At 50.5% G+C, this 57,671-nt stretch carries 46 protein-coding genes (2 of these 46 running past the window's edge); 10 read left to right on the top strand and 36 right to left on the bottom strand.

Annotated features, from left to right (window positions below):
- Positions 1-521: the 5' portion of a molybdenum cofactor guanylyltransferase gene (gene mobA, locus CHH60_RS15640; RefSeq protein ID WP_141236958.1), read on the bottom strand. 94 nt of this gene lie to the left of the window's left edge; 521 of the gene's 615 nt are visible here — the first part of the coding sequence; it begins with the start codon at positions 519-521; its stop codon lies beyond the left edge, outside the window.
- Between the two features lie 150 nt (positions 522-671).
- On the opposite strand from mobA, the gene CHH60_RS15645 reads away from it, so the two are divergent.
- Positions 672-1,865, top strand: coding sequence for an MFS transporter (locus tag CHH60_RS15645; RefSeq protein ID WP_095360012.1), 1,194 nt, complete (start codon positions 672-674; stop codon positions 1,863-1,865).
- Positions 1,866-2,193: 328 nt separating this feature from the next.
- On the opposite strand, the gene CHH60_RS15650 is transcribed toward CHH60_RS15645, so the two are convergent.
- A complete protein-coding gene (locus CHH60_RS15650) occupies positions 2,194-3,921 on the bottom strand; it encodes a glutamine--tRNA ligase/YqeY domain fusion protein (protein WP_095360319.1) in 1,728 nt (575 codons plus the stop codon).
- A 191-nt stretch (positions 3,922-4,112) separates the two neighbouring features.
- Between CHH60_RS15650 and CHH60_RS15655 the strand changes: the two genes are divergently transcribed.
- From CHH60_RS15655 to CHH60_RS15665, 3 genes are all read left to right on the top strand, one after another.
- Positions 4,113-4,370 carry a DUF2164 domain-containing protein gene (locus CHH60_RS15655; protein WP_095360013.1) on the top strand — a complete coding sequence of 86 codons (258 nt, stop codon included), beginning with the start codon at positions 4,113-4,115 and terminating at the stop codon, positions 4,368-4,370.
- A 32-nt stretch (positions 4,371-4,402) separates the two neighbouring features.
- Entirely contained in the window at positions 4,403-4,951 is a 549-nt protein-coding gene (locus CHH60_RS15660) for a GNAT family N-acetyltransferase (RefSeq protein WP_095291130.1), read from the top strand.
- A gap of 213 nt (positions 4,952-5,164) precedes the next feature.
- Complete coding sequence (locus CHH60_RS15665; protein WP_095360014.1) at positions 5,165-5,746, top strand: hypothetical protein; 582 nt, start codon at positions 5,165-5,167, stop codon at positions 5,744-5,746.
- A 136-nt stretch (positions 5,747-5,882) separates the two neighbouring features.
- On the opposite strand, the gene CHH60_RS15670 is transcribed toward CHH60_RS15665, so the two are convergent.
- Together CHH60_RS15670 and CHH60_RS15675 are read right to left on the bottom strand one after the other, a co-directional pair.
- Positions 5,883-6,671: an SDR family oxidoreductase gene (locus CHH60_RS15670; RefSeq protein ID WP_095360015.1), complete on the bottom strand. Its 789-nt coding sequence runs from the start codon at positions 6,669-6,671 to the stop codon at positions 5,883-5,885.
- A 26-nt stretch (positions 6,672-6,697) separates the two neighbouring features.
- Complete coding sequence (locus CHH60_RS15675; RefSeq protein WP_095360016.1) at positions 6,698-7,201, bottom strand: GNAT family N-acetyltransferase; 504 nt, start codon at positions 7,199-7,201, stop codon at positions 6,698-6,700.
- 196 nt (positions 7,202-7,397) lie between these two features.
- On the opposite strand from CHH60_RS15675, the gene CHH60_RS15680 reads away from it, so the two are divergent.
- Positions 7,398-8,570 (top strand): methyltransferase domain-containing protein, encoded by a 1,173-nt coding sequence (locus tag CHH60_RS15680; protein WP_441339399.1) that lies wholly within the window; start codon positions 7,398-7,400, stop codon positions 8,568-8,570.
- Positions 8,571-8,712: 142 nt separating this feature from the next.
- Here CHH60_RS15680 and CHH60_RS15685 read toward each other — a convergent pair whose 3' ends face one another.
- The 3 genes from CHH60_RS15685 to CHH60_RS15695 all read right to left on the bottom strand — a co-directional run bounded on the left by CHH60_RS15685 (position 8,713) and on the right by CHH60_RS15695 (position 14,122).
- On the bottom strand, positions 8,713-12,093 hold the full coding sequence (locus CHH60_RS15685; protein WP_095360018.1) for a GH36-type glycosyl hydrolase domain-containing protein: 3,381 nt from the start codon (positions 12,091-12,093) through the stop codon (positions 8,713-8,715).
- Between the two features lie 130 nt (positions 12,094-12,223).
- Entirely contained in the window at positions 12,224-12,991 is a 768-nt protein-coding gene (locus CHH60_RS15690; protein ID WP_095360019.1) for an alpha/beta hydrolase, read from the bottom strand.
- Between the two features lie 114 nt (positions 12,992-13,105).
- Entirely contained in the window at positions 13,106-14,122 is a 1,017-nt protein-coding gene (locus CHH60_RS15695) for a LacI family DNA-binding transcriptional regulator (protein ID WP_095360020.1), read from the bottom strand.
- Positions 14,123-14,446: 324 nt separating this feature from the next.
- On the opposite strand from CHH60_RS15695, the gene CHH60_RS30095 reads away from it, so the two are divergent.
- From CHH60_RS30095 to CHH60_RS15700, 3 genes are all read left to right on the top strand, one after another.
- The gene (locus CHH60_RS30095) at positions 14,447-14,617 is read left to right on the top strand and encodes a hypothetical protein (protein ID WP_217989991.1); all 171 of its coding nucleotides are present in this window, start codon (positions 14,447-14,449) and stop codon (positions 14,615-14,617) included.
- A gap of 95 nt (positions 14,618-14,712) precedes the next feature.
- Positions 14,713-14,916: a hypothetical protein gene (locus CHH60_RS29810; RefSeq protein WP_176476078.1), complete on the top strand. Its 204-nt coding sequence runs from the start codon at positions 14,713-14,715 to the stop codon at positions 14,914-14,916.
- A 134-nt stretch (positions 14,917-15,050) separates the two neighbouring features.
- Positions 15,051-16,763 carry an ABC transporter ATP-binding protein gene (locus CHH60_RS15700; RefSeq protein WP_095360021.1) on the top strand — a complete coding sequence of 571 codons (1,713 nt, stop codon included), beginning with the start codon at positions 15,051-15,053 and terminating at the stop codon, positions 16,761-16,763.
- A 98-nt stretch (positions 16,764-16,861) separates the two neighbouring features.
- Here the strand turns inward: CHH60_RS15700 and CHH60_RS15705 are convergent, their stop codons facing one another.
- The 6 genes from CHH60_RS15705 to CHH60_RS15730 form a co-directional block, all read right to left on the bottom strand.
- The gene (locus CHH60_RS15705; protein WP_095360022.1) at positions 16,862-17,776 is read right to left on the bottom strand and encodes a class I SAM-dependent methyltransferase; all 915 of its coding nucleotides are present in this window, start codon (positions 17,774-17,776) and stop codon (positions 16,862-16,864) included.
- A gap of 196 nt (positions 17,777-17,972) precedes the next feature.
- Complete coding sequence (locus tag CHH60_RS15710; protein ID WP_095360320.1) at positions 17,973-19,196, bottom strand: MFS transporter; 1,224 nt, start codon at positions 19,194-19,196, stop codon at positions 17,973-17,975.
- 171 nt (positions 19,197-19,367) lie between these two features.
- The gene (locus CHH60_RS15715; protein WP_095360023.1) at positions 19,368-21,431 is read right to left on the bottom strand and encodes a molybdopterin-containing oxidoreductase family protein; all 2,064 of its coding nucleotides are present in this window, start codon (positions 21,429-21,431) and stop codon (positions 19,368-19,370) included.
- 394 nt (positions 21,432-21,825) lie between these two features.
- The gene (locus CHH60_RS15720) at positions 21,826-22,665 is read right to left on the bottom strand and encodes a formate/nitrite transporter family protein (RefSeq protein WP_095360024.1); all 840 of its coding nucleotides are present in this window, start codon (positions 22,663-22,665) and stop codon (positions 21,826-21,828) included.
- Between the two features lie 163 nt (positions 22,666-22,828).
- Complete coding sequence (locus CHH60_RS15725; protein ID WP_176476079.1) at positions 22,829-23,299, bottom strand: DinB family protein; 471 nt, start codon at positions 23,297-23,299, stop codon at positions 22,829-22,831.
- Between the two features lie 143 nt (positions 23,300-23,442).
- Positions 23,443-24,804 (bottom strand): FAD-dependent oxidoreductase, encoded by a 1,362-nt coding sequence (locus CHH60_RS15730; protein WP_095360026.1) that lies wholly within the window; start codon positions 24,802-24,804, stop codon positions 23,443-23,445.
- A gap of 515 nt (positions 24,805-25,319) precedes the next feature.
- Here CHH60_RS15730 and pelA point away from each other — a divergent pair.
- Positions 25,320-26,492, top strand: a complete 1,173-nt coding sequence (pelA, locus tag CHH60_RS15735) for a pectate lyase (protein WP_255247949.1) — start codon at positions 25,320-25,322, stop codon at positions 26,490-26,492.
- 73 nt (positions 26,493-26,565) lie between these two features.
- Here the strand turns inward: pelA and CHH60_RS15740 are convergent, their stop codons facing one another.
- The 11 genes from CHH60_RS15740 to CHH60_RS15790 all read right to left on the bottom strand — a co-directional run bounded on the left by CHH60_RS15740 (position 26,566) and on the right by CHH60_RS15790 (position 43,887).
- Complete coding sequence (locus tag CHH60_RS15740) at positions 26,566-27,045, bottom strand: glutathione peroxidase (RefSeq protein WP_095360028.1); 480 nt, start codon at positions 27,043-27,045, stop codon at positions 26,566-26,568.
- A 143-nt stretch (positions 27,046-27,188) separates the two neighbouring features.
- On the bottom strand, positions 27,189-28,001 hold the full coding sequence (locus CHH60_RS15745) for a ferric iron reductase (RefSeq protein WP_095360029.1): 813 nt from the start codon (positions 27,999-28,001) through the stop codon (positions 27,189-27,191).
- A gap of 91 nt (positions 28,002-28,092) precedes the next feature.
- Positions 28,093-28,998, bottom strand: a complete 906-nt coding sequence (locus tag CHH60_RS15750) for an ABC transporter ATP-binding protein (RefSeq protein WP_095360030.1) — start codon at positions 28,996-28,998, stop codon at positions 28,093-28,095.
- 323 nt (positions 28,999-29,321) lie between these two features.
- Positions 29,322-29,510, bottom strand: coding sequence for a hypothetical protein (locus CHH60_RS15755; protein WP_095360031.1), 189 nt, complete (start codon positions 29,508-29,510; stop codon positions 29,322-29,324).
- A 174-nt stretch (positions 29,511-29,684) separates the two neighbouring features.
- Positions 29,685-32,873 (bottom strand): GAP1-N2 domain-containing protein, encoded by a 3,189-nt coding sequence (locus CHH60_RS15760; protein ID WP_095360032.1) that lies wholly within the window; start codon positions 32,871-32,873, stop codon positions 29,685-29,687.
- Complete coding sequence (locus CHH60_RS15765) at positions 32,873-34,132, bottom strand: TRAFAC clade GTPase domain-containing protein (RefSeq protein ID WP_095360033.1); 1,260 nt, start codon at positions 34,130-34,132, stop codon at positions 32,873-32,875. Before CHH60_RS15765 ends, CHH60_RS15760 begins: the two co-directional genes overlap by 1 nt.
- Positions 34,133-34,179: 47 nt before the next feature.
- Entirely contained in the window at positions 34,180-34,827 is a 648-nt protein-coding gene (locus CHH60_RS15770; protein ID WP_095360034.1) for a beta-mannanase, read from the bottom strand.
- A gap of 21 nt (positions 34,828-34,848) precedes the next feature.
- Entirely contained in the window at positions 34,849-36,132 is a 1,284-nt protein-coding gene (locus CHH60_RS15775; protein ID WP_095360035.1) for a vWA domain-containing protein, read from the bottom strand.
- Between the two features lie 72 nt (positions 36,133-36,204).
- Positions 36,205-38,649: a transcription initiation factor TFIID gene (locus CHH60_RS15780; RefSeq protein WP_255247950.1), complete on the bottom strand. Its 2,445-nt coding sequence runs from the start codon at positions 38,647-38,649 to the stop codon at positions 36,205-36,207.
- A gap of 1 nt (position 38,650) precedes the next feature.
- Entirely contained in the window at positions 38,651-42,040 is a 3,390-nt protein-coding gene (locus CHH60_RS15785; protein ID WP_095360036.1) for a tubulin-like doman-containing protein, read from the bottom strand.
- A gap of 53 nt (positions 42,041-42,093) precedes the next feature.
- Complete coding sequence (locus CHH60_RS15790; protein ID WP_095360037.1) at positions 42,094-43,887, bottom strand: vWA domain-containing protein; 1,794 nt, start codon at positions 43,885-43,887, stop codon at positions 42,094-42,096.
- 433 nt (positions 43,888-44,320) lie between these two features.
- Here CHH60_RS15790 and CHH60_RS15795 point away from each other — a divergent pair, with 433 nt between their 5' ends.
- Positions 44,321-45,253: a hypothetical protein gene (locus tag CHH60_RS15795; protein WP_095360038.1), complete on the top strand. Its 933-nt coding sequence runs from the start codon at positions 44,321-44,323 to the stop codon at positions 45,251-45,253.
- A gap of 468 nt (positions 45,254-45,721) precedes the next feature.
- On the opposite strand, the gene CHH60_RS15800 is transcribed toward CHH60_RS15795, so the two are convergent.
- The 12 genes from CHH60_RS15800 to cbiE form a co-directional block, all read right to left on the bottom strand.
- The gene (locus tag CHH60_RS15800; RefSeq protein WP_095360039.1) at positions 45,722-47,251 is read right to left on the bottom strand and encodes a DEAD/DEAH box helicase; all 1,530 of its coding nucleotides are present in this window, start codon (positions 47,249-47,251) and stop codon (positions 45,722-45,724) included.
- A 68-nt stretch (positions 47,252-47,319) separates the two neighbouring features.
- On the bottom strand, positions 47,320-47,457 hold the full coding sequence (locus CHH60_RS29815) for a hypothetical protein (RefSeq protein WP_176476080.1): 138 nt from the start codon (positions 47,455-47,457) through the stop codon (positions 47,320-47,322).
- On the bottom strand, positions 47,457-48,905 hold the full coding sequence (locus CHH60_RS15805; RefSeq protein ID WP_095360040.1) for a SulP family inorganic anion transporter: 1,449 nt from the start codon (positions 48,903-48,905) through the stop codon (positions 47,457-47,459). The genes CHH60_RS29815 and CHH60_RS15805 overlap by 1 nt, the downstream gene beginning before the upstream one ends.
- Before the next feature lie 543 nt (positions 48,906-49,448).
- Entirely contained in the window at positions 49,449-51,119 is a 1,671-nt protein-coding gene (locus tag CHH60_RS15810) for an ABC1 kinase family protein (protein WP_095360041.1), read from the bottom strand.
- Entirely contained in the window at positions 51,120-51,500 is a 381-nt protein-coding gene (locus tag CHH60_RS15815) for a phasin family protein (RefSeq protein ID WP_095360042.1), read from the bottom strand. It abuts the gene before it with no gap.
- A 72-nt stretch (positions 51,501-51,572) separates the two neighbouring features.
- On the bottom strand, positions 51,573-52,211 hold the full coding sequence (locus CHH60_RS15820; RefSeq protein ID WP_095360043.1) for a ThuA domain-containing protein: 639 nt from the start codon (positions 52,209-52,211) through the stop codon (positions 51,573-51,575).
- 36 nt (positions 52,212-52,247) lie between these two features.
- On the bottom strand, positions 52,248-52,970 hold the full coding sequence (locus CHH60_RS15825) for an SDR family NAD(P)-dependent oxidoreductase (RefSeq protein ID WP_095360044.1): 723 nt from the start codon (positions 52,968-52,970) through the stop codon (positions 52,248-52,250).
- A gap of 165 nt (positions 52,971-53,135) precedes the next feature.
- Entirely contained in the window at positions 53,136-54,638 is a 1,503-nt protein-coding gene (locus tag CHH60_RS15830; RefSeq protein WP_095360045.1) for a cobyrinate a,c-diamide synthase, read from the bottom strand.
- Between the two features lie 108 nt (positions 54,639-54,746).
- Positions 54,747-55,835 carry a cobalt-precorrin 5A hydrolase gene (locus CHH60_RS15835; RefSeq protein WP_095360046.1) on the bottom strand — a complete coding sequence of 363 codons (1,089 nt, stop codon included), beginning with the start codon at positions 55,833-55,835 and terminating at the stop codon, positions 54,747-54,749.
- Entirely contained in the window at positions 55,828-56,625 is a 798-nt protein-coding gene (gene cobM / locus CHH60_RS15840) for a precorrin-4 C(11)-methyltransferase (RefSeq protein WP_095360047.1), read from the bottom strand. Before cobM ends, CHH60_RS15835 begins: the two co-directional genes overlap by 8 nt.
- Positions 56,622-57,338, bottom strand: a complete 717-nt coding sequence (gene cobI / locus CHH60_RS15845; RefSeq protein ID WP_095291300.1) for a precorrin-2 C(20)-methyltransferase — start codon at positions 57,336-57,338, stop codon at positions 56,622-56,624. The genes cobM and cobI overlap by 4 nt, the downstream gene beginning before the upstream one ends.
- Positions 57,339-57,370: 32 nt before the next feature.
- On the bottom strand, positions 57,371-57,671 hold the 3' portion of the coding sequence (cbiE, locus tag CHH60_RS15850) for a precorrin-6y C5,15-methyltransferase (decarboxylating) subunit CbiE (protein WP_255247951.1). The gene runs 980 nt beyond the window's last position; the window shows 301 of its 1,281 coding nt (coding positions 981-1,281); its start codon lies beyond the right edge, outside the window; the stop codon is at positions 57,371-57,373.

Here is a 57,671-nt window from a genome sequence, read left to right on the forward strand (position 1 = left end):
CTTTCCAGATCCTCTGCTTCCACATACCGGCACCCAACCTCATCCAGCCAGCGAGTGACCCGCAATCGGTCTTCGATCAGGCACTGTTCGAGGCTGGGAAGTACATCAATATGATAAATGCCTACCAGTGGATGGACCCGTCCTTCCAGACGCGGCACGATCGCCCGATGTGTCTTGTCCGATGCGGCTAACCGTTGCAATGTGGTAAATAAGGAGGGCTGGACCAAAGGCATGTCGCAGGCACAGACCAGATTCCACTCGGTCTCCGATGCTTCAAGTGCGGCATGCAGGCCGGCCAGCGGTCCCTTTCCAGGGTAACCATCCTCAACACACGTATAACCTAGCGCTTGATAAGCACCCACATTGGGTCCGGCAGCAACGATGACACGGGATACTGCAGGAGCTATAGCCGAAGCCACATGCTCCAGCACAATGGAGCCATCCAGAGTCAGCAGTGCCTTGTTGGAACCCATCCGGCTGGATAAGCCCCCTGCCAGTATAATGCCAGTCCATTCCTTCATGTCCACGGTTATCACCCCTTCCGGCTCTCATATAATAAACTTATTCTATACATTGAATCCCCTTTCAACAAATGATACATTGTAGAATATTGATTCTGAAAGGAATGGCTCTATTTGGACAGATATGCACCCGGAAGAGGCAATCCCTCTTTGGTTTCGCTGAAGCTATATAACTTTTTCATATATGGAGCCATCTCCATCTTCGCTGGCTTCCTCCAATTGTATCTGCAGGAGATCGGCATGACCAAGCTGGAAATCGGCAGTCTGATGGCCATCGGCCCCTTTGTCTCTTTATTTGCCAATCCGTTCTGGGGCTTCTGGAGCGACAAGTCCCGCAATATTCGCATCATCCTGATGATGATGATGGGGGGCACCTTCGTGCTGGCCCAAGCGGTCTTTCATGCGCCGACCTATGCCTGGATCTATGGAGCCATGATTTTCTTTTATTTCTTCCAAAGTCCATTGTTTGCCCAAACCAACAGTCTTATTCTCGGGTATATCGATGGGACCACGCAGAAATTCGGTACATTCCGGCTGTGGGGTTCCCTCGGCTGGGCTCTGACTGCGGCAGCTGCTGGACCGCTTATCGACCGATTGGGTGTCGGCAGTGTTTCGATTGTGTTTGCCTGCTTGATTATCATTGCATTTGCGTTTGCCATGTTTCTGCCAAGGCAGCCGATTGCGTCAGACACTCCTGTAGTGACCTTCCGCCGTTTCGGCAGAGTGATGTTCAATCCGTATTTCATGACATTTATCGGACTGGGTGTACTGGTGTCGGTTCCTAATGCGATGAACAGTACATTTATGTCCCTCTATATAACAGAGATGGGCGGAAACAAACAGATGGTCGGGTGGGCCATCTTCACCTCATCCATTCTTGAAGTGGGTGTGTTCCTGCTGCTGGATCGCTTCCTGAAACGAAAAATGAGCATGCTGCTTGCAAGTCTCGTGCTCGTCAGCCTGTTATTCGCCGTTCGTTGGCAGCTGATGGCCGAGGCCGTTAATCCCCTGGAGATTGTATTTATCCAGCTGATGCATTCCATTACGTTTGGCGGATACTTCTATGTCGGGACCCAGCTGACCATGCTATTTATTCCGAGACCTTATCGTTCCTCTGGCCAAGCTGTGTATACGATGGCCTGGGGCGGTATATCCGGTGTCATTGCCGGCTTGTTCGGCGGCTGGTTATTCCAGAGCTTCGGTGCCGAGGTCATGTATAACATTGGCGTCTTCTTCTCTCTTATTGGTGCAGCAGGCTTTGGCGTCATGTGGCTAATCAATCGCAGAAATGGCTACCAGCCTATTGTGCTGACTGAAATGGGAAGCATGGATGAGGACGGATAATGGTTTGTTTCACAGAGGTTGAACCTTTGGAGCTACACTAGGCCACTGCGTGGACAGAACAATCTTCGATCGCTGTTATTCCCGGATTATTTGATTCCCTTTTTCAGAGGGTAAAATCACGGTGATAACGTATGCTTTCGAAGTGCTTTCTTGCAGAAAGCTTGCAGCGAACGCTTCGCTTCTCCAGCTTTATTCTGTCCTCTCCGTTATGGTGTATATAAAAACTTCAAAATAAGAAAACAAAAGATTATGGAAAAAGGGAAGTAAGAAAAAGGGCGTCTCCACGCAGCTATTGCGCGGAGACGCCCTTTGTTTTATTTCATGTATCTTATGCCTTCGGCAGTTGGAACGAGCTTTTCAGCGATACGACCCGGTTGAATACAGGGCGGCCTGGCTCCGAATGCTTCGGATCCACACTGAAGTAACCATGGCGGAAGAACTGGAATTTATCCTGTGCTTTCGCCTCCTGCATCTCTTGCTCCACATACCCGTGAACAATCTCAAGGGAATTCGGATTCAATTGATCCAGGAATGTTTTTTCCGGTTGCTCTTCCACGATCTCAGCTCCGGCTACTTCCGGTTCTACATCAGCATCCGGTGCTTCTGCCAAGATCAATGGCTCATACAGACGGAATTCAGCAGGTACCGCTTGAGTCGCTTCTACCCAGTGAATCGTACCTTTAACTTTACGGCCTGTGAAGCCACTGCCGCTCTTCGTCTCCACATCATAGGTACAATGAATCTCGGTCACATTGCCTTCAGCGTCCTTGATCACATCATTACATTTGATGAAGTACGCATGTTTCAATCGAACCTCATTACCAGGGAACAGACGGAAGTACTTGTTCGGCGGATTCTCCATGAAGTCATCTTGCTCAATGTAAATCTCGCGGGAGAATGGAATTTTACGACTGCCCATCTCCGGATTTTCCACATTGTTCTCTGCTTCCAGCCACTCCACTTCCCCTTCAGGGTAGTTGGTGATGACTACTTTCAGCGGGTGCAGAACGGCCATGGTGCGCGGAGCTTTCAGCTTCAGATCCTCACGGACAAAGTGTTCCAACGTTTGCAGGTCAATAACGCCCTGACTTTTCGAAATACCTGTCTCGAATACAAAATCACGAATCGCTTCCGGTGTGTAACCCCGGCGACGGAGACCTGAAATCGTTGGCATGCGCGGATCGTCCCATCCATCCACATGTCCTTCGTCCACAAGCAATTTCAGTTTCCGTTTGCTCGTTACCATCTGGGACAGGTTCAGGCGACCGAATTCATACTGATGCGGCTGACTCTCCATCTCACATTCAGCGATTACCCAGTCATAGAATGGTCGTTGATCTTCGAATTCCAGGGAACAGAGGGAATGTGTCACACCTTCAATGGCATCTTCCAGCGGATGAGCAAAGGCATACATCGGATAGATACACCATTTGTCCCCAGTGTTGTGATGGTGTGCATGAGCGATACGGTAGATGACCGGATCACGCAAGTTAATATTAGGTGAAGCCATATCGATCTTCGCACGAAGCACTTTTTCTCCATTTTGGAACTCGCCTGCGCGCATCCGTGCGAACAGATCCAGGTTCTCTTCGACAGTACGATCACGATACGGACTGTTCTTGCCCGGTTCGGTCAGTGTGCCGCGCATTTCCCGAATTTCATCGGCGCTTTGGTCATCGACGTAGGCCTTTCCTTTTTGGATCAGCAGGACAGCACGATTGTACATCTCGTCAAAATAGTCGGAGGCAAAACGTTTTTCGTTCCACTCAAAGCCGAGCCATTTGACATCCTCCTGAATGGATTGTACGTATTCCACATCTTCCTTCACCGGGTTTGTGTCGTCAAAACGCAGGTTCGTCTTGCCGCCAAATTCAGCGCCCAGCGTGAAGTTGATCCAGATGGCCTTGGCATGGCCAATATGCAGATAACCGTTCGGTTCCGGAGGAAAACGGGTAATGACTTCCTGGACTTTTCCTGACCGGAGATCTTCGGTAATAATATTTTTGATAAAGTTAGGAGGGGTTGTACGATTGTCCACAGGTATCAAACCTTTCATGAATTGATTGGAGCTTTCAGAAATTACAAAGTGTTTCATCTAAATATACCTTTAACGAGGGACGAGTTCAATAAAGAACGGCACCAAAGTCCGGATTGCCTGTATACAAGATAGGCCAAAAACCATTTTGACGGGTTCGCACGAATCATGTAGCATGATAGTAAAAACAAAATATAGGGAGGGATTCCCACTTGAACACGCTGAAACTGACCAAAGAACAGCAGGATGAAGCCATTCGCACGATCCAGTCGTATTTCCAAGAGGAACGCGGCGAAGAACTTGGCGACCTGGCCGCTTGGGGGGTGCTCGATCTGTTTATGACGAAGCTCGCTCCCTACATATATAATCAGGCTCTCGGTGATGCTCGCACCACTGTGAATCAACGCATGGCCTCCATGGAAGAAGATCTGTTTGCTTTGGAGCGCAAACTGCCCTCTGCTTCCCGCTAAACCACTACTTATAAAGAAAGAAGGTTGCACTCATGTTTACCTATTCATTGGATGAATATACCGAACTCCGTCCACTCTCTATAGAGCACACGAAGCCGCTGTTTGAACTTACGGATCGTTCCCGCGATCAATTGAGGCACTGGCTTCCATGGGTGGACCATGTCACCGAAATTGAACATACCTCAAGTTTCATTAATAACGCACTGAAGCAGGCTGCCGAGAACGGAGGCTTCACCGCAGGTGTATGGCTGAAGGGCGAGCTCGCTGGCATTATCGGATTCCACGAGATTAACTGGACCAATCGTTCGGTAAGCATTGGATACTGGCTTGGCAAGGGCTTTGAAGGACAGGGACTCATGACCAGCGCTTGTCGTGTTCTGGTCGATTATGCTCTGGTCACCCTGGACCTGAACCGGGTCGAGATTCGTTCAGCAACGAACAACAAGCGCAGCCGCGCCATCCCTGAGCGTCTTGGATTTGTCCTGGAAGGCGTTATTCGTCAGGCAGAGAAACTGCCTAAGGGATACGTCAATCATGCCGTGTACGGCATGCTGCAGCATGAATGGGAGCTTTTACGCTAACCCGCATACATATGGATACAACATGGAATGCCCCTACCTGCACGAAGCTACCTTCATGCAGGTAAGGGGCATTTTGGATTGGGCCGACAAATTCAACTTTTACTGCCCCTTAAGGTCATTTTCAGCCTCTCTTCATCCTGGATGCCTAAGATAACGTTGTGGGTTCTTGGCCCATACCATACACAACTATACTGAGAAAGAGGATGATCGCTGATGAAGAGAAGCAGAACATCAAGAACCATGATGATTACCAGCACGATGGCTTTGACGATCGCACTTGGCGGAGGATGGTTTGCAAACACCACCGCGAGTGCTGATCCTGCTGCAGGCACTTCCGCTCAGAAGAAAAATGCCAGCCCCGCAACGAATTCACATACATCAAAATCATCAAAATCCATAAATGTTAACAAGGGAGCCGGGCATGGCCGATACACCGATGAACTGGTCTCCGCCCTCGGCGTGACAGCAGACGAGCTGAAGGAAGCCCGCAAGGCAGGCAGCACGATTGCCGAGATTGCTGCCAGCAATCATGTGGACGCGCAGACTGTAGTCGACAAGCTAGTCGCTGCCGGGAAGAGCGACCTGCAGCAGCAGCTGTCTGACGGGAATATTACACAAAGCCAGTATGACAAACGGATAGCCGGCCTGAACGAACGGGTCACGGACTTGGTAAACGGCGTATTGCCGGAAGCACGACAAGGTTCCAGAGGCAAGCGTGGCGAGGCATCAGGAACTGAATCCGATTCGGGCAGCTCAGACGAATCCACCAGCACGAACAGCACGGATCAAGCCTGATGGATCGTGCCAGCTCGTTTGCATGATTCTACATGTTTTTGATCAAAAACCCTCTGTCTTCACCTATGGTGTGACAGAGGGTTCTACATCGTTCCTATATATAACCGGAACTCTTCATACAAATTACCTTTCCATCTTAGAGAGCTCGTACCATCCCGCCATCCACCACTAGCGAAGTGCCAGTAATGTAAGTATTGGCCCCGGATAACAGGAACACAACGGCTTTGGCGAACTCTTCAGGCTGACCGTATCGTCCCAGAGGGATTTCCTTGCGGAACTGTTCGGCTACCTCTTCTTCACTAATTCCATTCTGCTCTGCGCGGGCTGTGTCGAGTTCACGTATCCGATCTGTTCCGATTCGTCCGGGTGCCACCGTATTGATCAGAATCCCATAAGGGGCAAGCTCCTGTGACAACGTCTTCGCCAGACCAAAGACACCCGTGCGGAACGTGTTGGACAGAATCAGCCCCGGAATGGGCTGTTTTACCGAAGTTGAGGCAATATTCACAATATGTCCGCCGTTGGTCTTCATATAAGGGAGGGCCCCCCGAATCATACGTACATAGCTCATCACATTCAACTCAAATGCACGTTCCCAATCCTCATCTGTCAATGATTCAAAGGTTCCCGAAGGAGGACCGCCAGAGTTATTCACCAGAATATCAATCTGCCCGAACAGCTCCCCTGTCTTATGGATTAATGCGTTAATGTCTTCCTTGCGTGTAACATCCGTTACGCAGTATTCAACGCATCCTCCGCCGTCCAGTTCCAGCAGTTCTTGCTTGACGGCTGCGAGCTTCTCCTCGTTCCTGCTCGCAAGCATCACGTCTGCCCCTTCTGCGGCCAGCTGTGCTGCCACCGCCTTGCCCAGTCCCTGACTGGATGCCAGCACCAGCGCTTTTTTACCCCGAAGTCCCATATCCATTATATTGTTCCTCCTTCGTCATCGAACTATCGCTCAGTCCGGATAAAATAACTCATGAGAATATCGTCCACATACTTCCCGGCGATATAAAATTCCGACACCAGTCGGCCCTCCGTCTCAAATCCACATTGGGTATAAAAAGCGATCGCACCCGGATTGCTCGACAGCACGCGAAGACGCAGCTTATGAATCCCCTGTTCACGAGCATATTCTTTCATGGCATGCATCAGGGACGTGGCCACGCCACTGCGCCGGTCATTGGGATGGACAGCAATATTAATCTCGTAGACATGACGATTGACAGGCATCCCCGTAGGCGGATAAAAGCCCACATAGCCGCAGACCCGTTCTCCCTGAACGGCAACCAGCTGGCTGCCGGGTGGACAATGCTGCAGAAATTGCTGTCTGGACTTCCAATGGAATGGCGCTGGAGAGGTATGTATGTCCCACACGAGAGCATCCATTTCCATTAGTTGGGGTGCATCCTTCATCTCGGATGGCCGAATTTTATACGTTTGACGGGTAAGCATCGCATTTCAACCTTTCATACAGGTAATTACATTATTACAGCGCGTTGCATGGCCCTTGGATTATAGCTGATAGATGCCACTAGCGCATTTTTCTCATTTGATTCTATTGTAGCACAGCCCTAAGTCCGAGCTAAAATGGGGATCTCCCCTTAACCTTTACGTTACGTCATCGTTTATACTGATTATCATGAAGGAGGTGCGGCCATTGAATATCAAAGAGGCGGCAGGCAGGCTTGGCATATCCCCCAGAGCGATCCGTTTTTATGAGGAAAAAGGATTAATTCTTCCCGCCAAGCAGGCCAGTAATGGATACCGGAGCTACACGGAAAATGACATCTGGCGGCTTCAGACGATTGCCGCACTGCGGGAGATCGGCATGTCACTTCAGGATATTACTCAGGCGCTCGGTGAGATTGATCAAGGCAACCAGCAGCGTCTGGAGGAATATCTGGAGCTGCAGCAGGCCGTCATGTATGCCCAGTGGATTGAACTGAAACGCATGCTGGATACGACCCAGCGCATGATTGATCTCAATCGTCAGGACGGGCCGCTGGATGTTAGCCATCTCCATGAGCTCGCAGACAGTTCACGCCGCCTGCGGGAAGCACGCCAGAACTGGCATGATCGTTGGAACTATGATACCCAGGCAGCTATCCATGATGAGCGTGTTCACGCCAAGAGCGGCAGCATCCCTGCATCTTCCCCATCTTTCCCGGAAGAAGCCGGCAGCATGCCTTATAACGAATCCAGGGACGCCTTAGAACACCAGGATACCAATAAGGCCCCATCGTCTTCCTTTTATCTATATCACAACTATGACGAGGCGCTGGAACAGACTGCGAATTGGATCTCCCCTGTTCCCGGTGAACACGGACTCGATATCGGAACAGGTACAGGCAATCTTGCAGGCAAGTTATTGGAACGCCAAGCCATCATGACAGGGATTGACCAGTCCAGAGAAATGCTGCGCACATGCCGTACCAAGTATCCCGGGATGCATGTGAAGCTGGGGAACTTCCTTGCGCTGCCTTTTGCCGATCATACCTTTGATTTTCTTGTATCCAGCTTCGCCTTCCATCATCTGAGTCCGGACCAGCAGCAGCTGGCACTGCAGGAGATGCAGCGGGTATTAACCCCGCGGGGACGAATCTGTCTAACCGATCTCATGTTTGCGGACGCACTTCACCGCGAAGCTTATATAAGACAAGCTGAGGCAGATGGAAACGGTGAGCAGCTGCTTGCCATAAGAGAACGCCATTTCCCCCTGCTGGATGAATTAACCGGGTGGCTTGAGATGCATGGCTACGTTACAAAATACGTTCGTCACAATGAGCTGCTGCATACGATGCTGGCGGTTCCGCTGCGTTGATAAAGGTGATCGGCCAGCGCGCTCTCCACATAAGACACAGGCCGTGGACCATTGTCTCTTACTTATATAGAAAAAGGCCATCCTGCCTGTTAAGGAGGATGGCCTTTTCATTACACTCAAGCATCAAGCTATAAGGAGTGAGTTACATATAAATATCAACGATGGTACGGTCCGAAGTACGCAGCTGTCTGAACTCATCCAGTGAGATGCAGACTCCGCCCTGACGGTAACGGTTCGCTGTAACTTCTGTGCGGATCTCCTTACCGTTTACGGTTATACGGTTAACCGATCCTTCGTTCAGGTGATAGATGAACGTTACCGGTTCACCTGCATATTCAAACTCGAATTGCATGCCGTCCAGCTCGGCTGGCAGGACAGGGTCAATGACCAGATCTCCACCTTCCTGACGGATACCGAGTGCATTCGAGATCAGCTGGTTCATGTAGATCCCAGGGCCGCTGGAGTAGATTCTCCATCCACCCTTCACCTGCACGGTACCTTTGCGCAATTGATCAAAATGCTCCTGCGCCTCATAACGCGTGTTGAATTTGCCGTCGGAACTGCTGAAGTACGCATTGGCCTGACGGATCTCTGCGTTAGGCACAACCTCACCTATTCCAACCGGATTGATCATCGCGAGTCCATTCCATACCTGATCGGTCTTACCGAGCTTGGCCATCGCTTCCACATAGCGAATATGGGCGTGTACGTACTGCAACCCAATCTCGCGTCCGAAGTTGGATGCCTGTTCTGCCCGCTTGAAGTGGCTGCTTACACCGCCGGCATACTGAGCCGGACGATTCATCAAGCGCACGCCATCCGGGCACAGGAAATGCTCGCGAATCAGTGCATAATGCGATTCAGCTTGTTCTGCCGTAAGCAATTCACCGATCATGCTGCGTGTCATAGGCAGCAGACGATACTGAATGCCTGTCTCTGTATCGGTCGGATGCAGCATCAGCTTCGCCTGATCCGCGTCCTCCATGTACACAAAGCCCGGAATAACATCGGTTCCCAGCATGTAACGGTTGAAGTCTTCACGGATACCCTGAGCCAGAACTTCAAGCTCCTCAGCGAAGGAAGCATCCTTGTATTTCAAAGCGTGTGACAGCACGTTGACGGATTGATACGTCAGAGCTACCGTCCAGCTGCTCACCATAAACTGCTTGAGCTGTGCATTGGCTGGCTGCAGGGTATCGTCCCAGTCCCCATCGCCATAGGAAGACAGGAACGTATCGTGCAGGAAGTGCGAACGAATGTATTCGATCTCTTTCTTCGCATGATCCAGTACGGTTGCTGTGTCTTCCGTGAATCCGAAGCTGTGTTTGACGGTGTAAGGCACCTTCTCATCCAGAATCGCATAGTCACGCGTCGCCGTCAGATAGTCTGCCAGCACTTTCAGCGGCCAGACGATGATATCGCCGTGACTCTCTTCCTGTTGAATGGCAAAGTATTTGTCAAACATGAACCATTGCGGCCAGTTACCGTCATCCTCGTATTGATGCGTGTAGACCATTTTGATGATGTCGCGTACCTGCTCGTATTTTTGAGTAGCCATGAAGTATTCAACCGGACCCTGACATACGTCCCGTGTACCCCATGCTGCGCCGCCGTATTGCTCCAGACCGTGAGGCACGGAATAATGAACCAGCATGTTGTGTGTGTACCACCAGGCCAAGGCATTCACTTTGAACAGATCCTCAGCGCGCTGACCTTCTCCGCGGGACAAACGGAAGCCATTCATTACACCCGCGAAGAATTCGCGATAAGCCTGTACTTCCTCTTCAAATGTAAGAGTTGATCCAGCTTCATCAGCTTGGCCTTCCAGTACACCCTGCACTTTAAGCGTCCATTCTGCACTCTCTTCCAGGCTAAGCGTAACGAGCGAAGCAGATCCACTGCGAATACCACTTGCCAGCAGCGTCTCGTCGCCTGCGTTCATCGAAGCACCTTCTACAGACATGCGATATTGCAAGTCAGGATATGTGCCGACACTGATTGCTTTTGGGTCTGCTTTGAAAACCAATGTATTACCATCCTGCATCATGTGCAGTGGATATTCGTATTCGTTCACGTTCATTGTGATCTGGTTGGTTACCAGATAGCGATAGGCTTTACCGCTTGTAGAACGTACATTCATGCTCACTTCGGTTGTGTGTGCACCTGTATAGTTCGTTACGATGATTGTATCGGATTCAGTTTTGTACATCCAGCGCACATAGTTGAAGCCAATTTCGAACAATGACGGCATTGTGAGCAGACGATATTGACCCTCCATCTCTACGTAAATGCGTTGTCCGGCAGTCTTCGGTACGTTCAGTGCATTGCGGGCGTTACTGATCATTTTGTTAAAATTGGTGTTGCCGATAACCAACTGCGAGTTGAAGATACCGTACATATAAGATGTTGTTGTAATAACCGGTGCTCCAAGCTTCACGTTGCCACCGCTCATCAGGATATGACCGTGAGGACGCTCCACCAGCAGTTCCTTGGCTTTCAGCACGATATGTTCGTAACTACCTGTGAAGAAGGACAGGAGTGAACCCTCATTACGCTCTTCCTGATGACGATCAGGGAACAGGTTCTTGATTTCTTCTTCCGTCATGTCCAGTGCCACAAGCGGCTCGCCCAGGCTGGAAGACAGCTTCACTTGCTCGAGTGTTTCACCGTTCTGAACTTCGAGTTTCTGTACAGCGTCCCAAGCCGCAGTCACTTCATCTGCATACTCCAGTGCGGAAATGCCTTCTGGATGATTGGACTTCGCCAGTCCATAGAAGACAACCTCAGCTTCCCCGTTCAGGTTCAGCAGCTCGGATTGCAGCGCCGTATATGCGAACTCATATTGATAAGTCTCATTAGCCAGAGTTTTACGGCTGAGACTTTCCGGTTCGTTGGTTTCCTTGTAGGACAGACCGAAGAACTGGAAGCCATCTGTAGAGTAACCGACCGCCTTGGTCAAAGAACCCTGCTGCATATATGGGAATGCGCCGCCCTGAGGCTGGTTTTGACGGGAACAAACGACATATCCCTTCGCTCCATCTTCAAAGACAGTATGGTCAATATACTGTGACAGATAGGCCTCGTTGCTGCGTACCGCACCCGGATCAGCCAGTCCAATATCCTGTCCGTAGACGATATCCACTCCGTTATGCTGCCCTTTCAGCTTGACATCCCAGAACCAAACGCCTTGCGATGTTGCCGTGAACACGACCTGATAACCGATGCCTTGTTCCTTGCCTTCCAATGGAATGCTGCCTTCCCAGATCAGTTGATTGTCTGGCTGAGTCTTGCTTGTAATCACCTTACTGTTCGAACGTGCACCCAGCAGCGGGAAAGAGCTAATGTTCTCGCCCTCATGTACTCGCAGGTACAGATTGTTCAGAGATCCATCGATCTGGTTGCTTAGCAGCTGGTTCAGCATGGTTTTACCGGATGTTGCCTGGTACAGGTCCCCACTGTTCAAAAAGGTAAACGTCAATTCCCCGGCAGTCAGCCGGATCGGTTCATTAATCATCGTTGTCATGTCTTTCACTCCTTCATTTAGTAAAAATCGAAACGTTTCGAATCGACCGAAAAAGAATAGGGTTCCTCTGCAAACCGACCTGTTAAAAGGCCAATTCGGTTACGAACCCCTGGTTTTATTTTCACGCTGGCTATACCTGAACAGGCAACCATTCCAGAACACGCTTGATCTTCATATCCCAATAACTCCACTCATGGCCACCTGGCTCTTCTTCATACGTCACCTGTACATCCAGTTCCTTCATCGTATGCCGAAATGTCTGGTTGGCTTCATACAGAAAATCTTCTGTCCCGCAGCATTGATACAATTGCGGGAACGCCGTCCCTGACGCAGCCAGCCTGCGGCTAACGGCCAGCAGATCGTCATCACTGCCTTCAATTCGCTCCGGACTCCCGAAGATGCTCTGCATTTCTGCAGGGGTGAAGTTCCCCTCGCCACGTACCCTGCTTGCCAGATCAAGTCCGCCCGAGAGGCTGGCTGCCGCAGCATATCGCTCCGGAAAACGCAGACCCAGCTTGAATGCACCATACCCGCCCATGGAAACGCCTGTTACAAATGTATCTTCACGGCGGTCCGAGATGGGAAAGAGCGACTTCACGAATGCAGGCAGTTCCTCACTTATATATGTAAAATAAGACCCGCCCTGCTGCATATCCATATAGTAGCTTCGCCCTGCCGATGGCATCACAACCGCAATTCCCCGGGCCTCGGCCAATCGTTCGATGGATGAATGCCGTGTCCATTCGGAGTGGTCTGCACCGCGTCCATGCAGCAGATACAGGACAGGCAGTTTTCCATCCCGGCTTGCGCGAAGCGGTGAATGCTCAGGCAGTATAAGTGTAATGTCTGTAGACACGCTAAGACTTTCGGCGAACAACTGGCATTGGATCAAAGCCATTGCTTCATCTCCTGTTCAACGAGATTTACGTAATGATCATTAGATTATTTAGTTGAGATACGGTCCCTTATGCTCCCGGCATACTAGGGACCATTCCCATCCAAATGCTGCTTCTTACGCGGGCTGGGTACCCGACTCTGCCTGCACAGAGCGTACAGACTCGCGTTCCACCATATCAATCGTCAACGTATATGATGGGTTCACGGCTTCACCATTCAGCATCTGGAACAGCAGATGTCCTGCAAGTGATCCGGCCTCGTGCTTCGGCTGCCTTATGGTAGTGAGGGGGGGACGAACGAATTCAGACAATTGAATGTCATCAAACCCGATAACCGAAATATCATTTGGCACGGATATGCCGCTCTCTTCCAATGCCTTCAAACCACCTATAGCCATTTCGTCATTCCCGTAAAATACAGCGGTTGGAAGCTCGCCCTGCATAATCATCATTTTGGTTGCGCTATGCCCACCTTCACGAACGAAATTGCCGCTTAGACGCCATTTGGATTTCTCCTCAAGCCCTGCTTCCTTCATGGCTCTCAGATATCCCTGGTAACGCAGGGCATTATCATACGAGTTGGATGGACCGCTAATGTAGGCAATCTTCCGGTGCCCCTCATTGATCAGGTGACGCGTAGCCAGGTATCCACCTTGTTCACCGTCAACCAGCACATTGACCAGATGGTCACCCGACAAATGACGATCCATTACAATAATAGGAAAACGCTGCCCGGCCGATTCCACCAAAATGTCATCATGGATGTTGTGTGCGAGTACAATCGCACCATCCACTCTCTTTTCCCGCAAAAACCGGACTGCAGTCGAATCACGACCACCCATCGAACTGCATGCAATCAGATCATATCCATTCGCAAGCGCCACATCCTGAACACTGCGAATCAACTCCGAGTAATACGGACCCGAAAGATCAGTCAGAATTAACGCAATCGTATTCGTCCGGCTCCGTTTCAGGTCCATGGCAAAGCCGTTTTTGCGATAATTCAGTTCCCGGGCTGCCTCCAGCACTTTTGCCTTGGTCTTGGCGCTAACCTTGCTGTCCCCGTTTAATGCATAGGAAGCGGTCGAGAGCGCCACACCTGCCAGCTTTGCCACATCCTTAATCGTTGCCATTCCACGCTCGCTCCTTCTAACTTGACCAATTATAAGTTACCTACATTTTATACTGTAAATGGTTGTGACAACCACCAAATTCTATACTTTATCATTAAATGATAGCCGTTTTTATTCAATCGAAACGTTTCGAAGTGATATCAAAAAAAATTCTTCCATTTGACTTCTTGTCCAACGGCTCATTTGGACCAGCTTTAACTGGAGATCCATTAGCATCGAGACAGGCCCTTCAATGTACAACTCAACAGGCAGTTCCTTACAAAGATCGTATGGACATGCTTCTTGGCAAGACATTGAAACGTTTCGACATTTTTATTATAGTCGGTGTTGATAGCGATTTCAACCTCTTTATTCATTTTCACCGAAATAAATGCCGTTGGCAATGGCCAAGTCTATGAGATCGAAGAAGACAAGTTTTACGGATTGGATCCACTATCGGTTATTGAACAGCTGCAGACTATAATGCACAAAATAACATTGTCCATGGAACATTGATCATAGTTGTCCATTTACAAATGTAAAATCTTCCTCTATGTTATTAATGAGAATAATAATCATTATTGATTATCACAGGAGGAACTTACCGATGTTTGCCGTCAATTAACGTTTTTGGCCATCATTATGATTCTGTCTGCCTGCAGCAGTGGTGCAGGTACGAAAACTATCAACGGTTCGACCGAAACAACCTGCCGGCTGTGAAGAACAACCAGGTGTACGAACTACAGGAGGATCGCTACTGGTACTTCGATCCGATCACAATCCAAGGTCAGGCAGAGGACAGAGGACTTCGCTGATATGATCGTGGAACGTGCGCAGCAGAACCGCAAGTTAATAGCATTTATAAGATAATCCAACACGACTGAACGCTGTGTCTGGACAGGCCTTGAAGCCTGCCTGGGCTTTTGCGTTATAGAAGGGAGAAATACATATGCTTCGCCGTTTCATGGCGTATTACCGTCCTTACAGAGGACTTTTTATTCTGGATTTCTCTTGTGCCATTGCAGCTGCCCTGCTGGAACTCGTGTTTCCGCTGGCAGTAAACCAGGTGGTGGACAAGCTGCTCCCTGAGGGCAACTGGTCTATGATTCTAACCGCATGTGCCGCATTGCTCGGCATTTATCTGCTCAGCTCCTTTTTCCATTTTGCAGTCACCTATTGGGGACATAAGCTGGGGATTAACATTGAGTCCGATATGCGGAGAGAACTGTTCACGCGTGTACAGAAGCAGTCCTTCCGCTTCTTCGACAATAACAAGACAGGCCACCTCGTTTCACGTATGACCAATGATCTGATGGATATCGGAGAGATCGCGCACCATGGACCGGAGGATCTATTCATCGCCCTGATGACGCTGGCAGGTGCCTTCGGTATCATGCTCAGCATCAATTGGCAGCTCGCCGTACTGACCTTCATCATCGTGCCGCTGATGATCTACCTGTCCCTGTATTTCAGCCGCAAGATGTCCAGTGCCTTCAAACGCATGTTTGCCGATATTGCAGACTATAATGCACGGGTCGAGAACACGGTCAGCGGAATCCGTGTGGTACAGGCTTTTGCCAATGAAAATCACGAAATCGGTCGTTTTACTGAAAATAATGAACGCTTCCGCCTCACTAAACTAATCACCTACCGCATTATGGCGTGGAACTCCTCGCTTAGCTTTATTTTGATGAAATTCGTCTCGCTGTTTGTGCTTGTATGCGGAACATGGTTTGTCATTCAAGGAAGTATGACCTACGGGGAATTTATCGCCTTCGTAATGCTGTCGAATATTTTCCTGGGTCCGATCAAACAGATTAACTCTGTCATTGAAACCTATCCAAAAGGCATTGCGGGTTTCAAGCGGTACCTGGAACTGCTCGAAGCTGTGCCAGATGTAGAAGATACACCGCAGGCCAAGCCTATCACAAGTGTAAGCGGAGATATCGCTTTCCATAATGTTAGCTTTTCCTATGGTGAACATAAGCCTACATTGGACCAGGTCAATCTGGAGATTCAAGCCGGGCAGACCGTTGCACTGGTTGGACCCTCCGGAGCGGGCAAATCCACGCTGTGCAGCCTGATCCCGCGCTTCTATGATGTGGATGCAGGCCATATCACCATTGACGGCATTCCGGTCAAGAATATGACACTGGAGTCGCTGCGTTCCAATATCGGCATTGTTCAGCAGGACATATTCCTGTTTGACGGCACCATTCGTGAAAATATTGCCTACGGCAAATTGAATGCATCGGATGAGGAAATCTGGGAAGCCATCCGCCGGGCACAATTGGAAGAGCTGGTACGGTCACAGCCGGAAGGACTCGACACCATGATTGGTGAACGCGGCGTGAAATTGTCCGGAGGACAGAAACAGCGCCTGTCCATCGCGCGCATGATTCTGAAAAATCCGCCAATCCTCATCCTGGACGAGGCAACTTCGGCTCTGGATACCGAAACAGAAGCCGCCATTCAGCTGGCACTGTCTGAGCTTGCTCAGGGGCGTACAACGCTTGTTATTGCGCACCGACTGGCAACCATTCGGCATGCGGACCGCATTATTGTCGTAGAGAACGGTGGCGTGGCCGAACAGGGCAGCCATGATGAACTTCTCGAACGAGAAGGCTCCTATAGCCGACTGCATCAGGCGCAATTTGGATAAATTGTTTCATTATTTAGCTCAAACACCCTTCCTCCTGACTTATCGGAGGAAGGGTGTTTTACTAATTTAGAGTATGCCAAGCTACACCCTAAATTCGCTTATTTTTTTACAACATGGATAAAATGAATCGTCTCAAAAGCAATCAATTCATCTGTACGATTGTTGAAGTATCTCTCCTGGATATCGTCTGGTGTTAGATGCTCATAGATGAGAAGTCCTATATCCGCCAGCAGGCGTTCGATCTCGTGATACGCAAAACAGGATTGCATTGGCTCGCCCGAGGACGCAGCCAGCTTCAACATGTTCTCTACCCGATTAAAGATGCCTTTCTCCTCAAAGAGTCGTTCATCTGCATAATCCAGTACCAGCGAGCTTCCGGATGGAAGGTTGGCGAAAGCTTGCCGCAACAGATTGAACAATACCTCTTTGGGCAGGTAATACGAAACGCCAAGCAGGCTGAGGAACGTTTTCTGATTTTTGAAACCTCTGCTGGTCAGATTTTCATAAGCAAACCCATGCGTAAAGTCCATTGGGATCAAGTGCAAGTTGTCTGGGATCGACAGGTTGGCCCAACTCAGCCTATCACTCTTAAACTGCTGCGTGGCCGGATGGTCAACTTCAAAAATATGCAGCCTGTCGCCCAGTTCCGGGGTTCTTAACGCAAAAGTATCCATTCCGGCTCCCAGAATGACGTAATGTTTGGCTCCCAGGTTGACTTCGTGAAGCAGCACCTGCTCGCAATAGGCTGCCCTCGCCAAAGCAATGGGAGACAACTGGACTTGGGTGATCCACCTCAATACTTTATCGGGGTCTTCCTTCACCATATCGGCCATCTCGGGATTGAAGAAATGAATGCCCTGCACCATATTCTCCCGAATCTGTTCAAACTCCTGTGGAGAAATCAGAGCCTTGGCTATGTGATCATTGAAAATCAGAGGTGAGTCATACTGGCTGTGATAGGCGCGGCCAAAGGCCGAGATCAAAGACGTAATGCTGGATTCATTTGACTTCATATTTATCCTCCCGCATAACAAAATAAGGTCCCCCTGGCCAGGAGAACCTTAGTATATACGGAATCAATCAATATGTAAATTATAGCATAAAAACACATTTTTGTCAATCGAAATTTTGTGGAACATACAGACAAGCTGGATGGATCTTCTGCTCATCCAACAAGTCTGCTCCAATGATACTCCCGCTTAGAAGACTCTAGGTATCCAACCCATACTCCTTCACCTCACGGTGGCGATTCAGGACGGCATGAAGTGCAAAACCGAGCAGTGCCACCCCTGCCATCGCCGTTGCCAGCCAGGCTACGGAGATCAAGCCCTGTTTATCATACATCACACCCATCACATAAGGGCCGATGACACGACCAATCGATCCGATCCCGCCGGAGACTCCAATGTAAAATGGTGCAGCTCTGCCCGCATGGTCGGAAATGAAGGCAGGGGTTGCGGGTGAGATCAGCATTTCTCCAAAGGTCGCCAGCACCATCGCAAACACCATGCCCGGATAGCTGTACATCGTGATCATGACGATATAAGCCAATCCATAGAATATCGCACTCGCTGCCATCTGCGCAGTGGAGGTGCGAGCCATGGTGCGTTTAACCCAGCTCGTGAACGGTTGGCCTACGAAGATCAGAACCCCGTTCAGTGTCCAGAGCAGTCCGTACATTCGTTTCTCCATCCCTTCCGAGATGATATACGGCGATACACCTGTATTCCAGATGGAATTGCCAAACAGGATGAATAATACCCCCAGGCTCATAAACAGATATAACCTGGTGTTGCCAAGCAGCGCCCAGATCCCGGGACCATTCTGGACCGTTTTGCGTTTCGTCAGATGCACTTCTCCCTGATTGGTATCCACCCGCGACAGATAGTACCAGAAGAAGACTGCAAACCCGGCAGAGGTCACCCCGTTCAGTACAAAGCTGAGGTGATAGGAAAAGTCAGCCAAGAAACCGCTGAGTGCCGTCCCAATCGCTACACCGATGTTGTTCGCTACATAAATAATATTGAACAGCTCTCCCCGCCGCTCGGCAAACCGAAAGCCAATGAAGGCCTGGATTGCAGGCAGCGACAAGGAACTGAACAAACCGATCCAGCCCATGGCACATATAAATACAACCCAGTACGCACTAATCCAGGGCAGGGCAAACAGGCCAATTGCATTAAGGGCAAGCGATCCAATGATCAGCTTCTTCACGCCGACCCTATGATATAATGCACCGCCGAGCAGCTGGCCGAAGATGCCCCCGAGCGACTGGATCAAAATGACGAATCCCGCGTTAGCCATCGTCCGCCCGAGTTCATCAAATACGTACATTGTGGTCAGCGGCCACATCAGGGCACTGCCTGTCGCGTTAACCAGACTTGCCAGCAAAAATACTTTGACTTCTTTTGGATATGTATCCAACCATCTCATCATCTTCATTCATTCTCCTTGCTACCTTAAACGAACAAAACAAACCTCCACTCACGGCGGCTTAAACTACCTGAGCGGAGGCCATTTGTATATTAAACATTGCCTTTTATTCTTGCTTCAAGGTTTATCCCTTGTTCATCTTACCTGAAAAGCCTCATTCTGCAAGTACACTCATTGACGCTTCACTTCGACAGTGGCCGAGAAGAACGTTGCCCCGTTGCCCATGTCCGACAGCCGATTAGATGTCAGTGAATTCACCCGCTGTTTCCGTCCGCTTCCATCCCACCATAAGCCTTGGCTAATAACCGTACCCGGCAGCATGGATTCGCTCACCTTGGCAATCAGTTCGATCCGTCCCCGGTCATTCCACACGACCACGGCATCGCCATCTTCAATGTTTCTGTGAGCCGCATCCTCCGGATGAATCTGCAGCATGGGCATTTTCTCCATACGTTGATGCTTCTCCGTATTGGCAAAGGTTGAATTCAGGAAATTGTGATTCGGTGGCGACAGGAACATAAGTGGATGCACATCATCAGGTCCTGCCGGATGTTCCCCGTCATACCCTTCAACTAGAGCACGATATGTAGGCAGCGGCGGAAGGCCTCTTTCTGCCATCGTTTCGGAATACAGCTCGATCTTCCCGGATGGCGTAGGCAGCTGTTCCAGGAATGACTCATGCGACGACATGTCCAGTTTCACAAAACGATGCTCCTGAAGGGCCTCCAGCGTTACTCCATTCATATAAGGATTACCTGTATCCGCGAGAGCGTCTGCAATCATCTGTTCCGGCGTCTCACCGAAAATCTCCGGGTCATATCCCATCGCCTGTCCCAGCAGCGAAAACAGCTCCACATTGCTCTTGCTCTCGCCCATTGGGGCAATGACCGGTTCCTGCAGATGAACATATTGATGCCAGTAGGACGTATACAGATCTGTCGCTTCAAACGAAGACTTGGCCGGCAGCACAATGTCTGCATACTTAGCCGTGTCCGTCATGAACAGATCATGCACAACAGTAAACAGATCTTCCCGTGCAAAACCTCGCTCCACCCGCTCAGTATCCGGTGCCACCACCAGTGGATTGCTGCAGTAGACCATCAACGCCCGGATCGGCTGCTGGTCTTCCAGCAATGCTTCGCCAATCCGGTTCATGTTCACAACCCGTGCTTCCGGGTTGTTCCGAAGCTCTGGACGCTCCAGCGCGTCGCTATTGGTGCTCGCATAGCTGTTGGTGCGTACGGCTCCGCCGCCTCGCTTCAGCCATTGTCCCGTGATGGCAGGCAGACAGGCAATGCTTCGCACATTCATGCCTCCGTTGTCATGGTGCTGAAGACCGTTGCCGATGTGAATATGTGCCGCCTGTGCGTTTCCGTACAGCTCAGCCAGCTTCACGATGTCTGCTTCCGGTACACCTGTTATGCGCGCGACCCGTTCAGGGGTGTAGTCGCGGACATGATCACGCAGTGCCTCATGACCCACAGTGTACTTTTGCATAAAGGCCTCATCCGTCAGGCCCCGGTCAAACAGTACATTCATCAGTCCCAGTGCGAGTGCGCTGTCTGTCCCCGGGTAGAGCGGAATAAACCAATCTCCCCATTGAGCTGTACGATTCCGGTGAACATCAATGACCACGATTTGGGCACCTTTTTTGCGGGCTTTTTCAGCCAGGACAACCTGGTGCATGTTTGTACTGACAATGTTGCCTCCCCAGACCAGAATAAGGTCCGAATGCTCCGTATCTTCGGGCAAAGTTCCCCGATTGGCGCCCATCGTATATTTCCATCCGGTATTCCCGGCCGCGTTGCAAATCGTTTGCTCCAGCATACTTGCACCAAGCGCATTGAAGAAACGACGATCCATCCCATCTACTCCAAGAATCCCCATGTTGCCGTAGAAGCTGTATGGCAGAATACTCTCCGAGCCGTACTTCGCGGATATCGATTTGAATTTTCCCGTAATCTCATGGATAGCCTCATCCCAGCTTATACGTTCGAACTTGCCTTCACCTTTCGCGCCGACACGTCTCATTGGATATTGCAGCCGTTCGGGATGATATACCCGCTCTGCCATGTTTCTGACTTTATTGCAGATGGCACCTTTTGTAATCGGATGGTCAGGGTTCCCCGTCACCTTCACGATTTTACCGTTCTCCTTATGAAGCAGCAGGCCGCAAGTATCCGGGCAGTCAAGCGGGCAAACCGCCGGAAACACGCCATTCTCCTGATCGATCATATGTACAAGTCCTCCCCAATTAAATCTATCCTTACATCATATAATTTTGGAGGTAATGGCGTAAAGAGAACAGTCATGTTTTCCGCGTTTCAGGCCTGATGCTTTTATTCCAAAAAAAGTTTTGGCCCTATGATTCATCCTCGAATTTCAGGGGTAAATTAAAAACAAGGCATTAGGTTAGTGTTTCCCCACTTCCTCCTCATGCCATATCATGGACCACTCCCGAAATTCGCCATGAACAGGTTTCGTTCCCCCGAACCTTGTCATGGCGAATTTATTTTGTCTGCAAAAAAAGCGATCCCATCTTCGCCGGCTTACGGTATAACATACACCGTGACCTCATGGCAGTAAGGGATCGCTTTAATATATTCAGAAGTTGAAATTGTACGAGCAATTATGCCTGTTTGCTCCACATCGGTCTGGCCTCCGGCTCTACTGGCTGAACAACCGCTTTGACCTCGGGTTCCGTCTTCCGCAGGTACACCATCCAGTAGGCAGCCGCAACGAACAATGCGCCTCCCGTCAGATTACCGAGCCATACCGGGATAAAGTTTATGATGTACTGCCCCCATGAGTAGTGTCCTTCGAAGATGGCAGCCGGAATAAGAAACATATTGGCAACCACGTGCTGAAATCCAATAGCGACAAAGGCCATGGTCGGAAACCAGATGCCGAGCACCTTGCCGCTCATCGTATCCGAAGCGTAAGACAGCCACACCGCCAGGGCTACCAGCCAGTTACACCCGATTCCGGATATAAACGCCTGTAGAAAGCCGTCATGCAACTTGTGACCTGCCATATCCACGACCTTGGTCAGATATACTCCTTCTCCTGTGAGACCAAGCACATGCCCGAACGCATATGCCACGAACAACGCACCCAAAAAGTTCCCGATCGTGACCAGAGTAAGATTCTTCAACATGCTGCCTACGGACAGTTTACGGGCTAGCGTAGCAAGCGGTACTGCCATCATATTGCCTGTCAGGAGTTCTCCCCCGCCAATCAATACCATGATCAAGCCTACAGGGAATACCGCTGCACCGATCAGGTTAACCAAGCTGCCCCATTCCGCCGGGGCGGAGGCAATCACGCGAATATCCAGCAGGAAGCCAAGCGCAATAAAAGCCCCTGCCAGGAAACTGAGAACAAGCACAGAGGACACCTGGTTCTGTCCTTTCTTCATCCCTGTGTTCACCGTATATTGTGCAACCTCAAGAGGTGTCTTTGCCGCCATGCCATCCTCTCCTTCACTATTCATGAACGAAATCAGCTTACATCGTTGATATGTTCATTGTATCGCGAAGGGTTCGGCAGGTTTGTTACTTTTATCACAAAGTCCTAAAAGTCCCTTGTTCCAGCTTCCGTGCTCTCTTGCTTGAGTGCAGCTGGTTGGTTACTTATTCTGTTCCCAGGTTATGATGTTCACCAAAAATCTGCTGCAGATGGTGCTTCAGATGCTGGACGTAATCTTGTGCCAGCCACTCCATCGTAACCACACTTCCATCAGGTAAGACACACGTCGCTGATTCCCCTGTTTCCGGCATGCTGGATAGAACACGAATGACGGACTGATTCAGACTGATCCAGAGATTTAACACCTCTTCAATCGGTGCACTGACATATTGTTGGCTCTCTACCCATTGGTCTTGATGATAAGGCGTTATAGACAATGGTTCGGTCTGATGCTGCATTTGGACAAACCTACTTACGTTATGAAGAGCCGAATCACATAAATGACCAAGAATCTGAAGACGGGACCATTTCCCTTCCATGCGTGGCTGTACAAGTTCATTTGGATTCAGCGCAAGAAACGAGCGAGGTACGGATTGTAGCAGAACTTTGAGCTCGGATACTGTATTTGTAAGCATGTTGTGAACCTCTCCTTCATGTTCATATCTATTGCGGTTGACCTCTAACCTGTTGTTAAATATAGCACCCATTTCTAGAACCAACTACATCAAGTTATATAAAAAACTGCCGCATTTCTGCGGCAGTTCCCGGATTTATTTATTTAAACCATCGCTGGTGCTTTTACTTCTACTGGAGGCAAAGCCTGAAGACCAGCCGAATTCAGGAAGTTCCATGGTTTGTTGTAATGCGGTTGGAAGAAGAAGTCGATGAAGGCGAGCTCATCTACGGTCATGTTGTTCTGAATGCAAACCGAGATTGTATTGATCGACTGTGTCAGATCCGCCTTGGACATCACCTGTGCTCCGACGATGCGGCGTGTCGCCTGTTCGTAAATGACTTTGAGCAGCAGTTTCTCAGCCGTTGGCATGAACTCTGGACGATAAGCATCTTCAAGCGTTACAGCTTCCACCACCAGCCCGTCATCTGTAGCAGATGTTTCGGTTAGTCCTGTACCTGCAATATTCTGGTCGTAAATTTTAATTCCTGATGTCCCTTGTGTACCCATGTACGGCGTTGTTGGACGAACCAGGTTACGAGCTACCAATGTACCCATTCTTACGGCATTGGTCGCCAGTGGAATGTAAGAAGCCTTGCCTGTCGGATTATAGTGAATGGCACAGCTGTCACCTGCAGCGAACACGTCTTTTTGGCTTGTTTGCATATATTTATCCACGATAATTGCGCCGTTCGGCAGCATATCCACCTGGCCTTTGAGCAATTCGGTATTTGGACGGAAACCGATGCACAGGATTACGAGGTCTGTCTCGAATTCACCTTTCGATGTGATCACCTTCGTTACCTTGCCATTCTCTCCGGTGAATTTCTGTACCGTCTGGCCCAGTGCAAGCTTGATCCCGCGTTCAGTCAGTGTGTCCTCAATGGCATCTGTAAACTCGGGGTCCAGATACTTATTGAGAATCCGGTCCACACTATCGATCAAGGTGACTTCCTTACCGTTCATTTGGAATGCTTCAACCAGTTCAATACCGATGTACCCTGCACCGACAACGGTAACGCGTTTGGCTTCTTTGGCTTTTTCGATGATCGTATTGGAATGGTTGTAGTTTTTGCAGAGCAAGATGTTCTCCATCTCGATCCCCTCAAGTTTTGGAACGACAGGCCATGAACCTGTTGTCACGATGAGCTTGTCGAACGTATCCTCAAATTCTTCCCCTGTTTTCAGGTTTTTAGCCTGAAGTTTATGATTCGCGGCATCCACTGCTGTAACCTCATGCAGCATCTTGGTGACTACACCCAGCTCAGCCAACTGGTTTGGCGAAGAGTAGAACAGTCCATCCGGATCCTTCACAACCCCGCCGACATAAAGGGCAATACCGCAAGACAGGAAGGAAATGTTGTCATTGCGCTCATACACCGTGATGGTAGCATCCGGGTACAATTTGGCGGTATTGATAATAGCTGCGGTTCCTGCATGTGTACATCCGATAACTGCGATTTTCATAATAAAGGTCCCCCTTGGAGTTATAAAATATATGTGCTTCATTTATCAGTTTGCTGCGATTGATTCCTGGAATTTAAGTCGACAATGGTTTTACTCTCTTGTGAATACATTCACTAATGAAACTAAACGATTATGTGAAAATATTCACTACCAACTTGGTGACTTTGTGATTTATTTCACTTCATGTACTCATTATAATGTGATCTTTTTCACATTACAAGTGTTTTCTTAAAAATATTTAAAAAATAGGATATCTCCCCTGCGGACGACCCGTTGCCTCAACCTCTAAGACCTATTGTCCCCTGACTAATAACTGTTTATGCTATTGAACCTTTTGGAGTAAAAAGGCCTTCATCCTCACCGCATAGTTAGGCTAGCGGTTGATCGGTGAGTAATAACAAATATAAATTTTAAGTTATCAGTTGATTTTTGTATTAGAAAGCGCTTACAATGATATCGACCCTTTATTTGGATTTTATATGAATAGAATACCAATTATGTTGGGAGGCATTCATTTGAAGAAACGTTCCATCTCTGTTTCATTAACACTGGTTCCTGTCACGGCAATCATCGCCATGTTGACCGCAGATATCGCCAGGCCCGTTGTTGCTTTTGCAGATTCCCCGCCTGTCACCATTAAAACGGAGGTGTTATCCTCCAAAACTTCTGCAGGGGTTGATGTATCTTCACTACTGAATAAGTTCAGGGATTACAGTACGTTCTCTACGGGAGACTTGGCCAAGGACACTGCTTATGCGCTAAACATCGTGTCCTGGCAGCTGCCGCATGGTGGATTCTTCAAAGCAATGGAGGAGAAGTACAAGTCTTCATGGGATGGCGTGACACCGCGTTCGGATTGGAAAGATCCCAAAGGCGTAGAGCTCGGAACGTTTGATAATGATGCAACTACAACCGAGATCCGCTTCCTGGCTGATATGTATGAAAAGACGGGCAACCCCCTCTTCCGGGACAGTGTCCGCAAAGCGGTGGATTTTATCCTCGTCTCCCAATATCCTTCAGGCGGATGGCCTCAGGTTTATCCACAGCGGAGCAATTACTCCGACAGCGTTACATATAATGACAATGCCATGGTGCGAACCATGGTGCTCATCGACGATATCATTGAGAAGCGTAAAGGCTTCAACAACGATATTCTGAGTGAGGATACAAGGTCGAAACTGGCTTCAGCCTTGGATCAAGGAATCGCATATACATTGAAAGCTCAAATTAAAAACGGCGGTGTGCCTACAGTTTGGGGTGCACAGCATGACCCTGTAACCTATGCACCTGTATCCGGCAGAGCCTATGAGCTGCCCTCCAAATCCGGATCCGAGTCTGTTGCCATCACGGCTTTCCTCATGTCTAGGCCTCAGACACCCGAGATTGAACGTGCAGCCAAAAGCGCCCTCCGCTGGTTTGATCAGGTCCGAGAAGATGGAACCAAATATAATCGTCAAGGACCGGTGTATTTCGAACCTGACCCGTCCAGCGTGATCTGGTACCGTTTCTACAATGTAGATGAAGATGTGCCCTTCTACGCGGACCGTGACGGCAAGAAGTACATGGATATTATGGACATCAGCGAGGAGCGGCGGCACGGCTACTCCTGGGCAGGAAACTATGCCCGTAATCTCCTGCAGCTTGCCTCGGATCAGGGATATTACAATTTAAGCAAACCGCTTCCTTAACTTTCTTGGTAAAAATAGCATCAAAAAAGCCTGTCCTCCGACAATGGAGGCAGGCTTGATCTGTTCTATTTGATTATCCCAACAGTTTCTCAATCTCTGCAGTCATCGCTTCAGGAGACTCTTTGGGTTCAAAACGTCCCACTACTTTACCTTCACGATTGACCAGGAATTTGGTGAAATTCCATTGAATCGTGTCGTCTTCAGCTGCCCCTGGCTGCTGCTCGCGAAGATACTGGAACAAAGGATGCGCATCCTCACCGTTCACGTCTACTTTGGCGAATACAGGGAAGTTCACACCATAGTTTATTTGGCAGAAGGATTCGGCTTCCTCGCTTGTACCCGGCTCCTGTCCTCCAAACTGATTACAAGGGAAACCCAGTACGACCAAACCCTGATCGCGGTAACGATCATACAGCTTCTGCAGCTCTCCATATTGCGGAGTCAATCCACACTTGCTGGCTGTATTGGCGATGACAAGAATTTTACCTTGGTACAGATCCAGTGATACTTCCTGATTGGCTGGTGTTACGGCCTGATATGAATATACGGACATGACTGATTCCTCCCATGATCGATGTTGGTTTTGGGGCAGCTGTCATTACCTTGTATGTATACAACATAATACAGCGCCTGTCTCCATATTATAGACCCGGTGCTTACCAATTACCAAATTCAGCCTTGAGGCCTTCCTGCCTGTCAGCCAGACTTGGATGCCAAGATGTCATCATAACGCTTCTGCCGTTCGGCCTTACTAAGTTTGGGACAGCTATAACAATAATTTTGGCCTCCGTACACCTGGTGATGAAGGCAGCATACCGGCTTCATCAGCATGGTCTCTCCCGGTTGATGTGGATTATCAATCTCTACCGGCTTGAACGATAACAGATTCTTCTTCATCCCGAGCAGACTGGCAGGTAGAGCAATGACATGTTCATACCCTTCAATCACCGCATCTCGCTCAGCTTCTTCGATGTTCATTTGTAACGCTGTCATCTTGTACCAGCGGAGCATAGAGGCAAGCTGTGACCACATCTGACCAAGGTTCGCTTCTCCGGCAGAGGCAACCTCTTCGATCAAAGGACGAAGCTGCTCCGTGTAGTATGCGGTTAGGATATCTTTTCGCCATGAGGATTGGGCTGTATCTATGAGATTCACTGGTGCAGGGTGAGGATGCTCTGTTCCATCCAGCAGTTGAAAACCAAAGGCTGCACGGCCATCCTGAACCTCGAGCTGCAGCTTCATGTTCTCCAGTGAAAGATCAAGCCATGTATCACATAGTGCCGTCATATAATGAATCCCCAGCATCAGCCCACGCACCGAATGCATGAAGTACACCGCTGCGGTTCGGATTGAATCTGCCTGAAGATGTTGATTATATACATCCAGCAGCTCTCTCGCCTTCTCCGGTTGTCTAAGCTCGGTCATGTGAATCTCCCAAACTGGTTCATCCCCAGAAACGGTTGTGATTCTTCCATATTGCTGTAACCAGGTATAGTTGATTGCTCCCATCTCATCATGCCTCCCATGAATGCGAATGAGCCGCCTGCATATATGCAAAGCGGCTTATTCTATATTTCAGGACCACATATGGTCCGATATATTAACTTCCTGTTGCAGTGCGAACACGCTGTTCGGAGCGTCCTGCAGCATTCATCATGGCACCGTTCATCACCATTTGCTCTGACGCTGCAGTTTGCTCTGGCACTGCCGTTTGCTGGCGTTCGCCGGCAAGAGCATATGGCAGGCACAGCGGCACGCCGGAACGTGGATCAATTACGATATCGGCCTCAATGTTGAACACTTCGCGAAGCACGTCACAGTTCATGACTTCTACAGGGGAGCCTGTAGCGATTGCTTTACCTTTCTTAATGCCGATCATGTGATGGGCATAGCGGGAGGCATGATTCAGGTCATGTACAACCATAACGATAGTGCGGTTCGCTGTCTCGTTCAGCATCTCCAGCAATTGCAAAACTTCAAGCTGATGAGCCATGTCGAGAAATGTTGTCGGCTCGTCCAGGAACAGGATATCTGTTTCTTGTGCAAGAGCCATGGCAATCCATGCACGTTGACGCTGTCCGCCTGACAATTGATCAATTGGGCGGTCGTGGAACTCTGTCATGCCCGTTACTTCGATGGCCCACTCAATCATACGCTTGTCTTCAGCACGCATGGAACCGAAGCCTTTTTGATAAGGAAATCTTCCGTAGGATACCAGTTCCGTTACTGTGAGTCCCTCTGGTGCTGTAGGATTCTGCGGCAAAATCGCAAGCTGCTTGGCTACTTCACGGGTGGATTGCTTATGAATGGACTTCCCGTCGAGCAAAACACTACCTGCTTTTGGATTCATGATCCGTGCCATCGTCTTCAGGATGGTTGATTTACCTGAACCATTGGCTCCAACAAGCGCTGTAATTTTTCCTTGGGGAATTTGAATATTCAGATCTTCAACAATCAGTCTTTCCTCATAAGCGATATCCAGCTTGGACGTCTCCAGACGAAACATGCGATCATCCCTCTCTCATTTATCCCGGTTATGTATTCCGGCTATCGATAACGAAAACGAATTTATATGTTCAGCGTATTTCCGGCGCAACAAATCTTCTATAACAAAGATACTGATAATCATTATCATTTGTCAATAAGAAATACCAAACTTCTTGCTTGTTTGGAGCGATTATATAGCAGTTTAGAGGACTTTCCGATCGGAATTCATCTCATTTATATGAGAGCTTTTCTCAACGTATACGTGCAGTTGGTCCCTGTTGGGGAATGTCCAAAAATGATGAATCCAGATTTTGTGTCTGATTTGTGAACTTAAGAAAGAATCTACTCTTCTTTCTGCATCAGAGCTTGGGAAGCACTTAGAATCATCTTCTTCTCGTCCTCATAACCTGACTGTCCGCCCTCAAAATAGGCATGCAGCACAATGTTGGCTTCTGATCCATCCATCTTTTCGAGCTGTGCTTGAGTCAGTGTTATTTCGTACAGTTCCGTGTACCAATCCTCATTCGTCAATTCCGTTGTGAGACCAGGTTAACCGGAAAGTTGCATGATTTGTATCATCTCATCAAATAAGATCGTCCTTAAAGGATTGGGAGCAGGAAAAGTCAAAAAAAAGATGACCCCGATTTACAATCGAAGGTCATCCTGCAATGATTTCATTTTGGTTAAAAACAAATCATAACGATCCTACAGCTTAGGCTCTGGCACCAATTGGATAGTCATTGTACCGCTCTGGACACTTACGATATCTTCCGGATCAATCTCAGCAGGCAGCAGCACTTGCTGACCATAAGGATACAGACGATCTGCCTCAGCAGGCGTCAATTCCGTTGAAGAGGAACGTCCTGACTCACCTGCTGTCCCTGAAGGTTCGGACGACGTGGTGCCTGTTCCTTCTCCAAGATCTTCATTCGTGTCCGCAGAACCTGACGCATCCCCGCTCGCCTCTGTGCCCTCCGCCGAATCTGCAGCAGAATCATCTGACGTAGTCAAATCTGTCCTCTGAACAGACTCCTCTCCCTGCTGATTGTCATTCCCCGATCCGATGGATGGTTCCTCATCGGTTTCCTCCGTAGAAGATGTACCGCCTGCTGAACCTGCCGTATCCGGGTCCTCATTCCGGTTAAAACTCTCCCAGTCCGACGCAGCATCCATCTCCAGCGTGGTGCCATCCTGCAAAGTTAATTGAACCGGACCAGGCAATAACGCATTGCTGTCCGCTTCATTCATGAAACGGATTACGAGCTGCGCTTCGATCGTCGTGCCATCCACCTCGGCTCCCGGAATCACATAGGCAATCTGCTCAGCTAACTGTACCTCAGGCTCTGCCGGAACCACGGGTTCCTGTGTCGATGGCGCTGCCTCTTCTGGCGCGTCCGTCTTATTCGTCAGGGCATACGTTATTCCGGCGATACCCAGGATCAGGATCACAATAACAGACGCTAGAAAAAGATTTTTTCTTTTGCCTGTCAGCATGCGCACAAGCGGTGATGAAAGTTCGTTCTTGGCCCGATCATAGACCGGCTTCATTGTTTTACTCGCTCTCGCGTAATACGGCTTGAATGCCGATTTGGACTTGAATGCTTCACGGTCATGATCTTTGAAATAGGCTACAATGGCATCTGAGTAGGCTTTGCTCGCCTGGGAACTCCGTATGAACAACCTTTGGCTCCCCGACCATTCAAAAAATGAATACAATACTTCCTTACTCCCAGCACTGCTGCGGACAAACTCAATCAGCCCTGCATAGTCCAGTTTGCTGCCGCTTCCTCCCCGGTAAAAAGCCAGAGGAAGCGCCTCATATGCAGGTGTTCCCGGTTGATCCCGCAGTTCCCCTGCGAGCCATCTGCGTACCCAACGCTGAAGTTCACTCCGTTCCGCAAGGCTAAGAGAATCAAGCACCTCTTCTTCACGGTCTTCACCGCTCAGCCATGCTCTGGCTGCCAGCATCATATTCGTACGAGCCGTTACATCCTGTCCCTGACGCGCCGCCCAATCACGCACCTCGCTGTCATGCAGCAAAATATCAATGCTCAGTAACTGCTCACGGTTCACTCGTTCCAGATCAAGGTCCTGAATCAAAAACAGGTTAATGACATAGGCCAGCTTATCAGCCAGGCGTGTCAGTTCTTCCTGATACGCGGATAATCCCGCTGCCTCGGCTCCACTCGAACGTCCGGATCGGGTGACCGTCTGAGACTGCCCAATTCGGGCCTTAATTCCATCACCCACGAGCATGTCAGAAGAAAGGCGATCCAGCACGCTAACTCGCTTAAGTGCTTCACTCGCAGCATGCACCGGATTCGGCGCCGAACATAAACGTTCACGCAGCTCTGTCGCGGTCCGGTCAAGCAGGAAGCCGTTATATACCGCAGATACATGCGTGGTTACCCAGCGTTCAATTACGCCGATCACATCCGAAGCAGTCTCGGTACGTTTTAGCTGATTGTCCAGATAAGGCTCAAACAGCAGTTTTGTCAGTGATTCATTGGCCAGTACCTTATCGAAGAATGCACGATTCAGCCCGGAATCGCGGTCGAGCAGATCATACAGTTCCTGTACTGCCCTCATCCGCTTCTGAGACCTGGCATTGTTCACCGCATAGATGAAATAATCCACGATGCGGGATTGAACGACAGGCGCAGCGACACGGAAATATTCCGCGATGCGTGAGGCGACCGTCTCTTCAGGTACGTTCTCTCTCTTGACGCTGTCCAGTTCCCGGCTGAGCAGGGTGAGGAACAGTTCGTTCAAGCGAGAACGTCGCTGTACTCCGCCTTCAGGTTTTAGATAAGTAAGCAGCCCACTCAGAACCCCTCCCTTATCATTCAGGTAGAGGTCTTCCATCCCTTGTTCGAGACGATAAAACATCGACAACTCCCCATAGGACTGGATGGAAAGCTCGCGTCCCGGTTCTGTGCCGGCTAACATCTCGTCTGCAAAAGCATAAAACGCATCCGCCATACCTGGCTCCTGCAGAAGCGACCAGGCAAATTCCGCATAGGGAAGCTGGGCAACCGACACTTCCGCATGGGTTACCCTGCCCGTAGCCAAGTCGAAGGTAAAGTCCTTCTCCGTATTCCGGTCTTTTGGACGGAGCGTGCCCCGCTCTACAAACTGAAGATGAACTCCCTTCTTGGCCTGAGGCTCCTTGGCAAATGTCATGAAGCCGAGCTGCCGCCTAAACGCATAGGGCAGTGCAGCATAGAGCAGACGAAGCAGTTCCTTGGCTCCGACTGTGATCTCCTCGGCAGGAAGGTCGAGTGCAATGTATACCTTCCGCCGGGTTGCTACAGCCTGCATGACGGCATAGAGCAGGCGCTTGAAGAGAGTTTCGTTCATTTTCAGTGAGGCCAGCAGATCTGATGGCGCTACGGAGCGGGCACTTGGGCCTGCTCCTGCTCCGGTGGCAGCTCGGCCATTCAGTGGTGCACCCGGCAGTTCCATCAGGGAAGGCAATACCGTACCTTGTTCGATGTCATATGACGTGGCGAATACGGCATCCAGCCAATTCCCCTGCTTCATCTGTTCCTCGGAGCGTTCCGGAGACAGGACATAGTTGTGTGCAAAAAAGGCGCTGCGCAGCCCGGTAAAATCAGCAGACTGGTACACGTTTTGACCAAGGATGGTCTCCCCGCTCTCCAGATGAACCAGATGGATGGATGGCGGGAATTTCGCCTGGTCCTTCTCGCTTCGCCCTGTTAATTCTGCTGGAGCGTCATAGACGCAATAGGGATGAAGTACTTTCTTGATAAAGGAAGGGTCCAGTCCCGGCGATGCCGCAACCGTATCGAACCCCTCCGTTGTGCGAAACACCCCGCGCCGCTCTCTTGTGTACATCTGCTGTTCAATAGGCGGGGTCATGGAAGAACTCATTATTCCACTCTCCCCTCGATGTACTTCAGCTTGTACAGCAGCCATAGAAAGGGCTCGTCCACACGGATGGGGCTCACGACGCCCTGCAGCTTCATATCCACCGGATTACTGCCCAGCGCAGATACCGCGAAATAGGCCGTATCCTTGAAATACACATCCATCGTGCCTTTGAACGGACGGTCCACCTTCTCGATAAAGCGCCGAATTTCCCCGTCGATATTCTCGAATTCGGTCAGATTGAACCAATCGCGGTGTACCATATTGCGGAATACATTGCTGTTGGATTTGATATAATCCCCCTCATCATCCTTAAGGGAATGCAGCATGTCGCTCTTGGTAAGCACAACAGCTGTCGGAATATTTGTCTTGGCTTTATCCTGATAAGCGATAAAATCACCGAACAGAGTCAGCACAACATCGCGTGGTTCATCATATCGTGGCGTCCACTCGCCCGGCTCGTTGCCAAGGTTAATGCGGATTTTGTCCCGAATGGAACGAATCTGGAGCGGATCCACCATAAACAGAATACCCGCTGAGTTCTTGATATGCTGACCATGCAGACCCAGATAATCCTGCTCGACCATACCTTCACCCGCCACATCAAAAAAGACCAGTGTCAGCGGTGCCTTATCTTCATCCTTGAATACAAATTGGAAAATAAACGGCTCCTGCAGCTTCTCCTTCTGCGTGGAATCCAGCAGATCTCCCCGCTCGAACAGCGGTTCTTCGTAATCTGCACGGAATCTGCGGCTAATTTCCGCATTCAGCGGCATGCAGGCCGCATCAAAATGGTCAGCCGTATAATGCTGAAGCGTATGGATTAACGATGTCATATACACCGATTTCCCCACCTGGGATGCTCCAATAATGGAAATGATATTGCTCGGTGCCTTGCCCGCCGTCACGGGCAGCTCATTATGACAATGCGGGCACAGCCGGCGCCGTGTAACCACACCATATCGGTCGTTCAGTCCCATCACGATGTTATCCGAATAAATGCGGTGTTCCTCAGGCACATCATGCGGAGCCAGAACGGCCTCCATATCAAATACCGTGTCCAGCCCAAAACGTTCACGATACCGATTAAGCTTCGCATCTTCCCCCAGTGCATAATCCTCATCATCATCCCGGTGATGCGCTGCCCGGAACACTACTTCTTCCGGCGAAAACTTGCTGAAGCAATACGGACAGACAATATCGTAAAACAGCGGCCGTTCTACAGGCTGCTGTTTCTTCAAAAACCGACTAAAAAAGCTCATAGCCACTCCCCTCCCTGCTCAGGCAGACTGAACTGCCTCACATTCATCTAGTCTGATATTAGGCGGTAAACGGCTCCGTATCTCGGTCCGTCCGTGAAAAACAGCCTCACATAGTCATCCTTGGCCACTTCCACGGGCGGCATCTCATTTCTACCTGGAGTAAAATCACTGACAAAAGGATAGACCGTGCCATCTTCCTTATTGAGAGGAACTCCGCCCTGCTTGCGAACATAACAGAGGGCTTCCTTAGGCACGGGTACTTCAGCCGTCACAGTCATGAGAACCGTCTTCCTTTTTTGAAAAAAACCGCTTTTGTAACGAATGGAGAAACGGATATCTGCTTTCCCTGCACTGGCGATGACTGTATTCTCGTCATCCTGCTGACGCAGCAGCACAGGACCGTCTTCGTCCATTCGGCAAACATGTATCGTGTACCGGATGGCACCAAATCCTGTCATCCGGTCTGTATATCCGTTACTCGCCTTGTATTCTTCTCTCGTATACAGTTTCAGCTTGCCATTCACAGTCTGATCCCTGCTCTGTCCACCTTCGACCATTTCCAGCTCCAACCGCTCCACGTACACGGCTTCTACGCCTTCGGGCCAGAGCCAGCGCAGGGTACAGTAACCATCATCCACAGCAAGTGTAAGTCTGCGAATCAGAGGTACCGAAGGGTCCGCATCTGCATATCGCATGTGTCGCCAACCTCCCGATGTTTAAAATCCTTTGCTGCGTGTGTCTCTCCCCCGCTGACCGAATCCGTCTGCGGTCGGAGTTCCCCTGCCCGCCTCACGGCGGCCCTTGCTCTTCCGCGGCGTATTCTCCTTGACCGGAATAATCCAGGTAAACAGGGTGAGTACCCCAGATAATATGAACATGGCACCCAGTCTCACCAATGCATCCCCAACAGAAGAACCGTCCAGTCCCCACTCCAGCAAAAGGCCTGCTAGCAGGCCTGACACCACTCCACCGATGCCGAAGCTGACTGCCAGATGGCGGTTATCGAACACCAGCCCAAGCGATACGCCCAGTGCTACACCAATCAACAGCATAGCAGCAACGCGGAAGATGGCCAGATAGGTACTGTGTTCCATCATGCCTGTACGTTCCGTCACCAGCGTCCGTTCATCAATCGTATCGTAAATTTGCTGAAATGCCATGCTGAGTCCACCGGAATCCGGCACGTCATAGTACATGCCACCTGTCTGTTGAGCGATACTGCGCAGCAAGTCGGTACCCGATGGGTCGACCAGACTCAGACCTACCGTATTCACGGCAATCTGTTCGTTCGCGTACTGGGATAAGATATCCGAAGTATCGGCTTCACTGAATCCATCTGACAGTAAAATAGCTACGGTACCGCGTTTTGGATCCTGCTTGTTTTGGATCTGCTCCATGGCTTCCCGGAGCACGGCATCGAAGTTTGTACCGCCCGACGTTGTGACAATGCCGTCGATCTTATCGTTCACCTCTGCTTTTGCCGCATCACTATCCAGTGCGGTAAAAGGCTGCAATAACTGCGGCTGATCATCAAATGTAATGACTGCGACCTGCTTGTCACTTTCCATCTGACTGATTAACGTCTTGGCTGCCTCGAAACGTCCATTATCCGGGTCCGTTTCCGACATGCTGCCCGAGTTATCGATCATCAGTACAATGTCCTTCACCTGCTTCACGCCGCCTGGATTGATCTGATACAACAATTGAAAGACCAGCCCAACGACAAACAGGAACACCAGTGTTGCCGGAACGAGCAGTTTCCACGACAAGCCAAGATATCTCAGCTTCCAGGAAGCTCCGTTAAGCTTCGGCGAGATCATCTCGGCAAGCAGACAGAACAGACCTACGCTCAGCGCCAGCACGCCGAAGTATAACCCCATCAGCAGCAGGCGAGGCATCTCCCCAAGCCACTGATGCAGCATGATTTCTCCTGCCGCAAATCCCACGGCTCCGCCAATCAGGCTGAACAGGACCAGGAGAAGATTGATTTTTCGCTGCATGTTCGCATGCATCCTTTCCAAACCAGCCCATCTAGGCTGAATTAATACCGGAGTCGATCATGACATGTCGTTCTACCGCATAGGTGATAGCTTATCAGCCAGGCCGGAGGGATGAAGCTCATAACCGTTCTCCGTATACGACTCGTAATACACCTTGCCGTTGCGATAGACCATCAGATCCTCCAGATGGAACCCTCCCATCAGGTTCAACTTTTCCACACCACTGCTGCGTTCTTCGTACACAACTCCCAGCTTATAGATGCGGGACGTTTCCTCGGCATGCGCCGCATAATCCATAAAAGCACTGTGATGATCGCCAAAGAAATACTTTTCTTCATACCGATGTTCCTGGGTATAATCGAATACCCGTATTCTCACAACCGCTTGGTCTTCTAGCGTACGATACAGCCTGCGGAACAGATCATCGCGGGTCAATACGTTTTTGTCTCCATAGGTAATCGTTACATTCGCTCGCTGCAGCAGTTCTTCCTCAAAAGGTAATCTCAGTGGTTCTGCTGTGAGCAGCAGCGCATGGCATACCTCCATCAGACGTTGAAGCAGACGCTCGTTGCCTTCGGCAGCAAGCCGGTTAATGTCTCCCATATAACGCTCTTCGAACCAAACATCCCGGCCCCGCTTGGCCTCCAAATCGGCAATCAATGCTTCCGTTACCTTCCCGTAATACTCCATCACATTCTGTCCGATATATTCATCCGCTGCCGCGATACGCTCTTCTGCCGTTTCACGTAGCGTGCGTTCCAGCGCTTCCAGTGCTGTCGTTATGCTGCGGCTGAAGCTATGAAGCTGTTCCATCTCCGAATCGTAGATGCGAAGCAATTGCAGTTCGTTTTCCAGCCGTAACAGCTCTGTCTTGGGCACATACACTCGTTCCAACAAACAATCGATCAGATTCCGTACATTCTGCTTGTCCCGGAATAACGCCCGCTTGATTGGCTGATCCTCCACTTGCTCCTGCTGACGCTGTTCCAGCAGGGCACGTGCCGATTCAAGTTGAACCGATTTGTCGCGAATGAGTCCCAGCAAAGCCTCACGTACGCTCCCAGGGCCGCTGTCACTCCATGAAGTCCATTGGAAATAGCCAATCTCCGGGTACTCCGTCCGTGACTGCTCTGCCCGGCGGAGTAGGGAACTCTGACTGCTGCGCTGACGGAGACGTTCTCCCGCCGGACGTACCATATTGTCACGGAAGTACGCCTCTGCACCCTGACCGAATAGTGCCCGCTCTGCTTCACGCAGGGATAGCGGCTTGAGATCGGAGAAACTGACGTTATGCGTCATAATGCCACTCATACCACCCACCAGGTCCTGCTCGGGCAGCAGCCCTTCGACCTTGCGCTCTACGGATGAAGTGTCCAGACCGAAGAAAGCAAGCTTGTCTTTCATGCTCCATTCCGGCTCCTGTCGCATAAGATCCAACAGATAGCGATATAGATGATATAGTACCGCGAGCGCAATAGGTTGGTTGGGCCGTCTAATCTCTGCAAAACCCGCACTGGCATAGCCATGCTGATCCGAGGTTGTTCGAATGTTGTTTTTGAACGATGTATTATTGTAGGTATTGGCCCCTGTACTTGCAACCGCACCGAGTGCATCCGGATCCTGTTTCCGATTCTTCAGCAGGCAGATGCGGCAGATAATCTCGGCATTCTCTATCCATCCCCCAGCCACGCCGGTTCCTCGCTCATTTTTGTCAGACAGGATATAGACGAGATCAAACAAAGGCGAAGAAGGGTGCACAACGGGAATGGAAATCCCATCTTCCGTTACGAGCAGATTACCGCTGAACGTATAGTCCAGTGCTTGCATATGATCCAGTTCCCGCAAAAAGGCAAGACCGGCTGCACTTGCATATCCGAAGGACTCCACCTGCTCCATCTCGCTGACCAGTACATGCAAGTCTGTCTGAACCGACTTGAATGATTGGGCCAAAATGTTCTCGGTGAGCTTCGTCAATTCCGGGAGAAGCACATTCAGCGGATCATCTGCCCTTGTCACGACGGTTACATAGATCCGGTCAAACGATGAATATAACCGGCCGTATTCAGCGATTCGATTGCTCACCCGGCGCAGCGTGCGATTCAGACCAAAGAGTGCCTGCTCCGAATCGTGAAAACTGCGGTGTACATCCTTGCGCATGGTCTTCGAAGGACGTCCAGTCTGTTCGGTGGATAGAGGCAGGATATGACGGGTCACCTGACCGTCTTCCGATGAATCCCGATGCTCCCTTCCCCCTTGTTCCTCCCGGCCCTCTGTTCCAATCTGGAGATACATCACACCTTCTCCGTTATCCCACTTCAACTGATTAATCTCGTGCACTGCAGCCATGGCAGGTTCGACCAGGTCACCAACAAACAGAAACAGGGCCGGGTAATGGATACTGCTTCGTCCATCACCCAGGCTGCCTTGCCGCTCCTGCTCTGCCGCATATTGTGCTGCGTACTTCTCCAGATCCCGCTTCAGGGTATTGTTCAACTTGAACTCCATCCCGGCACCCATGTTACTTCAGCCTTCTGCGGATGTCATTCAGCTTCGACGACATCGTTCTGTAGAACTGATAGATGTCTTCGCCGTTTGCCAGCTCCACGCGTTCATATTCCAGACGGTCGCGCGATTCCATGAACAGGGCAGCCAGATCATCCAGTTTGGCCAGCAGCGGAGCGATATCCTCTGAAGCCGTTAGTTCGTTATCCCGGCGGGAAGCTTTGCGCAGCAGTGTACTGCGATCTTTTTCAGGCAAACCGCGGAAGTTGCCAAACACTTCATACTCGGCAAAGTTGCGGCTCTTCATCAGGTTCGCGAACGGTTCCCAAGCATCCTCTTCCGGATCGCGGTCGTAGACGTAAAGTGCACCTTTCTTGACGATCGTATCGGTATATAGAGCTTCGATGAAGCGATCATACCACTGTTCCTCATCCTGATGCTGTGCCAGAATGCCTTCCAGTTCAGCCACTTTGGCCGAGATGGCATTCATCTTCGCCAGTTCTTCACGTACCCGTGCGATAAGCTGCGGGGAACGTACCAGGTTTTCTTTGGCCATATCTTCATTAATACTGCCGAAAATATCCTTGACCCCTACACGCGGCAGCCCTTCGGATTGCAGTCGTTTCAGTTCGGTCACTGCCCGTTTTACCTCACCCAGATTCGGGGTCGTCGACGTCAGACGCATGTCGTAAGCATTCAGCTTCGCGGCCAGGTCAAACGGTTCCGTTGTAACCACGGCGTACCGATTGCTCGTATTCTCATCGATTGTTTTGGCCGTAATGATGTTGTATCCAATCGCTTTCTCGAATTCGGTACGTACCCGCGCGTTATACTGCTTCACCCGGGCATTCTCGTAGACATCACCCCAGGACTTTTCGGGAATCGGAGATGGCAGATAGGTCCAGTTGTTTTTCTCTGTCTGTACCAGATGGCGTCCGATGCCTTCCTTGTCCAAAATGGTGCGTTCATAGCTTTCCTCATAAACTTTGAGCGGCGTATACACAAATAGCGGCACCCCGTTGCGCGTATTCAGCCAGAAAATCCGGTTGCGGACTTCGCTTTCCTTGACGGTAAAGTGGGATTTGCCCACCGCATTGTTCTGATAATTGCGAATCCCTTTGAGAATGCCTGGCGCCTGTGTCGGCACAGAGACGAATCCCCATGACGGGAAATGCAGACTGCCTGTGCTGTTGCTGAGGTTGAACACCGGAACGGCCTCATCATCCAGCTTGCCAGCGATGTGACGCTCCACGAATTTCTCAACTGACTCATCCTGCCCGTATTTGATCACCAGGAAATCTTCCATGGAACGGGTAATGAGGTCCCCGAACTTCTCGGTCAGGAAGTCCGAAATGGAGCTGACCACGTCGATTTCGTTCTCTTTCACCCACTGGTTGGAGTTCTCCAGCAGCTCACGTGAGAAGTCGCGGATCAGATCATCCGTGTCACGCTTGTCCAGCAGCCCATCCACCACATTGACGATATCCGGTACACTAACGACGTTCCAGTAGTAGGTTTTGTTGCCTTTGTGATCGGACTGTTCTTCTCCGCGAGTCAGAATATCTCCATTCTTGGAGAAAATCGAGCTGAGCGCATTCAGCGTCTCGGTAAATACGTTATAGATGCGGCTGTTTTCCTGATTCAGCAGTTCATACAGATCCTCATAGAACTCGATCATCTGATCGTTGCGTTCCACGTCGGCGTGCAGCCAGTACTCATGAATTTTAGCTTCAATATAAGCATTCTTTTTCTTCTCTTTGGAGACGAAGGCACTCTTCGCGTCACCCAGTTTCTCCTCCGATTGCTCCTGCGCAGCTTCAATGTCACGCGGAATCCGGAATGCATTCTCCCGCAGCGTTTCGATATACGACTGGATCATCTTCAGTACACAGAAACCTTTTTCGGTGTAGATCAGACGGGAGACGTAGAACGGACCCTGTTCGGGATGCAAAAACATGCGCCGGATCTGTTCGGTAAACTGACCGGCAATCTCGCCCGGCAGCTGTTTCTTCGCCTTGATATATTCTTCGCGGGCACGGGCCAGGAAGTTCTGCTCCAGCTCGGTGTCCATGTTCACGACCTGTGATTTCACGACATTGCCGTATGACAGACGCTCACTGTTCTGATAACCCGGCAGCGGCTCTGGCACGCGGGACTCGAAGGACTTCACGACACTTTCGAGATCGATGCCCAGCTTGCGGGCGAACTTCTCCGTATCCTCCTGGTTCGGGGCTTTGGAGAACATGGTGCTCATTTTGTCGAACATCCGGTAAGCCAGATACGTCGTCATCTCTTCAATCGGCAGTACGGCTGAGGAAGCACCGATAATGTTGTAATCATAGTTGGCCGGATAAGCCTTGTTCATCTGTGCAATGTTGGTACGAATGTTGCTGATATAATCGTGTATCGCGAATTCTTCGCCCGACTGTTTCTCCTCGCTGGCCATGAAGTTGGTGATGTTCTCGGCCGTTACGTTCATGCAATAATCATAGGCATTCTCCAGCAGCTTGCCTTCCGTATTCGTTGCCGATATCAGGTGACACAGGTTAAACGGCGGCAGCGGTGAATTAACGTTCAGGATATTGCCGTATTTCTGTGTGAATCGTTCCCCGCGGCTGTCGACGTTCATCCAGTAATCCAGCTCTTTGAGTGCAGCGTAGCCGTTTTTGCGAATATATTCGCGTGTGTGCTCGCTCAAACTTTTGTTCGATAGATTCACGTCTGGCGTAAACAGGTAACCCAGCGTATTGACGCGGTCGATCCCGGCAGAACCGTGATCCCGTTCAATGATGCCGCGTACGATATAGGAGATATCGAGGAAACAGCCACTGCCTGTACCACCGGACAAACCGGTAAGCAGGAATACCATCAGTTTTTTGTTGGTTCCTACGGATAACGTTTTGATCTTTTTGTCAATCGCCTGCACGACCTGATTGATTTTGGTGAACAGCAGCAACCGTCCGGCCTGGCGTACCCCTGCTGCACCATTCATGCCGTCCGTGATGCTCAGCTCCGGAGACAACCAGTCCGTAATATACGGCTCCAGCACGCTGCGGTTCTGCAGCAGTCCACCGATCTCGGCATTGGACAGCAGGACGAATTCGTTAATCGGGTCCAGCCCGATGCCTTTGTACTTCTTGGCACGATCCTGCTCGTTGGTTTCAAACGCGAGAAATTCCACGTTGTCCGGCTTGTCCATTTTCTTCTTGGATACCGGGTCCTGAGGCAGCTTGAAGCGGCGGTTAATCTGATATTTAAGACGCAGCAGCGCATCAATTCCCGTTCCTCCAAGACCGATAATCAGGATCGGGTTATCAATTGTATCGACCCTGATCTTCTCGCTGACAATTCCTCCGCCTAGCGATACATCCAGCTGCTGAATATGTTCTCTGACAATTGGTTTCATTCCATGTCCTCCCTTTGGTTAACGCACTACCTTGCTTAGGCACTCCAAACTTCTTAGACCAGATACTCAATCAAAATCGTCTTATCCGCCTGTTGCAGCGGGATGCTCAGCCGGTCACCATTCTTCAGTTCAACGCCTGAGCTTGCATCCACGGCACGTCCGGATTTCTCCAATGTACCGCCTGCGGTATTGCGAATGATGATTCGGTCCCCATTGCTGGGCGTAAATATATATTTCTCGGTTTCCTTCAATTCCGGATCCAGCTGTAAAAGCTGGTGCAGATGGAATCTGCCCCGGAAGGATGCCAGTTTTTTGTATTGGGGATAGGACTTGTCTCCGGTGTTCTCATCCCGAATCTCGACAATGATCTGGCCGACAAAGCCGCGGTTTTTGCGTTTCAGCCAGCCCATCAGGAACCAGGCACCAACTCCAATCACCAGCAAGGCTACGACTCCCAAAATCACAGGTAACCATGGAAACGGCTTGTCCTGCTCACTACCTGAGGTGGTTGGCTGTGTTCCCGCACCTGCCGTACCGCCTGCATTGATGGTAATAGGCGCACTTTCACGGTAGAAGCTGTCCTCCTCCGCACGAATCACCAGTTCATAGTTATGATTGTCCGGCACTTCAAAGGTACCTGCAAAGCCGCTGCCTGTATTCTCCAACGGTTGTTCCTTACTTTTGTTCGTATCCAGATCGTTCACGACCAATGTCGCCTTCATATCTGCATACAGATCGTTATCCTGAAGCGGCTGACCTCCATTTTCAAGCTTGGCTGTCAGATCTACCTTGTCACCCTTCGTATAGGACTTGGTCTTAATTGGGTCCACGACGAGCTGCAGATCATAGTTGAACAGCAGGTTGATATCAATGCTGTCTTTCGGAGCCCCTTTTACCCGAAGTTTCCAGTCGCCTTCCTGAGGCTTGAGCAGCTTAACCAGTGAATAACTTTTGGATGTCGAGAGCTTGGCTGCATCCGAGTTCAGATCCACTGCTTTGCCCGAAGGATCGGTCAATTCAATCTCTACCTGCTTGGAAGACATAATTGAAATGTTGGCCTCAAGCACGCTGTCATTCGGCACGTTGACCGTAACTTCCTGAAAATTGCCGTTGCCTGTGATGGAAGGCAATTTCACGACATTCAGCTTGGCATGATCTGCAAATATCTCACTCAGAATCTGCGGCAGATCATCCGGCGTATCTGTGATGAATGACTTGCCTCCTGTCTGACTGGCCAGATCGGCTAGCGCATCCTTGTTCAATTTTCCATCTGCGTTCAATCCGATCGTATAGACCGGAATGCCCTGATCCTGAGCTTCTTGAACGGCCTTCGCCAGATCTGCATCAGACTGTGCCTGGGTGCGGCCTTTGGTTTTGTTAAAATCATTGTTGCCGTCTGCAAGCAGTACGATCATGGGTGAGTGCGATGCATCTGCACCATGATTCAGCACATTCACCGCTTCAGCCACCCCGACGGAAATATCAGTGTATGGCCCGCGGCCGAGCTGATCAATAAAGTTCTTCAGGCTGCTCTTGTCCGCATCGGACTGAATCTCCAGCAGCGCTTTTTCCCGCTCTACCTGATCGGTATAAGCAACAATCCCTACCTTGTCCCCCTGGACCGGCAGCATATCAATAAACATTTTCATGGCTTCATTACTGATCTTGTCACGGTCACTTGTATTCATCGAATTACTTACATCGGCTACAAGTACGGCGTCGATCCCGCTCGTCTGTGCCTGAGCAGCTGCAGCTTGGGGCAGCAACGCCTTAGGCAGCAGCAGCGTTAGAAATGTCAGCAGAACCAGGGTTCCGCTAAGCCAGCGTATTTTGCGTGTCCGCAGCATTGGGTGTACTCCTTCACGTTTGAGATTAAAATGGGAATAGTTTATTATAGGCGTCAAGCCTTAAGGAAATCTTAACAGTCTACTAATATATTCTGAAAAGCACCCCTATCTTGAGTTACAGTTTTGTAATGACTGACAAAAATCGACCTATTCGGCGCTTATACTGGCATTTTAATTCCAACTATGGAAATATGATATAGTTATTGCCAGCAAACTGCAATATAACGAAACCGTGTTTCAGATTTACACTATTCTGCATAACAACTATGCCTAGAAAGGAATCGATTATGGTTACATACGGATGCCTCGCCATATTGTTTCTTTTTGTCCTTATAAAAGGAATCTCGCTCTTTTTCCAGGGTCGCAAACCCGTGACTAGGGAGGATTCGGACCGTACCCTATACACTATACTGAATGGTGAGCGTGATTAAGCATGAGTGCCAAACAAGTGGTATCCATCAGACCTTTTAACCGAACGACCTATGCTTTTGAGAAGCTGCATGTCTGCAAGCATTGTGGACAATATACCTGCTTGTGGGAGGAGGAGTGTACCTCCTGTGGTCGCAGCGCCCTCGTTTCTGTCCAGGAGCGTGCCGGCTCACGAGTGAAACGCCGGATTGCACGCGATCTGTTCCTTGCCGTTATACTCGGATCTGCCGCCACCTACTTCGGTGAAACAACGGATCAGACCATGATGGCAGCCACCGTGACCCTGCTGCTGATCGGATGGCTCATCTTCATGCATCACCGTACATTCCCTGCCCAGCAAAACCGGCAGATGAAGCGCATGTTATACGAAGACCGGGAAGAGATTCGTCAGGGGATCAACCGTAACTGGGCGCTCGTGGCCGAAGCCCGCAAAGAAGACGAGGCGCTCGCTTACGAGATGCTGCGCGAGATTGGATCGCTCGTCTTTAATGACCGGATTCGCCTTCAGCAGGTTGCCCTGCTGCAATCCTTCGTGCTTCGAAGTGATATGGATCTGCAGCTCCAGCCCCTGCTGCTGCGAAGCTTCGAGCGGCTGCTCGCCGAATATATCGGTGAAATCGCCCGGCTTAAGCCGGAGTTGATTCGTGAAGATGCGATCCGATATATCGCCACGTACGAAGTTAATATTTTGCAGCTGCACAACGGAATTCAGATTCTGACTGCTGTAGCAGCAGCGGCTGTGCGTAAAAGCAAATATATCGAGTTATTCCCAAGTCTTATTACCCGCTACGCACGCTTTATGCCCAAAGACCGATTCATGCGCCTCTATCGTACTCTTGAGCTTTATCCTGGCAAGGCACGTGGCGGTTTGGCTGAATCCGTTGGGAGAGTGTATAACGAGAAATATCGGGACAACGTTGCAGATGTTCATGTCTAGAGCTAATGCATGTGGGTTGCATACGTAAATTAGTGCAAACTCATTCCCCATATATAGACGAGCCGAAATGGATGTACCCCTGCATACCTTTCGGGACTGGCTTGTAATCGCATGATTGTAATCATATAAGCTTCGATAAAAAAACACCCCATCCTTAGGTCTAGGATGAGGTGTTTTGATGTTTGGAAATTTTTTGTCTTGGATACCCTCATATGCCGCATCTGCAACATTTATGATTTACATGAGTCGATGCTTCAACCATATTCATACAAGTTATTACGATGTAAGGAGAATCCGGTAGTGTATAGGCATATCAAAAAAGGCCGCAACGAGATTACGTTGCGCCCCTTCATTGAGGACTCGGTACATCAGTGCCCGAGTGCTCTCGTATTCTCGCCATGCCGTTATCCTAGGCATGGCGTCAAACTCCTCGTCCAGCGCGGCTGCACTGCCGCGGACGACAAGGTCTTACCGTCCGCGACGAGAATCACGGCGGTCACTCTTGGCTGGCCCGCGCCCGCCTGAATTACGCTTGTCCGCACTGCGGCCAGCCCAGCCGCTGCTGCGCTCATCACCGCTGCGACCTGCACTGCGCCCGCCGCGGCCACCTTGGCCTGCTGCACCGCGACTGCTGTCGCTGCTGCGCGCGGAGCCACGGCCTGCGCTGCGCTCGTCGCCACTGCGGCCGCCACTACGACCACCGCTGCGTCCACCTTCACCGCCGCGGGAACCACGGCCTCCACGGCCGCCTTCACTCCGGCCGCTGCGGCCTGCGCCGCGACGGGCACTGCCTGTTCCGGCAGAGCGTCCACCCGAACGTTCATCATTATCCTGACTGTTGATGGAACGTCTGGCTGCTCCGGTGGAGGCCACTGGACCTTCGCTCGTCCACTGAATGCGGGTCAGCTTCTGATTGGTGCCTTCCTCAATACGTGCAAGCTCCGGTCTGTCATGCTGCGTTGCAAACGTCACCGCAAGACCCGTTCCTCCGGCACGACCCGTACGGCCGATCCGGTGGATATAGCTCTCTGCATCATGTGGAATGTCATAGTTGAATACATGCGTTACACCTTCAACATCCAGTCCGCGTGCCGCCACATCGGTAGCCACGAGGATTTGCAGTTTTGCATCGCGGAAGGCTTTCATGACATTCTCACGCTTGGATTGGGATAGATCCCCATGAAGCTCGTCACTTTCGTATCCTGCTTCGCGCAGATCTTCATTCAGCTTGGATGCACGGCGCTTGGTCCGGCAGAAAATAATCGCCAGGTACGGGCGATACGTATCAATCATGCCGCGAAGCGCATCGAACTTGCCACGATCCGTACACTCCAGCACCTGCTGACGAATCTGATTGATTGGGATAACCGATTTCGAAGATACTTTTACATCCTCGGGATCTTTCATGTAATTCTTCGCCAGGTTGCGAATACCTTTCGGCATCGTTGCCGAGAAGAGCATCGTCTGACGTTTATGCGGCAGTTCACGTAGAATGGTTTCTACATCGTCCAGGAAGCCCATGTGCAGCATTTGGTCCGCTTCATCCAGCACCAGTTTCTTCACATTATCCAGCTTCAGCGTGCCACGGCGCAGGTGATCCAGAAGACGCCCCGGTGTACCGATGACGATCTGAGTCCCATTTTGCAGCTTACGCAGCTGTTTCTCCACGTCCTGTCCGCCATACACAGCAAGCACATGAAGCTTATCGTCATTGGCCGTCAGCTTCTTCGCTTCCTCTGTAATTTGCAGAGCCAGCTCACGCGTAGGGGCGATAATCAATGCCTGTGGTGAGCGGTCCGATACGTTAATTTTTTGAATAATCGGCAGCAAAAAAGCCAGCGTTTTCCCTGTACCTGTCTGTGCCTCAGCAATAATGTCACGTCCGCCTAACAGTACGGGAATCGAGCGCTCCTGTACCGGTGTCGGCACGGCGATCCCCTGATGTTTCAGGATTTCGCACCATTCCGGGCGAATGCCCAGTTGTTCAAAGTTTGCCAATCGTTACACCTCTGTATGTTCATTTAGATAAGCCCATTTCGATGTATTCTTCCCCATGAAATGGATTTTCAAAAAGCAATCAGTCCGCCTGCTCTTTTTCTCCATACCGTGTAGTTTACACGTTTGTCCAGCAAAACAAAAGGGCACCGGACATGTTCCGGCACCCTTTTATTGTATTTCATGTTCCAGAGATCATTTATCTTCATTAACCATGGCTCTGTGAGACCGCAAACCCGCTTCTCTCCAGCAAACGCGAGCTTTCCTCGTTCAATCCTCGGAGATGCACCGTTTTTCCCAGTTTCGCATATTTGAACTTCACCTTGCCGATGGCAACAACTGCCGTGTTATCCCAGATATGTGATCCGCCAAAATCAATCGTGATCTCCTCCGGATCCGTCTCGGCATGAAACTCATCCACGAAGCGGGATGAAGAGCCGAAGAAGAACGGACCGTTAACACGATACACCTTTTGACCCTGCTCCTCGCTGGCATGAACACGAATCTTGGCCTGTTTCCACCCAAAATGCAGGGCGCTGAGCACAACGCCGACCAGTACCCCGATGGATAGATCATTGGTGATGACGACGATCACAACCGTAACTACCATAACGAAGGCCTCTGCGCGTGGAACACGTGCAATATTTTTGACGGAACTCCAGTCAAACGTACCGATACACACCATAAACATGACACCCACCAGCGCACCCATCGGCACCTGTTTTACCACTCCACTGAGCAGCAGCAGCAGGATGGCCAGAAAGGCGCCTGCCGTAAATGTGGACAGCCTACCCCGGCCGCCGGACTTCACATTAATGACGGATTGTCCGATCATCGCACAGCCGCCCATGCCGCCGAATAATCCGTTAACGAAGTTAGCAATCCCTTGACCGCGCACCTCACGGTTTTTACTGCTCTTGGTCTCCGTCATCTCATCCACGATAGTAGCGGTCAGCAGGGATTCCAGTAAACCTACCAGCGCCATCGTGAATGAATAGGGCAGCAAAATCATCAGCGTGTTGAAGGACCACTCAATATTGGGCAGATGGAACATCGGGAGGGTACTCGTCAAATTCCCCATGTCGCCTACCTGCTTCACATCCAGATGGAACACCACCGTAATAATCGTCATGACGATAATCGCAATGAGAGGGGCCGGAACGCCTTTGAAAAACCGTGGCAAAATATAAATGATGGCCAGAGTACCTGCGACCATTGCATACATGATCCAGTTCGCACCTGTAAAATGCGTCAGCTGAGCCATGAAGATCAATATCGCCAGGGCATTTACGAATCCGGTAAGTACCGAGTGCGGCACAAACGTAATAAACTTCCCAACTTTAAAAATCCCCAAAATAAACTGAATAATTCCCGTCAATATCGTGGCCGCGAACAGGTATTCCACGCCGTAATCCTTGACGAGACCAACCATCAGCACCGCCATGGCGCCCGTAGCAGCAGAGATCATTCCCGGTCTGCCGCCTGCAATCGAGATCACAATTGCAATCGTAATTGATGCGTACAATCCGACCATCGGATCGACACCTGCAATGATGGAAAAGGCAATTGCTTCCGGGATCAGCGCCAGCGCTACCGTAATGCCTGCCAGCACGTCTCCGCGAATGTTGCCAAACCATTGTTGTTTTAACGTATTCATATGTTCTTACCGTTCCTCCTACACCGTTAACCTCGTGGGTTGATTACCTGTAATGCAGCAGCTAGGCACGTCACTGACCAACCCCGACAGGGCAGCACAAAACAGCGGAACACTCCCTCCGCATCATGGCCTGTACGTGTTGATATAAGAAGCTCTTTATCCGGAGTAAAGGATGTCCGAAGTCTGCAGCTATTCTGCTTAATCCGTTCCAGTGCGTTCCACATGATTCTGTTACATTATTCACAGGTTCGAGCTAAGAAGACATCAGAAGCCGACTCTTGATGTCACTGGTCTTCCCCTCTCAGAAAGACCGGGTCCGTTATGTACTGACCTATTATTATAGACAGGGTGATCCTTTTATACGAACAGGCTATATCTTCGCAAACGATAGATTATCCTTGAATTGCTCTTATTTTTATAATATATCTCGGTCATGCTCTGTTTATCTGTTTTAGAGTTGATGCATTATTTTCCAGACCAAAAAAAAGCTGTTAACGCTCCTTCGCCAAGAAGCATTAACAGCTCTTTCCTACCTAAATGTAACTAGAATCTTCCCGATTTAAAAATGGAATAGAGCAGAAAGGCCACCATCAGAATGGCAACCAGAAAGCCGATCTCAATGACCGGAATATCCCACAGCATCGTTGACTGATGACTGATTGAGGAACCAATAATGAGTCCGACCATAATGATACAAAAGGCGAGCAGCACGATACTGAAGGACAGACGATTACTGATCTGGTCCAGCCTGCGCATTAGCGTGTCCAGTTCGGGTACGCTGACCTCAAGCCGCAGCTTGCCTTTACTGATAATGGAGGATAGCTGCCGGAGCTGCCCCGGCAGTCCAATCACACTCTCAGTCAGGTCTGCCGCACTGCGGAACAGCCGATTCTTGATTCGACCCGGACTGAACCGGTCCTTGATCAGCTTCCGGCCGAAGGGTTCCGCCATATCCACAATGCTGAGCGATGGATCCAGATGTTCGATCACGCCTTCCATCGTGAGCAGCGATTTCCCCAGCAGCACGATGTCGGCTGGCATAATGACCCGGTGTCTCTGCGCGACACCGAACAGATCGTTAAGCGCCTGACCCACACTGATTTTGGAAAAGGGAATATCATAGTATTTACTGCGCAGCTTGTCCAGGTCATGATGGAGGCCGCGGAGATCCATGTCATCAGGCATCATGCCCAGTTTCTCAATCGCCCGGATCATGCTGTCTGTATCCTTGCGCATCAACCCGATGATGAGCGAAGCCAGATGCTGCTTCATCTCATCGCTCAGAGTGCCAACCATGCCGAAATCAATAAATGCCAGTCGTCCGTCTTTTAACACCATTAGATTGCCAGGATGCGGATCGGCATGGAAGAAACCATGAATAAAGATCTGATTCAACAAGGAATCCACCAGTCGCTGGGCGATGTCATTCAGGTCATGTCCACGTCTGACCAGTTCGTCACGGTCATTCAGTTTGATGCCCTCCACGTATTCCATGGTTAACACACGCGAGGAAGTCTGATCCCAGTAAATTAGCGGGATTTTGACCTTGTTATCCTGCTGGTACTGCTGTGCGATCTTCTCGGTATTCCGCCCCTCGACGGTATAATCCAGCTCAGCCATCAGCGCCTGGGCATATTCTTCTACCATCTGCGGAATCTGGTACTGCTTCACCCAGTCCCATCGCTTCTCCGCCATCGCCGTCAGCTCACGCAAAATATCCAAATCTCGCTGCACAATCCGTGAGATGCCGGGACGCTGGATCTTAATGGCGACGGCCTCTCCGCTTCGAAGCTTGCCCAGATGCACCTGCCCAATGCTGGCTGCAGCCACAGGGGTATCCTCGAACCGGGAAAAGATCTCTTCCAGCGGTGTATCCAATTCCTGTTCCAAAATCCCCCGTGCCGTTTCCGAAGAGAAAGGGGGCACCTGATCCTGCAGCTTCACCAGTTCACGGATGACCGGCTCAGGCAGCAGATCCGCCCTTGTGCTTGCCAATTGCCCCAGCTTCACGAAAGCCGGCCCCAGCTCCTGCAGCACAAGCCTGATCCGTTCACTCAGCGTTTTGGTCGTGTGTGCTTCACGTGACATCCACCGCCGGGGTATGGCCAGCAGCTGGAACAGCCCCAGTTCCTCGACCATATAACCGAAGCCATGACGCACCAGCGCCATGGCAATTTCCCGGTATCTGCCGACATGTTTAATTCGCACAGCCATCTACTCGATCTCGTTTCCTTTGTGCGGAGGAGGAACTTCAAGTGGAGCTGGGGATACATCTGGTTGCATTTGTGGTGTTTGACCCAGTTCGGCGAGCTTTTTCTCCAGTACAGCAACGCGCTGTTCCAGACTGGTCACATCACTCTCCGAAGGTACGCCTACTTCCTGAAGCACCCGCTTGACCTGCTCATGAATCACTCGCTTGAGCTGACCCTGCTCTTCGTCGCCTCGTTCCATTAGACGCTCGACCAAGGCTTTGGATTCACCTGGCGCAAGTTCCCCGCGTTTGACCAGATCGTCTACGGTTTTTTCAATTTTTTCCTTACTTACGACGGTAAGACCCAACCCTAATGAGATCGCCTTTTTGAACAAATCGCTCATTCTTGTCATCCTCCTCTTCATTGATTTCTATATTATACCCTTTATACCCAGCACAACAAATAAGCGATCAGGTTACACGTATCGTGCTGCCCATTTGCCTGCCTGCAAAATCAGCTGGCGATAGGATTCGTGTGCAAAAGAAGGCACATGATGTCCTGGCATGAGGTATACAATCCGGCCCAGTCCATAGGTATGTGCCCAAGCCGCAGGCTTAGGTCCGTCTTCAGTCTGGTATTCAAGCAGAATCGTGGTTTCGGCGAATGATCCGAACTCGAACAGATAAGGCTCTTCTTCCATGGTGAATCCGGTAATCCCCTCGGTCACAGGGTGTTTATGATCCGTTACGGTAAACTCCAGCGGTCCATACGGTGGATGATGCAGGAATTTCGCACCAATCATCTGCTTGAGTTCATAACGATTTTGAAGCGAAATTCCGTTATGTAGAATAACCAGTCCGCCTCCATTGCTCACATACGACAGCAATCCAGCTGTCTGCTGAGGAGAGACTTTCCCCTTCCAATCGTCCATGTATGAAATACACACATCAAATCCCGATATGTTCTCCTGCAGCAGCATATTGCGATTCTCACTGCACTGCACGGTCATGCTATCATGAAAAATACGGCTGATCTCTGCGTCAACATCCTGCAGCGGATGCCAGTCCGGATGTGTATAATCGCCGAGCAACAACGCCTTTTTACGATGGTCCATTAATAAAACTCCTTTCATGTTAAAGCTGTAACAAGATTACCAGGGAAGCTCGTCCCCCTTATAGTCTACATAGGCAGGCTGATCTCCCATAAACTCCTTGTGGCGGTCAATAAGTGCTGCGATATGCTGTGCCGATTGTTCTGGCGTAAGGTCTGCGGCTGTGTTCAATTCACCGCTCATATAGCTCTGCACCCACCCGGGATGTATCAGCATGACCTGCCCACCTTCATCCTTAATCCCATTATGCACAAGCCTAGCCTGCATGTTTAGTGCAGATTTGGACATGCAGTAAGCGAACCAGCCATGTCTGTCGCACTGCTCAATACTGCCCGCCTCCGATGAGATGTCCACAATCAGCTTGCCCGCGCCCGCAAGAAGGAGGGGCAGCAATGCGTGAGTTACACGCAGCGAACCCAGCGTATTCACGTTGAATACCTCCGCCATTTCGGCAAAGTTTAATGGCCCGCGGACATGATCCGTAATATTCCCTAGTATAGCCGCATTATTGATCAGCATATCCAGACGAACTGTATCCAGTTTGATCGTTTCGGTAAACAGCGCAACGGACAGATCATCGGCAATATCCAGCTCAATGACCCGAAGATGCTTCGGATAAGCTTGCAAGAGCAGACGAATCCCCTCAGAATCCTCCATGTCTAAGCCCGCAGCATACACCGTATATCCTCTCTTCAGCATTTGTGCTGTCAGTGCCAATCCAAGTCCCCGGGCTGCCCCGGTCACACATACGGTTTTCACCATGCTTCCCCTCCTTATCCAGGCTACGCTGTCTTTTAATTCATTCCACATGGTCAGGCAAAAACCTTTAAATGTAAACAGGAATGCTCAACTTCACGACCAAAGTCTCATGATGTGATGAATGCAGGATTCTCTTTTCTTCTGTCACTTCATTTGATAAATCTACACTTATATATGCTGACCACTTCTTCTCAGTCGGTATGACTGACAATGCTGCACCCATCTCCCTGCTGCACCCGGATGAGAAGCAAGATGAACATGGGTATACCCGGCTACAACGTTACCTCTGGCATATCCCTCCTGTTTCATGCCCCGTAATCCCTTAGTCTCATAAGCATAGGGAATGTCGCCTTCCTCTTGGTAGGTCATGGTAGAGTAATGAAATTCATGGCCCCGGATCACCTCTCCTTTTTTCAACAAAAAGGAATCCTCTACAGCTCTGGCCTCACGATATCCAAGTGCTGCACGCTTCGCTTGCATCTGTACTTGAGCAGGTATAATCCCTGCCATGTTATACGTTAGCCCTTCCCGGTTTGTTAATGTCTCCGCGAGCACCATATAACCTCCGCATTCCGCAAACAAAGGCATCTCACTGCGAACGGCCTCACGCAGTCCCTCCAGAAACGAGACGTTATCTGCGATCAATGCCGCAAACTCCTCCGGAAAGCCCCCGCCAAGATAAATGCCATCTGCCTCAGACGGTATGTCTTCCCCTGCGAGCGGGCTGAAGTACTTCAATCGGGCTCCTGCTGCTTCGAGCAGCTCCAGATTATCCGGGTAATAGAAATTAAACGCCGCATCCCGGGCAACAGCTATTACCGGACTGGACGAAGTTCTGCGTTCATCACACTCGCCAGACGTACTGTCTTCGCTGCACTTCAAATGGGCAACGATCGACATTGGATGTGGGTTTTGCCTTGAAATATCCTCATGGTTCAAGATTAACTCTTCTTCTATGGCAGGTGCAGCCTTCGCTATGGCAATAACCGCATCCAGATCGGTGCCTTCCTGCAACGCGTCCGCAGCCCGCTCGAATAGAGGCTCCAATTCTCCCCGTTCAATGGCAGGGACCAGCCCTAAGTGACGCTCGGGAATCGACATGTCTTCCTCCCGTTTCAGCCATCCGACCACAGGAATGCCGCACATCTGCTCAATGGCTTTCTTCACAATACTGTAGTGGCCGGCACTTCCGCAGCGATTGACGATGACACCAGCGATGTTAAGCTCAGGCTCCAGCTGCTGAAAACCAAGCACGATCGCTGCTGCACTGCGAGCCATGCTGCGAACATCCACGACCAGAATGATCGGAGTCTGTGTAACGAGAGCAATCTCCGCAGTAGACCCTGTGTTGCTTAAGGGATCTTTGCCATCATACAATCCCATGACACCTTCAATAATAGAAATATCGTGTCCCGCTGACGCTTTGGCAAATGCTTCTTTTACGTACTCCGGGGAGGTCATCCACGCATCCAGATTTCGCGATGCTCTGCCCGTTACAGCCGTATGATAGGTTGGATCAATATAATCCGGCCCGCATTTGAAGCCCTGTACGCTCATTCCGCTCCGGGCCAGGGCTTTCATCAGGCCCAGGGTCACGGTTGTTTTTCCTGCACCGCTCCCCGTTCCGGCTATGATCAGCCGTGGTCTGGCATGTTGATTTGAAATGGTCATGATCCATTCCCACCTTTCTTCGATATAACAAAACCGCACCAATAAACGATGCGGCTTAAATCAGCGATAATGGCTTCATCTCGTGAAGCGCATGATTCCAAATATAGTTTAGTCAAAAGGGATTCGCGTTACGGAAATCGTCAGGTTCCCGCTCTTTTTCTTCTCCAGCAGCCAGTGGTCTGCTCCGGAAGACAGTAATGCCGCTGGCTCGCTCACACCGTAAGCTCCAGTAAATTTAAATACCGTCTCCGATGGATTTGGAAGCTTGACGGTATTCAGCTCGGCTGGCGTATACGTCACAAGTTCCCAGCCGTATTTGGCGCATAGACCCATCAGGCCTTCTTCATCCTTTTTCAGATCAATCGTCGCTACGTTTCGTACGCTTTTCACTGAAAGAGACAGCTCTTCCAATGTGGTGAGCATCTCCTGCTCCAGTTCTTCCATAGATGTGCCGCGATTGCAGCCCATGCCCAGCACGAGGCTCTTCGGTCGATACAACACCCCATTTGTCAGAAAACGTGTCTGTTCATCTTCCGTGAGCAGGCGGTCGCTGATCACAAGTGCCGCATTGAATGGAAATGACTCGGTTTCCTCCATGCTGCTGAAGACGCGGATATGATCCGGTACAGGCTTGTTATATCGCCACCAGTTCCGTTCTCCCGTCTCCTGAATCAGCGCAACCGGCTCCTCGTTAACAACTGCTGCACTGACTGGCGTGGCCTTGTCGAAGCTGTCCACGATCCAGCCCAGCTCCCGTCCGAACATGTCTACCGGGATTGTTCCTTGCACATCCGAAGCGGTTGTAATTACTGCGCGTGCACCGAGTACTTCCGCAACCTGACGAGTCAGTTCATTCGCACCGCCAAGATGGCCGGACAGGACACTGATGACATTCTCTCCGCGGTCATCAATGACCAGCACGGCAGGATCCACTTTTTTGTCCACCAGAATCGGAGCGATCATGCGGACTACCGCTCCCAGCGAAATAAATAGAATGATGCCATTGTATCGCTTGAACAGATCCGGCAGAATCAGCTTCACCGAGCCTTCGAACAGCTGATAACCCAGCTCCTCTTCGTCCCCGCGAGCGAACTTGCTCATGTAATACACATCCGTACCCTGGAATTGTCCAGCCAGATGGCGTACCATCTCCACGCCATGCTTCGTGATAGCCACGGCTGCAAACGGATTACTCACAGGACTTCACTCCTTTGCGATAACCATGGGTGAAGGATTTGTCATACAGCTTGGAACGATGGGCATCCCGGTTCACGAGATCGGGATCAAGTGCCCAGCCTGCCAGAATCATCGCATGCATCGTAATACCAGCGGCACGCAGATCGGCAGCCAGATTGGCGAGCGTGGTCCGTACAATTTTCTGATCCGGCCAAGTCGCCCGCTGCACGACCGCCACCGGTGTATCTTCGCTCCACCCTGCGGCGAGGAATTCAACCACGACCTTTTTCGCCAGCGTAGCACTCAGGAAGAGGGCCACCGTACAGTGATGTGACGCCAGATCACGCAGCTTCTCGCGTTCAGGCACTGGTGTGCGTCCTTCTGCGCGTGTCAGAATAACCGTCTGCGTCAGTTCCGGTACAGTTAATTCCGCTCCGAGGGCGGCCGCCGAAGCAAAGACCGAGCTAACACCCGGAATAATCTCATACTCCACGCCCTGCTGCTTCAGCAGTACCATCTGTTCCAAAATTGCGCCGTACATCGCCGGATCACCGGTATGCACACGAGCTACACTGCGGCCTGCACGAGTGGCTTCACACATGAGTTCAACCTGCTGCTCCAGATCCATGCCGGAGCTTTGCAGCACTTCTGCTTCAGGTTTTGCCGTCGCTATCAGTTCATCGTTCACGAGGGAGTCTGTGTACAGGACCAGATCCGCATTTCTCAAAATGTTCGAGCCCTTCACCGTAATCAGTTCGGGGTCACCCGGGCCTGCACCTACGATATATACTTTCGGTTCCAGCGTTTTCATTTGCTCACCACCATCAGGCTCAGATATTCCAGCTCCTGCCCTTTCAGTTCACGGGCATCGCGCCAGACCAGTTCATATGGAGAAGTGACTTTGGTGACTACCGAGGCTTTGCCGCCGAGACCCATCTCGTCCAGCAGTTCAAGCATCGGGTCAAGAACCTTCGCCACTTTGATAAACACAATCGTATCGTGATGCTCAATTGCCTGACGCATCGCTTCCTTATCGGCAGTCGCGGGGATAATGCCCACCTGCTCATCGCCGTCTGCCAGATGGATATCCAGTGCAGCTGCGGCGCCCAGTACAGATGAGATTCCCGGAATCGAAGCAATCGGTACCTCGGGATGCAGTTCACGCATCAGCCTTGCCAGATGAATGAAGGTGCTGTACAGATTCGGATCGCCTTCAGTTACAAAGGCCACATCCTTACCCTCCTTCAGCGCACCCCAGCAGGCTTCTACGGTTTTGCCCCACTCCCGTTCAAGGACAACCGGGTCCTTGGTCATCGGAAAGATCAGGCCGAGCATCTCTTTCTCTTCCGGGTTAACATACAGTTCCACGATCTCGTGAGCATACGATTTGCCGCCTTTGCGTTTCTTGGGATATGCCACCACCGGACACTCCCGGATCATTCGGTATGCCTTCACCGTAATCAATTCCGGGTCTCCCGGCCCGACTCCCACGCCATACAGCGTACCTACTGCTGCCGTACTCATGTTGTTTTCCCCCTTGTCCTGTCCTTGAAAAGTCATTCTTCCGCTCCGGCTACCGCTTCCTCTGTCACGGAATGCTGGCCTGTGATCACGTAGATCGGATTCAATCCGTCAAAACGGGTCATGTTCAGAATCGGCTTGCTGCGCGCCGTCTGAAGCAGTGTCACGGAGGCGTCCATGCCTGCATCGCGCATGGCCTTCATGCTGTCATGCAGCGTCTCGATTGTCGCTGCATTCACGACGATGCGTCCCTCGGGGCGCAGCCGGGACGCGCATAGGGCGATCAGCTGCGCGAGCTCGCCGCCGCTGCCGCCAATGAACACCGCATCCGGATTC

Origin of the sequence: Paenibacillus sp. 7523-1 (genome assembly GCF_002276415.1) — a bacterium.
Classification (GTDB): Bacteria; Bacillota; Bacilli; order Paenibacillales; family Paenibacillaceae; genus Paenibacillus; species Paenibacillus illinoisensis_A.

What these genes read in the sequence shown, in the direction of transcription:
- CHH60_RS15745 (WP_095360029.1), bottom strand. Translation starts at nt 28,001, where the DNA reads ATGGGAGCAATCAACTATACCTGGTTACAGCAATATGGAAGAATCACA.
- CHH60_RS15770 (WP_095360034.1), bottom strand. Translation starts at nt 34,827, where the DNA reads ATGCGATATGCAGATGCGGACCCTTCGGTACCTCTGATTCGCAGACTT.
- CHH60_RS15750 (WP_095360030.1), bottom strand. Translation starts at nt 28,998, where the DNA reads ATGTTTCGTCTGGAGACGTCCAAGCTGGATATCGCTTATGAGGAAAGA.
- CHH60_RS15670 (WP_095360015.1), bottom strand. Translation starts at nt 6,671, where the DNA reads ATGGATATGGGACTTCGGGGTAAAAAAGCGCTGGTGCTGGCATCCAGT.
- CHH60_RS15830 (WP_095360045.1), bottom strand. Translation starts at nt 54,638, where the DNA reads ATGACCATTTCAAATCAACATGCCAGACCACGGCTGATCATAGCCGGA.
- CHH60_RS15740 (WP_095360028.1), bottom strand. Translation starts at nt 27,045, where the DNA reads ATGTCCGTATATTCATATCAGGCCGTAACACCAGCCAATCAGGAAGTA.
- CHH60_RS15695 (WP_095360020.1), bottom strand. Translation starts at nt 14,122, where the DNA reads ATGGCAACGATTAAGGATGTGGCAAAGCTGGCAGGTGTGGCGCTCTCG.
- CHH60_RS15825 (WP_095360044.1), bottom strand. Translation starts at nt 52,970, where the DNA reads ATGGTGAAAACCGTATGTGTGACCGGGGCAGCCCGGGGACTTGGATTG.
- CHH60_RS15665 (WP_095360014.1), top strand. Translation starts at nt 5,165, where the DNA reads ATGAAGAGAAGCAGAACATCAAGAACCATGATGATTACCAGCACGATG.
- CHH60_RS15715 (WP_095360023.1), bottom strand. Translation starts at nt 21,431, where the DNA reads ATGATCGATCAGGAGAATGGCGTGTTTCCGGCGGTTTGCCCGCTTGAC.
- CHH60_RS15705 (WP_095360022.1), bottom strand. Translation starts at nt 17,776, where the DNA reads ATGAAGTCAAATGAATCCAGCATTACGTCTTTGATCTCGGCCTTTGGC.
- cobM (WP_095360047.1), bottom strand. Translation starts at nt 56,625, where the DNA reads ATGAAAACGCTGGAACCGAAAGTATATATCGTAGGTGCAGGCCCGGGT.
- CHH60_RS15720 (WP_095360024.1), bottom strand. Translation starts at nt 22,665, where the DNA reads ATGGCGGCAAAGACACCTCTTGAGGTTGCACAATATACGGTGAACACA.
- CHH60_RS15760 (WP_095360032.1), bottom strand. Translation starts at nt 32,873, where the DNA reads ATGAGTTCTTCCATGACCCCGCCTATTGAACAGCAGATGTACACAAGA.
- CHH60_RS29815 (WP_176476080.1), bottom strand. Translation starts at nt 47,457, where the DNA reads ATGAAGATAAATGATCTCTGGAACATGAAATACAATAAAAGGGTGCCG.
- CHH60_RS15785 (WP_095360036.1), bottom strand. Translation starts at nt 42,040, where the DNA reads ATGAAACCAATTGTCAGAGAACATATTCAGCAGCTGGATGTATCGCTA.
- CHH60_RS15710 (WP_095360320.1), bottom strand. Translation starts at nt 19,196, where the DNA reads ATGAGATGGTTGGATACATATCCAAAAGAAGTCAAAGTATTTTTGCTG.
- CHH60_RS15820 (WP_095360043.1), bottom strand. Translation starts at nt 52,211, where the DNA reads ATGGACCATCGTAAAAAGGCGTTGTTGCTCGGCGATTATACACATCCG.
- CHH60_RS15815 (WP_095360042.1), bottom strand. Translation starts at nt 51,500, where the DNA reads ATGAGCGATTTGTTCAAAAAGGCGATCTCATTAGGGTTGGGTCTTACC.
- CHH60_RS15675 (WP_095360016.1), bottom strand. Translation starts at nt 7,201, where the DNA reads ATGCTTACCCGTCAAACGTATAAAATTCGGCCATCCGAGATGAAGGAT.
- CHH60_RS15685 (WP_095360018.1), bottom strand. Translation starts at nt 12,093, where the DNA reads ATGACAACGATGATTAATGAACCGATCCGGCTGACTGCCGGGGAATTG.
- CHH60_RS15780 (WP_255247950.1), bottom strand. Translation starts at nt 38,649, where the DNA reads ATGGGTGCCGGGATGGAGTTCAAGTTGAACAATACCCTGAAGCGGGAT.
- CHH60_RS15690 (WP_095360019.1), bottom strand. Translation starts at nt 12,991, where the DNA reads ATGGCTTTGATCCAATGCCAGTTGTTCGCCGAAAGTCTTAGCGTGTCT.
- CHH60_RS15775 (WP_095360035.1), bottom strand. Translation starts at nt 36,132, where the DNA reads ATGCAGCGAAAAATCAATCTTCTCCTGGTCCTGTTCAGCCTGATTGGC.
- CHH60_RS15810 (WP_095360041.1), bottom strand. Translation starts at nt 51,119, where the DNA reads ATGGCTGTGCGAATTAAACATGTCGGCAGATACCGGGAAATTGCCATG.
- CHH60_RS15660 (WP_095291130.1), top strand. Translation starts at nt 4,403, where the DNA reads ATGTTTACCTATTCATTGGATGAATATACCGAACTCCGTCCACTCTCT.
- CHH60_RS15730 (WP_095360026.1), bottom strand. Translation starts at nt 24,804, where the DNA reads ATGAAAATCGCAGTTATCGGATGTACACATGCAGGAACCGCAGCTATT.
- CHH60_RS15765 (WP_095360033.1), bottom strand. Translation starts at nt 34,132, where the DNA reads ATGAGCTTTTTTAGTCGGTTTTTGAAGAAACAGCAGCCTGTAGAACGG.
- CHH60_RS15725 (WP_176476079.1), bottom strand. Translation starts at nt 23,299, where the DNA reads ATGCTTACAAATACAGTATCCGAGCTCAAAGTTCTGCTACAATCCGTA.
- CHH60_RS15790 (WP_095360037.1), bottom strand. Translation starts at nt 43,887, where the DNA reads ATGCTGCGGACACGCAAAATACGCTGGCTTAGCGGAACCCTGGTTCTG.
- cobI (WP_095291300.1), bottom strand. Translation starts at nt 57,338, where the DNA reads ATGAGTACGGCAGCAGTAGGTACGCTGTATGGCGTGGGAGTCGGGCCG.
- CHH60_RS15795 (WP_095360038.1), top strand. Translation starts at nt 44,321, where the DNA reads ATGAGTGCCAAACAAGTGGTATCCATCAGACCTTTTAACCGAACGACC.
- CHH60_RS15805 (WP_095360040.1), bottom strand. Translation starts at nt 48,905, where the DNA reads ATGAATACGTTAAAACAACAATGGTTTGGCAACATTCGCGGAGACGTG.
- CHH60_RS15700 (WP_095360021.1), top strand. Translation starts at nt 15,051, where the DNA reads ATGCTTCGCCGTTTCATGGCGTATTACCGTCCTTACAGAGGACTTTTT.
- CHH60_RS15650 (WP_095360319.1), bottom strand. Translation starts at nt 3,921, where the DNA reads ATGAAAGGTTTGATACCTGTGGACAATCGTACAACCCCTCCTAACTTT.